The organism is Methylomonas sp. DH-1 (assembly GCF_046097555.1).
Lineage (GTDB): Bacteria > Pseudomonadota > Gammaproteobacteria > Methylococcales > Methylomonadaceae > Methylomonas > Methylomonas koyamae.
Map to the genome: position 1 here is coordinate 4,239,813 of NZ_CP143089.1, position 56,875 is coordinate 4,296,687.

Annotated in this window: 54 protein-coding genes (1 of these 54 running past the window's edge); 17 read left to right on the top strand and 37 right to left on the bottom strand. The window is 57.6% G+C overall.

Annotated features, from left to right (window positions below; all coding sequences use genetic code 11):
- From VXJ35_RS19395 to VXJ35_RS19405, 3 genes are all read left to right on the top strand, one after another.
- Positions 1–29: the 3' end of a DUF6933 domain-containing protein gene (locus VXJ35_RS19395; protein ID WP_064022822.1), read on the top strand. Its footprint begins 595 nt before the window's first position; 29 of the gene's 624 nt are visible here — the last part of the coding sequence; the start codon falls outside the window, past its left edge; its stop codon occupies positions 27–29.
- On the top strand, positions 22–1,047 hold the full coding sequence (locus VXJ35_RS19400) for a Fic family protein (RefSeq protein ID WP_064022823.1): 1,026 nt from the start codon (positions 22–24) through the stop codon (positions 1,045–1,047). The genes VXJ35_RS19395 and VXJ35_RS19400 overlap by 8 nt, the downstream gene beginning before the upstream one ends.
- 150 nt (positions 1,048–1,197) lie before the next feature.
- Entirely contained in the window at positions 1,198–2,112 is a 915-nt protein-coding gene (locus VXJ35_RS19405) for a LysR substrate-binding domain-containing protein (protein WP_064022824.1), read from the top strand.
- A 20-nt stretch (positions 2,113–2,132) separates the two neighbouring features.
- Here VXJ35_RS19405 and fae read toward each other — a convergent pair whose 3' ends face one another.
- The 10 genes from fae to VXJ35_RS19455 all read right to left on the bottom strand — a co-directional run bounded on the left by fae (position 2,133) and on the right by VXJ35_RS19455 (position 10,522).
- Positions 2,133–2,684 (bottom strand): formaldehyde-activating enzyme, encoded by a 552-nt coding sequence (gene fae / locus VXJ35_RS19410; RefSeq protein ID WP_054761704.1) that lies wholly within the window; start codon positions 2,682–2,684, stop codon positions 2,133–2,135.
- Positions 2,685–2,773: 89 nt separating this feature from the next.
- On the bottom strand, positions 2,774–2,908 hold the full coding sequence (gene cydX, locus VXJ35_RS19415) for a cytochrome bd-I oxidase subunit CydX (protein WP_064022825.1): 135 nt from the start codon (positions 2,906–2,908) through the stop codon (positions 2,774–2,776).
- A gap of 12 nt (positions 2,909–2,920) precedes the next feature.
- Positions 2,921–4,060 (bottom strand): cytochrome d ubiquinol oxidase subunit II, encoded by a 1,140-nt coding sequence (gene cydB / locus VXJ35_RS19420; protein WP_064022826.1) that lies wholly within the window; start codon positions 4,058–4,060, stop codon positions 2,921–2,923.
- 15 nt (positions 4,061–4,075) lie between these two features.
- The gene (locus tag VXJ35_RS19425) at positions 4,076–4,588 is read right to left on the bottom strand and encodes a hypothetical protein (protein ID WP_064022827.1); all 513 of its coding nucleotides are present in this window, start codon (positions 4,586–4,588) and stop codon (positions 4,076–4,078) included.
- 10 nt (positions 4,589–4,598) lie between these two features.
- Entirely contained in the window at positions 4,599–6,158 is a 1,560-nt protein-coding gene (locus tag VXJ35_RS19430) for a cytochrome ubiquinol oxidase subunit I (RefSeq protein ID WP_064022828.1), read from the bottom strand.
- The gene (locus VXJ35_RS19435) at positions 6,148–6,372 is read right to left on the bottom strand and encodes a hypothetical protein (RefSeq protein ID WP_064022829.1); all 225 of its coding nucleotides are present in this window, start codon (positions 6,370–6,372) and stop codon (positions 6,148–6,150) included. Before VXJ35_RS19435 ends, VXJ35_RS19430 begins: the two co-directional genes overlap by 11 nt.
- Positions 6,373–6,388: 16 nt before the next feature.
- On the bottom strand, positions 6,389–6,811 hold the full coding sequence (locus tag VXJ35_RS19440; protein ID WP_197495905.1) for a phosphate-starvation-inducible protein PsiE: 423 nt from the start codon (positions 6,809–6,811) through the stop codon (positions 6,389–6,391).
- Between the two features lie 102 nt (positions 6,812–6,913).
- Positions 6,914–8,794, bottom strand: coding sequence for a multicopper oxidase family protein (locus VXJ35_RS19445; protein ID WP_064022830.1), 1,881 nt, complete (start codon positions 8,792–8,794; stop codon positions 6,914–6,916).
- A gap of 83 nt (positions 8,795–8,877) precedes the next feature.
- Complete coding sequence (locus VXJ35_RS19450) at positions 8,878–9,822, bottom strand: sulfite exporter TauE/SafE family protein (protein ID WP_082881006.1); 945 nt, start codon at positions 9,820–9,822, stop codon at positions 8,878–8,880.
- Between the two features lie 10 nt (positions 9,823–9,832).
- Positions 9,833–10,522 carry an MBL fold metallo-hydrolase gene (locus VXJ35_RS19455; protein WP_064022831.1) on the bottom strand — a complete coding sequence of 230 codons (690 nt, stop codon included), beginning with the start codon at positions 10,520–10,522 and terminating at the stop codon, positions 9,833–9,835.
- 296 nt (positions 10,523–10,818) lie between these two features.
- Here VXJ35_RS19455 and VXJ35_RS19460 point away from each other — a divergent pair, with 296 nt between their 5' ends.
- Positions 10,819–12,171: a sigma-54-dependent Fis family transcriptional regulator gene (locus VXJ35_RS19460; protein ID WP_064022832.1), complete on the top strand. Its 1,353-nt coding sequence runs from the start codon at positions 10,819–10,821 to the stop codon at positions 12,169–12,171.
- A 330-nt stretch (positions 12,172–12,501) separates the two neighbouring features.
- Positions 12,502–13,359 (top strand): transglycosylase SLT domain-containing protein, encoded by an 858-nt coding sequence (locus VXJ35_RS19465; protein ID WP_082877562.1) that lies wholly within the window; start codon positions 12,502–12,504, stop codon positions 13,357–13,359.
- 29 nt (positions 13,360–13,388) lie between these two features.
- Here VXJ35_RS19465 and ppa read toward each other — a convergent pair whose 3' ends face one another.
- Positions 13,389–13,934, bottom strand: coding sequence for an inorganic diphosphatase (gene ppa / locus VXJ35_RS19470; protein ID WP_054761696.1), 546 nt, complete (start codon positions 13,932–13,934; stop codon positions 13,389–13,391).
- Between the two features lie 71 nt (positions 13,935–14,005).
- On the opposite strand from ppa, the gene VXJ35_RS19475 reads away from it, so the two are divergent.
- Entirely contained in the window at positions 14,006–14,821 is an 816-nt protein-coding gene (locus VXJ35_RS19475; protein ID WP_082881007.1) for a DUF2797 domain-containing protein, read from the top strand.
- 194 nt (positions 14,822–15,015) lie between these two features.
- Positions 15,016–16,110 carry an L-dopachrome tautomerase-related protein gene (locus VXJ35_RS19480; protein ID WP_082881008.1) on the top strand — a complete coding sequence of 365 codons (1,095 nt, stop codon included), beginning with the start codon at positions 15,016–15,018 and terminating at the stop codon, positions 16,108–16,110.
- On the opposite strand, the gene VXJ35_RS19485 is transcribed toward VXJ35_RS19480, so the two are convergent.
- A complete protein-coding gene (locus VXJ35_RS19485; protein WP_064023609.1) occupies positions 16,107–17,042 on the bottom strand; it encodes a LysR family transcriptional regulator in 936 nt (311 codons plus the stop codon). The genes VXJ35_RS19480 and VXJ35_RS19485 overlap by 4 nt on opposite strands.
- Positions 17,043–17,293: 251 nt before the next feature.
- Between VXJ35_RS19485 and amoA the strand changes: the two genes are divergently transcribed.
- From amoA to VXJ35_RS19505, 4 genes are read left to right on the top strand one after another with little or no spacing between them, the layout of a single operon-like run.
- Positions 17,294–18,046 (top strand): bacterial ammonia monooxygenase, subunit AmoA, encoded by a 753-nt coding sequence (gene amoA, locus VXJ35_RS19490; RefSeq protein WP_064022835.1) that lies wholly within the window; start codon positions 17,294–17,296, stop codon positions 18,044–18,046.
- A gap of 11 nt (positions 18,047–18,057) precedes the next feature.
- Positions 18,058–19,296, top strand: coding sequence for a bacterial ammonia monooxygenase, subunit AmoB (amoB, locus tag VXJ35_RS19495; protein ID WP_064022836.1), 1,239 nt, complete (start codon positions 18,058–18,060; stop codon positions 19,294–19,296).
- 16 nt (positions 19,297–19,312) lie between these two features.
- Entirely contained in the window at positions 19,313–20,086 is a 774-nt protein-coding gene (amoC, locus tag VXJ35_RS19500; protein WP_064022837.1) for a bacterial ammonia monooxygenase, subunit AmoC, read from the top strand.
- A 28-nt stretch (positions 20,087–20,114) separates the two neighbouring features.
- The gene (locus VXJ35_RS19505; protein ID WP_231914784.1) at positions 20,115–21,389 is read left to right on the top strand and encodes an MFS transporter; all 1,275 of its coding nucleotides are present in this window, start codon (positions 20,115–20,117) and stop codon (positions 21,387–21,389) included.
- Positions 21,390–21,691: 302 nt separating this feature from the next.
- On the opposite strand, the gene VXJ35_RS19510 is transcribed toward VXJ35_RS19505, so the two are convergent.
- From VXJ35_RS19510 to dnaB, 4 genes are all read right to left on the bottom strand, one after another.
- On the bottom strand, positions 21,692–23,161 hold the full coding sequence (locus VXJ35_RS19510; protein ID WP_064022838.1) for a TIR domain-containing protein: 1,470 nt from the start codon (positions 23,159–23,161) through the stop codon (positions 21,692–21,694).
- A gap of 569 nt (positions 23,162–23,730) precedes the next feature.
- Positions 23,731–25,440, bottom strand: coding sequence for a DUF885 domain-containing protein (locus tag VXJ35_RS19515; protein ID WP_064022839.1), 1,710 nt, complete (start codon positions 25,438–25,440; stop codon positions 23,731–23,733).
- 97 nt (positions 25,441–25,537) lie between these two features.
- A complete protein-coding gene (gene alr / locus VXJ35_RS19520) occupies positions 25,538–26,635 on the bottom strand; it encodes an alanine racemase (RefSeq protein WP_064022840.1) in 1,098 nt (365 codons plus the stop codon).
- On the bottom strand, positions 26,632–28,026 hold the full coding sequence (dnaB, locus tag VXJ35_RS19525; protein ID WP_054762085.1) for a replicative DNA helicase: 1,395 nt from the start codon (positions 28,024–28,026) through the stop codon (positions 26,632–26,634). Before dnaB ends, alr begins: the two co-directional genes overlap by 4 nt.
- 318 nt (positions 28,027–28,344) lie before the next feature.
- On the opposite strand from dnaB, the gene VXJ35_RS19530 reads away from it, so the two are divergent.
- Entirely contained in the window at positions 28,345–29,169 is an 825-nt protein-coding gene (locus VXJ35_RS19530; protein WP_064022841.1) for a hypothetical protein, read from the top strand.
- Between the two features lie 384 nt (positions 29,170–29,553).
- On the opposite strand, the gene VXJ35_RS19535 is transcribed toward VXJ35_RS19530, so the two are convergent.
- On the bottom strand, positions 29,554–29,700 hold the full coding sequence (locus tag VXJ35_RS19535; RefSeq protein ID WP_157198237.1) for a hypothetical protein: 147 nt from the start codon (positions 29,698–29,700) through the stop codon (positions 29,554–29,556).
- Positions 29,701–29,729: 29 nt separating this feature from the next.
- On the opposite strand from VXJ35_RS19535, the gene VXJ35_RS19540 reads away from it, so the two are divergent.
- The gene (locus tag VXJ35_RS19540; RefSeq protein WP_157198238.1) at positions 29,730–30,299 is read left to right on the top strand and encodes a hypothetical protein; all 570 of its coding nucleotides are present in this window, start codon (positions 29,730–29,732) and stop codon (positions 30,297–30,299) included.
- A 27-nt stretch (positions 30,300–30,326) separates the two neighbouring features.
- Here the strand turns inward: VXJ35_RS19540 and VXJ35_RS19545 are convergent, their stop codons facing one another.
- Positions 30,327–31,625 (bottom strand): HD-GYP domain-containing protein, encoded by a 1,299-nt coding sequence (locus VXJ35_RS19545; protein WP_231914785.1) that lies wholly within the window; start codon positions 31,623–31,625, stop codon positions 30,327–30,329.
- 224 nt (positions 31,626–31,849) lie between these two features.
- On the opposite strand from VXJ35_RS19545, the gene VXJ35_RS19550 reads away from it, so the two are divergent.
- A complete protein-coding gene (locus VXJ35_RS19550; protein WP_064022844.1) occupies positions 31,850–34,957 on the top strand; it encodes an efflux RND transporter permease subunit in 3,108 nt (1,035 codons plus the stop codon).
- Here VXJ35_RS19550 and VXJ35_RS19555 read toward each other — a convergent pair.
- From VXJ35_RS19555 to VXJ35_RS19600, 10 genes are all read right to left on the bottom strand, one after another.
- The gene (locus tag VXJ35_RS19555; RefSeq protein WP_231914924.1) at positions 34,950–37,604 is read right to left on the bottom strand and encodes a carbamoyltransferase HypF; all 2,655 of its coding nucleotides are present in this window, start codon (positions 37,602–37,604) and stop codon (positions 34,950–34,952) included. The genes VXJ35_RS19550 and VXJ35_RS19555 overlap by 8 nt on opposite strands.
- The gene (gene hypE / locus VXJ35_RS19560) at positions 37,604–38,569 is read right to left on the bottom strand and encodes a hydrogenase expression/formation protein HypE (RefSeq protein WP_082881009.1); all 966 of its coding nucleotides are present in this window, start codon (positions 38,567–38,569) and stop codon (positions 37,604–37,606) included. The genes VXJ35_RS19555 and hypE overlap by 1 nt, the downstream gene beginning before the upstream one ends.
- A gap of 272 nt (positions 38,570–38,841) precedes the next feature.
- A complete protein-coding gene (locus tag VXJ35_RS19565; RefSeq protein ID WP_064022846.1) occupies positions 38,842–39,861 on the bottom strand; it encodes a ParA family protein in 1,020 nt (339 codons plus the stop codon).
- Positions 39,858–41,066 (bottom strand): ATP-binding protein, encoded by a 1,209-nt coding sequence (locus VXJ35_RS19570; RefSeq protein ID WP_064022847.1) that lies wholly within the window; start codon positions 41,064–41,066, stop codon positions 39,858–39,860. The genes VXJ35_RS19565 and VXJ35_RS19570 overlap by 4 nt, the downstream gene beginning before the upstream one ends.
- A gap of 252 nt (positions 41,067–41,318) precedes the next feature.
- On the bottom strand, positions 41,319–42,179 hold the full coding sequence (locus VXJ35_RS19575) for a DUF6671 family protein (protein WP_064022848.1): 861 nt from the start codon (positions 42,177–42,179) through the stop codon (positions 41,319–41,321).
- 21 nt (positions 42,180–42,200) lie between these two features.
- Entirely contained in the window at positions 42,201–42,836 is a 636-nt protein-coding gene (locus tag VXJ35_RS19580) for a YchE family NAAT transporter (RefSeq protein WP_064022849.1), read from the bottom strand.
- Between the two features lie 25 nt (positions 42,837–42,861).
- Positions 42,862–44,190, bottom strand: coding sequence for a sulfate adenylyltransferase subunit 1 (locus VXJ35_RS19585; RefSeq protein WP_082881010.1), 1,329 nt, complete (start codon positions 44,188–44,190; stop codon positions 42,862–42,864).
- Entirely contained in the window at positions 44,190–45,119 is a 930-nt protein-coding gene (gene cysD, locus VXJ35_RS19590; protein ID WP_064022850.1) for a sulfate adenylyltransferase subunit CysD, read from the bottom strand. The genes VXJ35_RS19585 and cysD overlap by 1 nt, the downstream gene beginning before the upstream one ends.
- A 1-nt stretch (position 45,120) precedes the next feature.
- Complete coding sequence (locus VXJ35_RS19595) at positions 45,121–47,655, bottom strand: YbcC family protein (RefSeq protein WP_064022851.1); 2,535 nt, start codon at positions 47,653–47,655, stop codon at positions 45,121–45,123.
- Positions 47,652–49,241 carry a proton-conducting transporter membrane subunit gene (locus VXJ35_RS19600; RefSeq protein WP_064022852.1) on the bottom strand — a complete coding sequence of 530 codons (1,590 nt, stop codon included), beginning with the start codon at positions 49,239–49,241 and terminating at the stop codon, positions 47,652–47,654. Before VXJ35_RS19600 ends, VXJ35_RS19595 begins: the two co-directional genes overlap by 4 nt.
- A 187-nt stretch (positions 49,242–49,428) precedes the next feature.
- Here VXJ35_RS19600 and VXJ35_RS19605 point away from each other — a divergent pair, with 187 nt between their 5' ends.
- A complete protein-coding gene (locus VXJ35_RS19605; protein ID WP_064022853.1) occupies positions 49,429–50,307 on the top strand; it encodes a LysR family transcriptional regulator in 879 nt (292 codons plus the stop codon).
- 158 nt (positions 50,308–50,465) lie between these two features.
- Here the strand turns inward: VXJ35_RS19605 and hypD are convergent, their stop codons facing one another.
- The 6 genes from hypD to hypA form a co-directional block, all read right to left on the bottom strand.
- Positions 50,466–51,677 carry a hydrogenase formation protein HypD gene (gene hypD, locus VXJ35_RS19610; RefSeq protein ID WP_064022854.1) on the bottom strand — a complete coding sequence of 404 codons (1,212 nt, stop codon included), beginning with the start codon at positions 51,675–51,677 and terminating at the stop codon, positions 50,466–50,468.
- Positions 51,674–51,901 (bottom strand): HypC/HybG/HupF family hydrogenase formation chaperone, encoded by a 228-nt coding sequence (locus VXJ35_RS19615; protein WP_064022855.1) that lies wholly within the window; start codon positions 51,899–51,901, stop codon positions 51,674–51,676. Before VXJ35_RS19615 ends, hypD begins: the two co-directional genes overlap by 4 nt.
- A 21-nt stretch (positions 51,902–51,922) precedes the next feature.
- Positions 51,923–52,216, bottom strand: a complete 294-nt coding sequence (locus VXJ35_RS19620) for a type II toxin-antitoxin system RelE/ParE family toxin (RefSeq protein WP_082881011.1) — start codon at positions 52,214–52,216, stop codon at positions 51,923–51,925.
- Positions 52,213–52,425 carry an addiction module protein gene (locus tag VXJ35_RS19625; RefSeq protein WP_231914786.1) on the bottom strand — a complete coding sequence of 71 codons (213 nt, stop codon included), beginning with the start codon at positions 52,423–52,425 and terminating at the stop codon, positions 52,213–52,215. The genes VXJ35_RS19620 and VXJ35_RS19625 overlap by 4 nt, the downstream gene beginning before the upstream one ends.
- Positions 52,426–52,488: 63 nt before the next feature.
- Positions 52,489–53,319 (bottom strand): hydrogenase nickel incorporation protein HypB, encoded by an 831-nt coding sequence (hypB, locus tag VXJ35_RS19630; RefSeq protein ID WP_064022857.1) that lies wholly within the window; start codon positions 53,317–53,319, stop codon positions 52,489–52,491.
- Positions 53,319–53,660 (bottom strand): hydrogenase maturation nickel metallochaperone HypA, encoded by a 342-nt coding sequence (hypA, locus tag VXJ35_RS19635; RefSeq protein WP_064022858.1) that lies wholly within the window; start codon positions 53,658–53,660, stop codon positions 53,319–53,321. Before hypA ends, hypB begins: the two co-directional genes overlap by 1 nt.
- 296 nt (positions 53,661–53,956) lie before the next feature.
- On the opposite strand from hypA, the gene VXJ35_RS19640 reads away from it, so the two are divergent.
- Complete coding sequence (locus tag VXJ35_RS19640; protein ID WP_197495908.1) at positions 53,957–54,958, top strand: IS110 family transposase; 1,002 nt, start codon at positions 53,957–53,959, stop codon at positions 54,956–54,958.
- 15 nt (positions 54,959–54,973) lie between these two features.
- On the opposite strand, the gene VXJ35_RS19645 is transcribed toward VXJ35_RS19640, so the two are convergent.
- Together VXJ35_RS19645 and VXJ35_RS19650 are read right to left on the bottom strand one after the other, a co-directional pair.
- Complete coding sequence (locus VXJ35_RS19645) at positions 54,974–55,249, bottom strand: nickel-dependent hydrogenase large subunit (protein WP_064022859.1); 276 nt, start codon at positions 55,247–55,249, stop codon at positions 54,974–54,976.
- A gap of 176 nt (positions 55,250–55,425) precedes the next feature.
- Positions 55,426–55,737 carry a hypothetical protein gene (locus VXJ35_RS19650; RefSeq protein ID WP_157198239.1) on the bottom strand — a complete coding sequence of 104 codons (312 nt, stop codon included), beginning with the start codon at positions 55,735–55,737 and terminating at the stop codon, positions 55,426–55,428.
- A gap of 255 nt (positions 55,738–55,992) precedes the next feature.
- Here VXJ35_RS19650 and VXJ35_RS19655 point away from each other — a divergent pair, with 255 nt between their 5' ends.
- The gene (locus VXJ35_RS19655) at positions 55,993–56,448 is read left to right on the top strand and encodes a hypothetical protein (RefSeq protein ID WP_064022861.1); all 456 of its coding nucleotides are present in this window, start codon (positions 55,993–55,995) and stop codon (positions 56,446–56,448) included.
- A gap of 62 nt (positions 56,449–56,510) precedes the next feature.
- Here the strand turns inward: VXJ35_RS19655 and VXJ35_RS19660 are convergent, their stop codons facing one another.
- A complete protein-coding gene (locus VXJ35_RS19660; protein ID WP_082881012.1) occupies positions 56,511–56,840 on the bottom strand; it encodes a hypothetical protein in 330 nt (109 codons plus the stop codon).
- Positions 56,841–56,875 lie beyond the last annotated feature (35 nt).

The window sequence follows — 56,875 nt, forward strand, 5'->3', positions numbered from 1 at the left end:
CGGATTATTTGAGTTCGCGCAATGGCTGAATCCTACCAACCGCCTTTCACCATCACCCCGGCCATCATTCGTCTGATTTCAGACATCAGCGAGCAATTGGGCCGCCTGTCGGTACTATCCGATCAGAACAATCTGCGCCTGCGCCGCATCAACCGCATTCGCACGATCCAAGGTTCGTTGGCCATTGAGGGAAATACGTTAAGCGAAGCGCAGATCACCGCCATTTTGGAAGGCAAACGGGTGATTGCTCCGCCCAAGGACATTCTGGAAGCCCGCAACGCGATCAAAGCTTACGATCAGTTCGAAACTTGGCAGCCCTGCAACGAAAAACACTTGTTGCAGGCGCATCAAGTGCTGATGGCAAGTCTGCTTGATGATGCCGGCCGCTATCGCAAAGGCAATGTCGGCGTGATGAATGGCGAGGCGGTGGTGCACATGGCGCCGCCGGCCAATCGCGTGAAGAAACTGATGGGCAATTTGTTGAACTGGCTCGCCGCCAGCGATCAACATCCGCTGATCACCAGTTCGGTATTTCATTACGAATTCGAGTTTATTCACCCCTTCGCCGATGGTAACGGCCGTATGGGGCGCTTATGGCAAACCTTGATCTTGAGCCAGTGGCATCCTTTACTGGCGCAGTTGCCGGTCGAAAGCATGATTCATGCGCAGCAAAGCGAGTACTACCAAGCACTCAACTTGAGCACACTAAAAACCGATTCAGCGCCGTTTATCGAATTTATGCTGGGCGTGATTTTAGAAACCGTTGAAAGCAATGCCGGCAGCAATACCCCGCAAGTCGGCCAGCAAGTTACCCCGCAAGTCGAGACCTTACTAAAAGCGTTGTTTAGCGTTGATCAACCGATTGCCCGCAATGAACTGCAAGCGCTGCTATCGCTGAAAGACAGGGAATCCTTCCGTGAGCGCTACCTGAAACCGGCGCTGGAGTTTGGCCTGGTCGAAATGACCCTTCCCGACAAACCCACCAGCCGCTTGCAGCAATACCGCCTGACGCAGCAAGGCCGAACGCTGGCTGATGCGCTCCGATAAGTTGTCCCAACGTTCCGCAGTCTCGCTCAGAGTTTGTTGCCAACCCGTTTCAGCACGGCTGGCCGCAACGGGGTAACGGCTAACCGGACTCGGCCGCCAGTCCTATTTGATTTAATATAACCATCGTTCGCCAGCCGCCATGGAGGAGTTATGAATCTGCGAGACCTGCACTATTTGATTGCCGTGGCCGATTTGCGCAGTTTCGTGCAGGCGGCCGACCGTTGCTGCATCAGCCAGCCGACGCTGAGCACCCAAATCAGGAAACTGGAGGACGAGCTGGGGATTCAGTTATTCGAGCGCACCAATAAAAAAGTGCTGCCCACCGAATTGGGCGAGCAAATCATCGCCTCGGCCAGGCGGATTCTGAAAGAACAGCAGATAATCAAGGAGCTGGCCGCCGCCGCGCAGGACCCGCTGGCCGGCAATCTGCGGTTCGGCGCGTTCCCGACCCTGGCCTCCTATCTGTTTCCGCAACTGGTGCCGCTGATCAAGCAGGCCTTGCCGCGCATCCGCCTGATCCTGGTCGAGGAAAAAACCGAGCAATTGCTGCTGCAACTCAGAAACGGGCAAATGGATTGCGCGTTATTGGGGCTGCCGGTTTACGAAGATTTTCTGGACAGCAAGGCGGTATTCGACGACGAATTTCTGCTGGCGGTCGCCGACGGCCATCCTCTGGCCGCCAAAACGGTTGTCGAACCGCAGGATTTGGAAGGCGAACATTTGCTGCTGCTGGACGAGGGCCATTGCCTGCGCGGCCACGCCTTGCAAATCTGCCAAACCGCGGGCGTCGACGAAGCACAGGACGTACGCGCCACCAGTCTGGAAACGCTCAGGCAAATGGTGCATGCCGGTACCGGCGTGACCTTGATGCCGCGCATCGCGGTGCGCCGCGAGCCGGGCATCCGCTATATACCGTTTGCGGCGCCGGTCCCCAGCAGGACGATAGGCTTGGTCTGGCGCAAGACCAGTTCCCGCGGCGAGTTGATTCGAACACTGAGCGGGCTGGTCGAGCAGGCCTCGAAACATAACCGGGCCGACCGGATTGACGCGACCGCGGCGACCTGACCGCGGCCGGTGCTAACCGGTTACCACTGCGACTCGCCGGTTTCCGGGTCGTACATTTCGTGGAAGATTTTATGGCGGTTGGCAATCAGTTCGTCGATGCTGGGCGAGTTGCTCATCGCTCTGGAAATCGCCAGTTTCATTGCTTCGTAATTGGTGCGGTACAGGTCTTTGCGGTCCAGGTTCGGGTTGTCGGCGCAGGACGGATCGATCCAGATCATCGCGATGATGCACAATTCGTTGGCCTGCAACCTTGGAATCACGCCGTCCGCCACGCTATCGATTACCGCGTCGGCCACGGCCGATTGTACCGGGCCGCCCAACAGGTTGACGTAAGCCGACGACTTGATCGTGACTTTCGGCACCATGATCGTGGCCGGGCGCACTTGCTGGTTGGTGGCGCGAATCGCGAACATCCGAGTATGGCCCGCGGTTTGGCCCATCAGATTGGCGAAGGCGTGGCCGGCCGGACCTTTGACGTCGCCGATCAGGATTTCCGGCATCGCGTCGGTGCCTTGGCCTTCGCTGGAAAATACGGTGGCTTCGCCGGTTCTAAACCAAAATGAATCTGACATGGGAAATCCTCGGAATCAATTAACAGAGCCGGCATTCTATGTCTCCGCATCCCCCGCGGCAATAGGCAGCCGGCACGGGTCGGCCGGCCTTACTTGCGCAGGCTATCGCACGACTGGTCGATGCCGTGGGTGTCGATGTCGCAGACCGACTCCAGCCACATGGCATTGATGATGCCGAACGCGGCGGCAAAGCCGACGCCTAAAATCCAAGCGAAATACCACATGGTTTGTTCTCCTTAGTACAGGGTGTGCGAATCTTTTAATACAGTCTGTTCGGTGACGCTGCCCCAAATCACCCGATAAACGAAACGGGTGTAGAGCAGTACGATAGGCAGAAACACGACGGTAATCCAGAATGCCAGCAACAGCGTAGTGTGGCTGGAGCTGGCATCCCACAAGGTCAGGCTGGAGCGCGGATCGGTTTTGGAGATCAACAAAAACGGAAATAAACCGAAGCCGACCGTCAAACCGATGCCGGCAATACCCAGCGCACTGGCCCAGAACGCCGCCATCCGCGAATCGCCGGCACCGAGTTTCCACGCCAAAAAGATGCCGCCGAAACCGGTTGCCGGCGCCAGCCACATCCAACTGTGGCTTTGAAAATGCTGCAACCAGCCGGCGCCATGGGCGATAACAGCCTTGTGCATCGGGTTGGACGGCGCATCGGTCGCGGCCATTTGCGTTATTTCCGGCCGCTCTATCGCCAAAAACACCCAGGCGGTAATCACGGCTAACGCGACCAGCAATAACGGACCCAGCGCCGCGACGGCAGCCGTCGCCCGTTGGTGGATCGCGCCTTCGCTGCGCCATTTCAGAAACAGCGCACCATGGAACAGGGTCAACAGCAAGCCGGCGAAACCGCACAACAACGCAAACGGATGGAGCAAGGCGAAGAACGAACCGTCGTAAAACGGCCGCAGGTCTTGGTCCAGATGAAACGGCAAGCCCAACAACAGATTGCCGACCAGCACGCCGAGCAGAATCGGCGGCAGCGTGCCGCCCAGAAACAGGCACCAATCCCAGGCGTTGCGCCAACGTGGGTCTTCGATCTTGCTGCGGTAATCGAACCCGGCCGGGCGAAAGAACAACGCGAACAACACCAATAGCATCGCCACATACAAGCCGGAAAACAGCGTGGCATACACCGCCGGCCAAATGGCGAACACCGCGCCGCCGAGCAATACCAGCCAGACCTGGTTACCTTCCCAAGTGGCGCCGACGGTATTGATCACCACCCGGCGTTCGACGTCGGTCTTGCCGATGAACGGCAACAGCGCGCTGACGCCGAAATCGAAGCCTTCGGTCACGGCAAAAGCAATCGCGACGACGCCGATGAACACCCACCAAATCAGACGAATCGTTTCATAATCGAACATGGTTTACTCCGGAAATTATTGGCGCGTATGGTCGTGGTGCAGGACATGGCCGCCCGGCATGGCATGGCGGGCGTGGTCGCTGAGCTGGGCCTCGAAATACGCATGGATTGCCTCGACCAAGGCCGGATCGGCGGTTTGGTATTCGATTTCGGCGCCGTTCGGCAATTCGCGGTATTGATAAGCCACCTGGCCGGCCGCCGCGCTCAAGGCCTGCACGCCGGGCATATCGTCGCCGTGAATCCGGCGCGGACCGGAGAAATCGCCCCGAGCGAAACCCGCCGCCAAATGGATCAGATGCTGGCGAATCAGACCGATCTGTTCGGCATCGCCGGCATTTTTCGCCACTACTTGCTGCACGCCGCCGCTAGCCGATTTGGTGAAGATATGCAAAGTCTTGTCCAACGCAAACGGCATCACCTGGCTGCCACGCTGCTGTACTTCATCCAGCCGGGCCGGATCGACCGGCGGGATGGCTAGCGCGACGTTAGCCGCCGCGGCCAGGACTATGATTACTGGAATGTTTTTCACCGGATTCTCCTTAATGGGCCAGCGCCGCGGATTGTTCGAAGTGGTAGCGGCCGGTATGCAAACTGCTGGGCCCCAAGCGCACGTATTTGAGCATCAGATACATCTCGATGATTAGTAGTACGGTGTAGAACAAGGCAAAACCGGCCAGACTGAACCAGAGCTGCTCGCTGCTGAGGCTGGATACGCTCATGTGGGTCGGCAAGACGCCGGAGATGGTCCAGGGTTGGCGGCCGTATTCGGCGACGAACCAACCGGTTTCGGCGGCGATCCACGGCAACGGAATGCACCATACCGCCATCCGCATCAGCCAGCGTTTCTGGTCGGCGACGCGGGTGGCGCAGTAGTAAAACGACATCGCGAAGACGAACAACATCGTGAAGCCGCAGGCGACCATGATCCGGAAGGTCCAGAACAGCGGCGCGACGTTGGGGATAGTGTCGTTGGCGGCTTTGGCGACCATCGCGGCGTCGGCATCGACCACCTTATCGGTGTATTTCTTCAACAACAGGCCGTAACCCAAATCGGCCTTATGCGCTTCGAACCCCGGTTTCGCGCCCAAGTCGCCGGCGCGCAGTTTCTGCAGCTCGCCATAGGCCACCATACCGCTTTCGATGCGCTGGGCGCTCTCCTTACGCAAATCCTTCAAGCCCTTGACGTCTTCGTCTATCGAGCGGGTCGCGATCAAGCCCAGCACGTACGGAATCTTGATGGCAAAATCGGTGCGTTCGTTTTGCTGGTCCGGGAAACCGAACACGGTAAAACTGGCCGGCGCCGGATGGGTTTCCCATTCCGATTCGATGGCCGCCAATTTGATTTTTTGGGTTTCGCCGGAGGTATAGCCGCTTTCGTCGCCTAGCACGATGACCGACAGCACCGAGGCTAGACCGAAGGCCGAGGCAATCGAGAACGAACGGCGGGCGAAGCCGATGTCGCGCTTGTTCAACAAATACCAAGAGCTGATGCCCAAAACGAACATCGAACCGGTGACATAACCGGCGGCGACGGTGTGCACGAACTTGACCTGCGCCACCGGGTTGAAAAACACGTCGGCGAAACTGGCCATCTCCATCCGCAAGGTTTCGTAATTGAACTCGGCGCCGACCGGATGCTGCATCCAGCCGTTGGCGATCAGAATCCACAAGGCCGACAGGCTGGTACCGACCGCCAACAACCAGGTCACCAGCAAATGCTGCACCTTGCTCAAACGGTCCCAGCCGAAGAAGAACAAGCCGACGAAGGTCGATTCCAGAAAGAACGCCATCCAGCCTTCCGCAGCCAACAACGGCCCGAAAATGTCGCCGACGTAGTGCGAGTAATAGGCCCAGTTGGTACCGAATTGAAATTCCAGCGTCAGGCCTGTGGTCACCCCCATCGCAAAATTGATGCCGAATAGCTTGCCCCAGTATTTGACCATGTCCTTATAAACTTCTTTACCGGTCATCACGTAGACCGATTCCATGATGCCGAGAAGAAAGGTCATGCCCAAGGTCAACGGCACGAACAGAAAGTGGTACAGCGCGGTCAGTCCGAACTGCATCCGGGAGAGCATGACAATATCGTCACCGAACATGGTCGGACTCCTTTATGGGTTGTGAAGAAAAATTGTGTGCCGCCGGCAAGGCAAAATGGGCGGCGATATCGGGTTTGCCGGCCGGACGCTCCTGCCAGCGAAAAATCAAAAACCACAAGCCGAACAGCAATAACACTTTCAGCAGCAGCGCGGCGCCGATCTCCCAGCGCAAACGTTGCGCCGGCACCAAGTTCGGCGGCTTAGTTGAATGCATAGTCCCTCCGCGGGCCTTAGGCCTCGTCTGTCGGTTTGCGGATGATCCGGGTGGCGAGCGCCAGCAACAGTACGCCGCCGGACACCAACAAGATCCCCATATCGGCCTGGTGGTGGGCCTGAATGTCGGCGATCAGCAGCCGCGCCAGCGCGGTAATCGCGATGTAAATCAGACAGCGCACCGGCATCAGATTGGTCTTGAAGTAAATTCCGACCATCGCCCCCAATTCCAGGTAAATGAACAGCAACAGGATGTCGCCGATTGTGGCGAGGCCTTGCAGCATCATGCCGGCATAGGCCACGACCGCAGACCAGACGATACTGGCGCCGATCACGAACAGCGCCAGATAATGGAAAGCCTCGATCAGCAGATTGCCTAACATATCGGCTCTGGCCTTACTGCGCCGGTGCCAGACTTCGAATTGCTGCTGGTCCATCATGGCGTCCTCGGCGCGGCAAGCGGTGTCCGGTTGGCGGCGGCAACCTCGCCGCCGCTGCCTAGCCGTAACGTTACGCTAGCCATATCGCCTGCGTCTTACCGCTTAACCGACCAGAAAATCCCGCATCATGCCCATATCCTCGTGTTCCAGGTTATGGCAGTGGTACATGAACAGGCCTTTAAAGTCCTGGAACGGCTTGATGATGCGCACCCGCTCGCCGGGCATGACCAGGACGGTATCCTTCCAGCCGCCTTCGATGAAACCGTCTTTGACCGTGGCGTAACCGTCGCCCTCGCCCATGCCGACGGTACGGCTCAGGATTTGGAAATATTGGCCGTGCAAATGGATCGGGTGCGCCATCGACATCATCATGCCCATGTTGCCGCCCATGCCCATACCACCCATGCCGCCCATTTGATGATCGCTACCTTTACCTTCGCCGCCATGGTCCATGCCGCGCATCATGCCCATTTTGTGGCCGCCCTCGTCCTGGCCGCCGCCGTGGTTCATGCCGCCCATACCCATGCCGCCCATGCGCCGACCGCCGGATTCTTCCCGGTTACCGTGGCGCATGCCTTGGGCTTTTCCGGCATCGCTGCCGTGTTCGCCGCCGGCTTTGTCGCCATGGCCGCCGCTGCCGCCGTGGGCGTGGAAAATTTCCATCAGTTGCACGGTATTGAACGGAATCCGTTCGCTGGGCAGGATGTCGTTATAGGCATAGGGTCGGCCGTTCAACACCATCCGCATCGGCCCTTCGGAAATGCCGATCGGCACCGGTTTATCGGGATTGGCGGTATCGTGCAGGGTGTAACGTTTGATTTGCGCCAAACTATCCGGCAGTTTCGGGCTATCGCCGACCTGGCGCGCCACTTTGATTGTAAAAATCGGGTAATCGCTGCCCATCGGCAAGGCACTGGCGTGCATGCCCATGCCGCGGCCGCCGCCGTGTTCGCCGCCGCCCATACCGCCCATCATCCGCTCGGCCATTTTCGGCAACGCGCCGGAAAAAGAACGGCTGCGCAATACCAACTGTGAGCCGACCTTACGTCCGCTGAAATCCGCCCAAATATCCAAACGTTCGCCGGGGGCCAGCATCACGTAAGGTTTGTTGACGGGCACTTCCAACAAGCCGCCATCGGTACCGATGACGGTCAGCGGTGTATTGTCGTCCCAGGCCAGCTTGTAAATGCGCGCCGTTGAGCCGTTGAGGACGCGGAAACGGTAAGCCCGACTGGCAACGTCGAGCTGAAAATCGGCACGGCCGTTGACCAGGATGCGGTCGCCGTAAAACCCCATCATCCGGTCGTGCATGCCGTGCACGTATTGCAATTGGTTATTGGCGTCGAAGCGGCGGTCTTGAATCACGATCGGCACTTCATATTCGCCGCTCGGCAGCTCCAGACGGCGTTCCTCGGCATCGTTGACCAGTATCGCCCCGGCCAAACCGTGGTAAACCTGCCTGGCGGTCGTGTTATGCGGATGCGGGTGGTAGATGTTCATGCTGGCCCGATTCAGCATCTCGAATTCGTAGACGAAAGTCTGGCCTTTGTCGATTGCATATAGCGGATGGCCGTCCATTTCCGCCGGCACGTGTAAGCCGTGCCAATGGGTGATGGTGGCTTCGTCGAGCTGGTTGTGCAGGTTGATGCGGATTTTCTGGCCCTTTTCGAAACGCATCACCGGCCCCAGGTAAGAACCCGGAATTTCGGCCAGCGTATTGGCCGGGCCTTTTACCAGTTTGGCGAAGTAGCGTTGCACCCGGGTAGCTTGGCCGGGCAGAATCGCCACCTCCGACGGCCGGCAAAACAAATCCAGCTCGACATCCGGATGAAAACTGGCCGACGCTTTGAAAGGCGCCATTTTCGGCATGTCGCCCATGTTTTCCATCGCCTGTAGCCAGCCGGGCATACTGGCGTACGCCAACAAGCCAACTCCGCTTTGGGCAAAAAACTGCCGGCGCGATTTACTGAAATGATTAGACATATCCCCTCCTCGAACGGTTTTTATAGTTATGCGCCACCTTTGGGCAGGTAGCGGTTACGGAATAAGCGATCCGCTATATTAGGTTAGACTAATTTTCGATTGTGTTTGGCGTCGGCCACCCCCAACGGCACCAGCGCTGCGCCGCCACGATGGATGCGCCGGCCTATCCATGCCAGTAACGCTGCCGCGGCCAAACCGCCCCAGACCCGCTTTTCGCCGACAATAGTTTCCGGTTGCACCGCGGTTAACGCAGACCACACCTCACCGTTTATCGCCTGCGACAGTACGTAAACCGCCACCAACAGGACGAACCAGCCGAAGCCGCGGCGCAATAAGGCCGCGCTGAGAAAATTCGACAGCCAGGCGCCCAAACCGCTACCGGCCACCGCGCCGACCATCACTACGGCCGTCAACGCCAAATCCAGTTCGGCGTGGTTGATATAACCGCTGAAGCCGGCCACGGCATTCATTACGATCACCAGCAACGAGGTTCCGATCGCCGCCGGCATCGGCAGGCCGACCCAAAGCGTCAGGGCCGGCACGATCAAAAAGCCGCCGCCGACGCCGACCAAACCGGTCAAGCCGCCGACCAGGGCGCCGTCGAACAGCAGCCGCAATACCGGCGTCCGCAACGGGCACATCGGTAACGGCTGCCGGCCCTGTGCCGGCTCCGCCGCCGCCTTCTTGAACATCATCGCCAAACCGGTTACCAACGTGACCAGGCCGAACAACAGCATCAACCAGTCGCCGGAAATATGGCCGGCCAAGCGGCCGCCGCCGAATGCGCCGCCCATGCCGGCAATACCGAACACGACGGCGCTTTTCCAGCAGACGTGGCCGTGCCGGGCATGCGGAATCAGCGCCATCAGGCTGGAGACGCCGACCACGACGAACGACGTCGCAATGGCGGTCTTCGGCGCCACATTCAACACGTACACCAGCATCGGCACAGTCAGAATCGAGCCGCCGCCGCCCAGCAAGCCGAGCAGTAAGCCGATTCCGACTGCCAAACCCAGAGCGGTCAACATCTCGCCGCTCCTAACTCAACGAACCGCACGACTGGTTGGCCGGCAAGGCCTGGTCGATGAATTTCGGATAGGCCAGTTTCAGCTCGCTCATGGTGGCGATGAACTCGTCGCGGGTCTTGCCGCCGCCCAAGCGCGGATTTTTCGCCATTTCCTGTTTGATCGTCGACACGGTGTTGCCTTGGTAATCGTGGCCGGGATAGACCAGAGTATCGGGCGGCAGCGTAAACAGTTTGCCGGTAATGCTGTCGTAGAGCTGGCCGGCATCGCCCTGTTGGAAATCGGTGCGGCCGCTGCCGCCGATCAGCAAGGCATCGCCGGTGAACACCCGATCCGCCATCACATAACTGACGCAGCCGTTGGTATGGCCGGGCGTATGCCGGACTTCCAGTTGCAGATCGCCGACCTGCAACGGCACGCCGTCGGTGACCAGCAAGTCGGCGCACATCGCGCCGGCGTCGCGGTGCACCACGCTTTTACTGCCGACTTTTTCCCGCAGCAGGCCGGAACCGGTGATGTGGTCGGCGTGGACGTGGGTTTCCAAGGTATAAACCAGCTGCAAATCCAAGCTTTGCAACAGATCCAGGTACAGCGGCAATTCCGATGCCACCGGATCGATCAGGCAGGCGCGGCGGGTGCGCTCGCAACCGAGAAAATAGCTGTAAGTGGAGGTTTCGGTTTCGAAGAGTTGTCTGAAAATCATGACGCGCTCCGTTTATCGCAAAATAAGAAAGAGATACCGTTTTCATATCAAGACTCGTGCCAATTCCAATCGGCGCCGTAGATAGCACAGCACGCCATCGGCAGCCGGGTCAGGAATCGATGTAGTTAAGGCTAGACACTTGTTTTAACTAAAAAATTTCATAGCTGTGCATATCGACTCCAAACTCCGGCCGGATCAGCCGTGGTCATGGCCGGCTCCGGCAATGTTTCAATATGAAACATTGAAACAACGCTGATACACTTGAAACATTATTTGAAACAAGTCCCGGTAAAGCCATGGCATTTTCCTCTCCCGTTTTCCAACGCTGGCTAACCCAGATCGGCGCCGACCATGTGTTGGAAGTGATGACCGATTTATTCGAGTCGGGCGCGGTATTCATCGTCGATGCCAACAGCGACATCCTGTTTTGGAGCAAAGGCGCCGAACAACTATTCGGCTTGAGCGCGGCCGGAGCGGTCGGCAAACCCTGCAACACGGCGCTGAACTGCGATAACGGTAACGACCCTTGCAACCTGGCCCAGCTCGGCATCGTCAAAGCCCAAGCGGTGCGCATCCGCCGGCCGGACGGGACTGCGCTGGAGTGCTACCGGACCGCCAAAGCCTTTTACGACAGCGCCGGCAACTTCGCCGGCGCCATCGAATATTTGCAACCGCAAAACCCGGAAGCGGGGGCGTTACCGCCCGCCGGGGAAAGTTTCCACGGTATCCTGACCCGCGACCCGAAAATGCAGGAGGCGATCCAGATTATCCGCAACGTCGCGGCGACCGAAGCCACCGTGTTGATCCGCGGCGAATCCGGCACCGGCAAGGAAATGGTGGCGCACGCGCTGCACTTGGAAAGCCCGCGCCATTATCAGCCGTTTCTGGCAATCAACTGCGCGGCGTTGACGCCTAGCCTGCTGGAAAGCGAATTGTTCGGCCATGTCAAAGGCGCGTTTACCGGCGCGGTGCGCAACCATGCCGGCCTGTTTCAGCGCGCCAACGGCGGCACCTTGTTTCTGGACGAAATCGCCGAATTGCCGCTGGAACTGCAAGCCAAATTGTTGCGGGTGTTGCAGGAACGCAATTTCATTCCGGTCGGCGGCGACCGCCCGGTCAGCGTCGACGTCCGCATCATCGCCGCCACCCACCGTTCGTTAAGAGAAGAAGCCAAAGCCGGCCGCTTTCGCGAAGATTTGATGTACCGGCTGCGAGTGGTGCCGATCTTCTTACCGCCGTTGCGCGAGCGGCGCCAGGACATCGGCTTGCTGCTGCAACATTTGATCAATCGCCATAATTTGCAGGGACACCGTTACGTCGACCGGATTGCGCCGGAAGCGATGCGTTTGCTGCTGGACTATCCCTGGCCCGGCAATGTCAGAGAATTGAATAATGTGGTCGAATACGCCTATGCGGTCGGTCGCGGCGGCGAACTGGGAATCGCCGATCTGCCGCCGGAATTCCGCGAACCGGTCCGCTCGCGCCTGCCGTCGCCGGTGACTCGGCTATCCCGAGCGCAGCCGGCCGACGAGGCCGAATTAATCCGCCAAGCGTTGCAAGCCGGCGCCGGCAATCTCGAACAAGCCGCGCAATACGCCGGCATGAGTCGCGCCACCTTTTGGCGCAAACGCAAAAAACACGGTTTGTAAACGACGGCCCCGGCGAGGCCGCATGCCAATATTTGGACCGGCGCCGGCCTGTGGTATAGTCGATAAGCCTGCACTGTCCATATGGGCAATATTGCGATGCGGATGGGCTGGGTATAGTGCGGAACAGCTTGAAACCAAAGGCGTTCCGAGCCTGATTCAAGCCACGCCGCGGCGAATGCGGCGCATGGCGCAAATGCATGGAGATTCGGCCGATTGGGCGATCGAGCACTTGCAATGTATACGGTAGCTGGAAGCTTGGAGGATGAGGCTTCATCCTTTTCCGGCCGGGTTTTAAAAAGCCCAGTCTCAGCAATACAGAACGAGAATTTTATGAACTTGAACCGCCTCGCCCCGATGGCATTGTTGCTGGCCTTGATTGCCGGCCCCACTGCCGCCGACCAGCCGACTCCGGCCAATCTGGCCCAAATCCGCCAAACCGCAGCCGATTTCGAACACGGCCGCATCGTTAAACAAGACTACCGCCAAGCCTTCGACATGTATTGCAAGGCCGCGCTGCAAGGCGACGCCGAGTCGGCTTACAGTATCGGCTTCATGTATTTCAACGGCCGCGGCGTCGCCCGCAGCCTGGCGCTGGCCAGCCATTGGTTCAAACAAGCCGCCGACCGCGGCGATGCCCACGCCCAAAAAATGCTGGCCCGCTTCGCCGACGCCATTCCTAGCAGCGATCCAGCCTGCCTGCCGCCGCCGGTGGAACCCGAAATCAAACTGGTCGCCGCACCAAATCCGAACCGGGAGCTGGTGGAAAGCTGGGTCAAGCAAATCGCCCCGGTCTACAGCATCGACCCGGCTTTGGTCATGGCGGTGATTCAAGCCGAATCGGCCTTCAACCCCAGTGCCTTATCCAATAAAAACGCTCAAGGCCTGATGCAACTGATTCCGGCCACCGCCGAACGTTTCGGCGTCAAAGACAGCTTCAATCCAATTCAAAACATCAAAGGCGGCACGGCCTATCTGCACTGGCTGTTACGCCATTTCGAAGGCAAGGTTGATTTGGTCTTGGCCGCCTACAATGCCGGCGAGGGCGCCGTCGAGCGCTACCAGGGCATACCGCCTTACCAGGAAACCCGTAACTATGTGAAGCAAATCCTGGCTTCCTACCAAAAGCCAACGCATCCGGTGCCGCCGGAAGCGTTGCAAACCAAACTGACCATCGAACAAAAAACCTGATATTGCCGCGAGCCGGCCGCCGATTTCGGCTAACGGCGGCTACTATGCGACTGTTTGTAGCGCTCCACGCTGGCCATGATTTCCTGCCGGGCGTCTTCCACACCGCCCCAACCATCCACGCTGACCCATTTCCCCTCTTCCAAGTCTTTGTAATGCTGGAAGAAATGAGTGATTTTGGCTAACTTGTCCGGCTGTAGGTCACGATAGTCGCTGACATGGTTGTAAAACGGCGTCAGGCGCGGCATCGGTACCGCCAGCAATTTCGGATCGGGGCCGGCCTCGTCTATCATCTTCAGAATGCCGACCGGGCGGCAGTTGATCACGCAGCCGCTCAACAGCGGTGCCGGGGTGATGATCATCACGTCCACCGGGTCGCCGTCCTCGGACAAGGTCTGCGGGATATAACCGTAATTGCAAGGATATTGCATCGCGGTACCCATGAAGCGGTCTACCGTCAACGCGCCGGTGTGTTTGTCCACTTCGTATTTGACCGGGTCGCTGAACGCCGGGATTTCGATAACGACGTTAATTTCGTAAGGAATATTGCCGCCGGCGGCGACTTGCATGAATGACATCAAATCCTCTTTGAGTAAGCTGGAAACGCTGTCATTATAGCCGCCGTTACCGTTGCAACAGGATTATTCGAGTGATAGGCAGTCTGGAAAAAATGAGCAGCGCGCTGGCCAGCCCAGTGCAATACCACTTGCCGGTCGGCGCGCAACAACTCCCGTTAAATCCGCTGCTCGGCAAAACTTTGACGCTGCGCCATACCGGCCTTATCTTTTGCGTGCATTGCGGCAACAAAACCAACAAAAGCTTCAACCAAGGTTATTGCTACCCCTGCTTCATCAAACTGGCGCAATGCGATATGTGCATCATGAAGCCGGAAACCTGCCACTACGCCGCCGGCACCTGCCGCGAACCGAGCTGGGGCGAAGAATTTTGCTTCCAACCGCACATCGTCTACCTGGCCAATTCATCCGGCATCAAAGTCGGCATCACCCGCCGCTCGCAAATCCCGACCCGCTGGATCGACCAGGGCGCGGTGCAAGCCATCCCGGTATTCGAAGTCGCCTCCCGCCACTTGTCCGGACTGATCGAAGTCGCGCTGGCCCAACACGTCAGCGACAAAACCAGTTGGCAGCAAATGTTGAAAAACAACACCGTCGAACTCGATCTGCCGGCAATACGGGACGAACTGCGCGGCAAATGCCAGTCAAAACTGGCCGCAATTGCCGAACGCTTCGCCGAACAGCCGCCAACCTTGCTCAGCGATGCCGAAGCGCTAAACCTGAATTATCCGGTGCTGGAATACCCGACCAAAGTCAAATCCTTCAACCTGGACAAAGACCCGACCGTAACCGGCACCTTGCTCGGCATCAAAGGCCAATACCTGATTTTCGACAACGGCGTCATCAACATCCGCAAATACGCCGGCTACGAAATCGAAGCCGTAGCTTGACCTCTACCCGCCACTAGATTTTTTGCTTAGCCGAATTGGCAACGGATTGACTGTTACCAACGGCAGGTTCGGCCGAAGCGAACCCGGAAATCATCATCAATCGGATGCATGGCTCTCGATTAATTAATGTCATTTAACACCGGTTTCACGATCTCGTATGTTATGGCTCAACCCATTAACTTACGGAGACGCCGATGAACCGGTTAACCCTGTCCTGCGCTGCTCTGCTGATTACGGCCCTTGAGGTCTCGGCGGACGGCAACTCTCATTTTGATGTATTCGCCAGCCTCGATAGCGGCCCAGGCAATGTCACAGCCACGGCCAACGGCAGGATCATCATGAGCCAGCATCAGTTTTATCAGCCGCAATACACCGTGGTGGAATACAAGGATCAAACCTTGCTGCCTTTTCCGAACAGGGAAATGTCCGCGGCCGATTCGACCGCGCCTATCAAACTCGACTCGGTGTTGGGTATCCGCTCCGATAGCAACGGCATCGTCTGGATGCTGGACAATGGCATGCGCAGCGGGGTGACGCCCAAGCTGGTCGGCTGGAATACCAAAACCAACAAGCTGCAGCGTTTGATTTACCTGCCGGCCCCGATTGCGCCGAAAGATGCGTTCGTCAACGACTTTGCATTGGATGCCAACCACAATCATGCCTTTATCAGCGACCCGGCGGGTGGCGCCAATGCCGGCTTGATCGTGGTCAACTTGTCGACCGGCGCGGCGCGGCGGGTGCTGGAGGGTCATAAAAGTGTGGTGCCGGAAAACGTCGATTTGGTCATCGACAATGTGCCGATTCAGGTGAAAACCCCGTCAGGTGAATTAGTGAAACCGCATATTGGCGTGAATCCGATTACCGAGGATTTGGCCAACGAATGGGTCTATTTCGGGCCGATGCACGGCCTCAGTCTTTACCGGATTAAAGCGGCGGATTTGGTCAACGAGTCGTTAACGCCTGAAGCACTCGCCAAGCAGGTGGAACGCTACAGCGACAAACCGATCTCGGACGGCATCAGCATTGATGAAAACAACAATATTTATCTGGGGGACTTGGCGAATAATGCGATTGGCGTGATCGCGCCTAACCGACAGTACCGGCAATTGGCCCAGTGCCCAAGGCTGTCATGGGTCGACTCGTTTAGTTTTGGCGCTAACGGACAACTCTATGCCGTGGTGAATCGCTTGCATCGTTCGGCGACGTTGAACGGCGGCGACAACCAATCCAAACCGCCTTACTTCCTGTTGAAGGTCAAGTCCTTGGCCGCGGGCCTACCTGGACGTTAAAGAGTGATTTGAGATGCGCTTACTGTCCGGCCTATAGCGTTGATTTGTTCTCGCAACCAACCGTGGGCCGGATCTTTTTCCCATAGCGGGTGCCAAATCATCGCCAAATCGTAGTCCGGCAAACTGACCGGCACCGGTAATACTTGCAGCGGCACCAGTTTCTGAAAAGCTATGGCCAAGCGATAAGGTAAGGACAAAATCATATGGGTCTGGGCGACGATCAAGGGTGCCGATAGAAAATGCGGCACGATGAAATTAATACGGCGCTCCAGGCCGAGCTCGGTCAATTTCTCGTCTATCACCCCCAACTTATCACCGGTTCGGGAAATCAGCATGTGCGTCGCCGCCAAATATTCCTCCAGCGACGGCGCCGCTTTTATACTCGGGTGATCCTGCCTGACCACACAAGCCATGCGATCCATGAATAAATGTTCGCAGTTTAAATGTGCGGGCGGATTAAGTACCGAGGCAAAGCCCAACACCACATCCAGGCTACCGTTTTCCAGCTGCGCCAATGGAAAAGCGGATTCCGTGCGTTTGACATGAATATCCACGCCCGGCGCCGTTTGCTCAATCAATTGCGACAACTCGGGCAAGATCAAAAACTCCATGTAATCGGTCGCGGCGATGGTGAAGCGGCGCTGACTGGAGGCCGGATCGAAGGCTTGGGGTGTCTCGAGCAAGCGTTCCATTTCCTGTAACAGACTGCGTACCGGCTCCACCAAGGCCAGCGCCAGCGCCGTCGGCTGCATGCCGGCAGGCGATTTAACCAAGACCGGATCGTTCAATTGCTGGCGCAAGCGATGCAAGGTATGGCTCATCGCCGACTGCGTGACAAACATGCATTCCGCCGCGCGGGTGACATTGCGCTCCCGCATCAAAATATCGAAAGCCAGTAACAGGTTTAAGTCGAAAGTGCGCAGATTTGCCATGTGGATATTCCATAAAGAATTCGGCTGCATACTAAACAAAATCGACTCTTGCCGGTATGAACAGTCTTGATGATGGCGGATGAAATTTCACCATTTCACAGCCAAGCCGTTTCTCCCTACCTTATACCCCGAGCGCGTCGTCCAAGCCTACAAGGTTTAACTCCCCCCAAGGGTAGCTTTTCGGTTGGCGGCGCGCCCAAAACTCAATGGCGATTGCCGTTTACTGAAACACATGTCGGGGGATTCTTACCATGTCTGCACAAATTCCAATTTCAACCTTCAAACCTTATCGGGGCGAAAAAGCCCGGCTGGCCAGAGCTTACGATTATCTGATCCTGGTGCTGGCCCTATTCTTATTCATCGGCTCGTTCCATCTGCATTTTGCCCTGACCGTTGGCGACTGGGACTTCTGGGTGGATTGGAAAGATCGGCAATGGTGGCCATTGGTGACGCCCTTAATCGGCATCACCTTTCCCGCTGCGGTACAGGCGGTGTTGTGGGATAAGTTCCGACTGCCGTTGGGGGCTACGCTTTGCGTCGCGGCCTTATTGCTCGGCACCTGGGTTACCCGCGTGTTTGCCTATCACTACTGGAATTTCTTCCCCATTAACATGGTGTTGCCAGCGACCATGGTGCCGGGTGCCTTGGTATTGGATACCTTGTTGATGCTCACCAACAGCCTGACCATCACCTCCATTTTTGGTGGCGCTGCATTTGCCTTGCTGTTTTACCCCACCAACTGGCCGATTTTCGGCATGTTCCACCAAGCGGTCGATTACCACAACAGCCAGCTGACGGTGGCCGATGTATTCGGTTTCCAGTACATCCGTACCGGCATGCCGGAATATTTGCGCATCATCGAACGCGGCACCTTACGTACCTATGGCCAGTACGCCACGCCATTATCGGCATTTTGTTCAGCGTTGTTGTGCTCGTTGATGTATCCGCTGTGGTGGAAAATCGGCAAGTTGTTCGCTGACACCCGTTATCTGAAAAGCATTTAAGGAGCACAGTCATGAATTCACTTTTTAAACCTTGGCTGTTGGCAGTGCTTTGCATCAATGTATTGTCGATATTTGCCGTACCCACCGCGCACGCCCATGGCGAAAAAGCCCTGGAGCCGTTCATCAGGATGCGCACTATCCAGTGGTACGACGTGCAATGGTCCACCCAAAAATTCAACGTCAACGATGAAGTCAGCGTCAGCGGTAAGTTTCATGTCGCTGAAGACTGGCCGATCAGCGTGCCGAAACCGGAAGCCAGCTTCTTGAATATCTCCACGCCGGGACCGGTGTTGATTCGTACCGAGCGTTACCTGAACGGTAAGCCTTGGACCAATTCGGTATCGCTGGAGCCGGGTGGCGACTACGAGTTTAAGGTCGTCTTGAAAGGCCGTTTGCCGGGGCATTATCACATCCATCCGTTTTTTAATTTAAAAGACGCCGGTCAGGTAATGGGCCCTGGGGTGTGGCTGGACATTGGTGGCGATCCCGCCGACTTTAGCAATACCATTCAAACCATCAACGGTGAAATGATCGACATGGAGAGCTTCGGCTTTGCCAATGGCGTGTTCTGGCATCTGTTCTGGGGACTATTGGCGGCCGCCTGGTTGCTGTGGTGGGTGCGCCGTCCCTTGTTCATCAGCCGCTATCGCATGCTGGATGCCGGTTTGGAACATGAACTGATCACCGATCAGGACAAAACCATCGCCAAGGCGGTGTTAGTCGGCGTGCCGGTATTGGTATTGGCGCTGAATGCGGTCACCGCCAACCAGTACCCGGACGCTATCCCATTACAAGCGGGCTTGGATAGGATTTTGCCTCTGCCGGCGCAAGTCAATGCCGGACTGGTCAATGTCGACACGCTAAAAGCGGAATACAACGTGGCGCAACGCGCCATGGTGTTGCAGTTTAGTATCGACAATCGCAGCCAAGGCGCGGTCAGGATCGGCCAATTTTCCAGTTCCAACGTGCATTTCATGAACGCTGACTTAGCTAGTGTGAACAGCAAACCCGGCAAGGATGACGTCAGTAATAACGGTCTGAGCCTGAGTGACAATACACCTATCGCCCCCGGCGAACAACGCACCGTCACCGTAGAAGTGCGCGATGCGGCTTGGGAGTCGGAAAAGCTGGATGGGTTGATCAAAGATGCGGACAGCCGGCTGGGTGGCTTGCTGTTTCTTTACGACGACGTGATGGGAAAACGCTATATCTCCAGCATTTCCGCCGCCGTCATTCCCAAATTCAATTAATTCAGGAGCACACATCATGGCTACCACGACAGAACACGTGAGCTTAAGCACCGAAAACCCCAAATCATTGCCTTGGTATTTGACCGACTTACCCAAATATTTAAAAGGCTTTGGCTTTTTAACCGTTATGTACATCAGTTTACGCCTGTATCAGGGCGCTTTTGCCATAGCACACGGTTTGGATTCCTCGGAACCGGCGTTCGAACAATACTGGATGCGGCTGTTTTATATCGAACTAGCGGTGATTGCCGCCGTCGCCAGCGGCTTTTGGGGTTACCTATGGACCACGCGCGACCGGAATCTGGATCAACTGGCACCCAAGGAAGAAATTCGCCGCTATTTCACCTTGACGATGTGGATCAGCATTTACACCTTTGCGGTGTACTGGGCGGGCAGTTATTTTGCCGAGCAGGACAATTCCTGGCACCAGGTAGCGATCCGCGACACGCCGTTTACCGCTAACCATATCATCGAGTTTTATTTTAACTTCCCGCTCTATGTGATCCTGGGCGGCTGCGCCTGGCTGTACGGCAGAACCCGCTTGCCTTTGTATGCCAAAGGCATCTCGCTGCCGTTGACCCTGGCGGTATTCGGCCCCTTCATGATCTTGGTCAGCGTCGGTTTCAACGAATGGGGACATACCTTCTGGTTTAGAGAAGAATTCTTCGCCGCACCTATCCATTGGGGCTTTGTGATTGGGGTTTGGTTTGCCTTGGGCGTCGGCGGCATCTTGTTGCAAGGCGTGACTCGGCTGATCGAACTCATGGACAAAATCGAAGATACTGAATAGGTCTGTTTTCAACTAAACCCACACGACCATGTTTCAGTCCAAGTCCGATGTCGCCATGCCAAAGAGTCATACCGATTCAGTTCACTATGCGTGGGTAGTACTCGCGGTCACGTTTTTGTGCTTGTTTGTTGCATCGGCGTTGCGCTCCGTTCCAGGGATCATCATGATGTCCCTGGAGCAGGAGTTTGCCTGGAACAGAGAAACCATTAGCGGCGCCATTTCAATCAACCTGCTTTTATTTGGTCTAGCCGGACCATTTTTAGGTCGATTGATGGATTTATATGGCGCCAAAAAAGTAAGTGTCATAACGCTGGTGCTATCGATATTGGGCGCCGGCGGCAGCGTTTTTATGCAGGAATCCTGGCAACTGTATTTGCTTTGGGGATTGCTGATTGGCGCGGGTTCGGGCGGCACGTCCATGATTATGGGGTCGGCGTTGATCAATCGCTGGTTTCATAAACACCGGGGGCTGGCATTAGGCATATTGGGCGCCGCCTTCTCCTCCGGCCAGTTAGTGTTCACCCCTGTCCTCATGCAGATCAATGTGCATGAAGGCTGGCGCGCGGCGACGTTGTTTATCGCCATAGGCTTAGGCTTGGTGGCTTTACCGTTGGTGCTGAAATTTTTAAGAGACGATCCCGAATCAAAAGGACTGTCGGCCTATGGCGACCATGGCGTTCATCGAACAATGCTTAAGCCTGATCAAAACCCCATGCGATCGGCCATGCGCAGTCCGCAATTTTGGTTATTGGCTGCGAGTTTCGGCATTTGCGGTTTAACCACCTCCGGCCTGTTTCAGACGCATTTGATTCCGCACGGCATCGAACACGGCTTTACCGAAATGACCATGGCCATGTCCTTAGGCGTCATGGGCGCAGCCGACGTGTTCGGCACCATTTTATCCGGATGGTTATGCGACCGGTACGGCAAGCGCTGGCCGCTGGCGTTTTATTACGTCGTAAGAGGCGCGACGCTGATACTGCTGCCCAGCATCGATAGCACCGGACAATTAATGATGTTCTCGATTATTTACGGCATGAATTGGTTGTCCACGATTCCGGCAACCTCCGCCTTGACCGCTGATTTGTTCGGGAAACAAAACGTCGGCGTGGTGTTTGGCTGGATTTGCTTCGCGCATCAAATCGGCGCGGCCATTGCCGCCTACAGCGCCGGTTACGTTCATAGTCTGATGGGTGACTACCACCTGGCTTTTGTTGCGTCGGGCCTATTCGCTTTTGTCGCAACCGGCATCGTTGTTTTTATAAAAGAACCGCAAACTGTGTCGGCCTCCCATATTTGCTAAATTTTGTCCTGCCTAGTTTTTATTGGCTATTTGCATTCTAGGGTTGGAAATCAGAACGGTTCATGCTTTTTAATCGCGCCGTTTGTGCAAAACTTGGTTGGATCGTTGATAAGCGCAATGGCTTGTTATTTACAAAAGTTGGTTGGGCTGGCAATGCTCGTTACGGCCAATTGCGGACCTTTGAGGCTGATTTCTGAATGGCCGCTTTAAATCAAAAATGCTCTCTAATGTGGGATCACCGGTAACTAAAGGCGGAGAGAGCAGCGAGCAGAGCTTTCGGGTGGCCCAATGTATTTGACTTGTTATGCATTCCGAAGTCTTTCTTCGACTTTATAGACAATCTTGTCTGTCACATCGTCAACGTTGTTCGGATCACAATCTTTAAAGTCAATGCCCACGATGTCCTTCGGAATTCCTACAAAAGAAGTATTATCGAGATAAACAGGAATCACCGCAGCATCCTCTACTCGAGAAGAAAATATTTCCCTTTCAAATGTTGGCCAAATTTTTTTAGCATGATTGGCGTCTAGTAAGCAGATGACATATCTCGCCTTACTTCCGAAGATATCCTTAAATTGCTGAGACCAAGCTGTACCGAGGTAGTTAGATTCGTAATACTGATCGTAGAAGATAGTGCAATCTAGAGCTTCGAGCATATCTACGATTGACTTAGCGAGCACCCTATTTTCACCAGCAAATGAGATAGCAAAATCCCATTCAAAGTTATGCGGATCATCTCGAAAACCACAATCCTTTCGCATGCTTTCCCAATCTACGTGCTGCAAATAATAAAAAAAAGCTGGGTCCTCAATGGCAAATGTTTTCGTATCAGAGTTGTAATAGAAGTATCGCTCACAAATAGGCTTAGACTCCAACAAGACAGCAATACGGCGTTCTTTTATATTGTTGATGCTCCCTCGAACGTCAGGATTAGCATTTGCCAATTCGTTAAGATCTGAAATTGAACTTTCTTGCGTCGCAATCAAGCGAAGAAGTCGAAAGTAGGGATCATTTGTGGGTCTGAAGCGCTTTCCACGGGAAAATTCTTTAACGGGCTCTCTATATGTATTATCCAGCCTTGCAACTATTCGTGATCGAACATCTTGCTGTTGGTATGGCAATGAGATTTGGGAGGCAGCCGTTTCAAGAATATCGTAACTGAGACAAATAGCTTGACACGTCAACTGTGTTAACCAATAGTCTCCCTTTGTTTCTCTAATAATATCTTCCTTGTTTTCTAAGACAATGTTTAGCTTTTCTTCTCCACGACTGATCATTTGGAGAGAAATTTCCTTATTCGCAGGCTGCACGCGGTGTATTCCACATCGTTTGGCTACGTCGTGCACGAGTCGGATGAGCTCACTTCCAACTTTATTTATACCAATTAAAACCAATTTAGGATGCAAGGACGCTTCGAAGTCCTCTGCTGCCACTTTTAAAAGGTCAGCAATTTTCGTTTGAACTGCTGAGTCCAATCTGTGGAAATCATCTATTATCCACTTCCCTTGGAGCTTACCTTCGGCGATCTGGAGTATTCGGCCCATATCTCCAGCTGAGCGTGCTGAGAGGTATCCAAATTCTCCATTCGGGAAAGCATGCTCGATGATTTTCTTCGCTACTGTAGTTTTGCCTGTACCAGATTGGCCTTCAATAATTGTTGGCTTACCAGGGTTTCGGACATCAACAAATATTTCATTATAGTTGGGTGGCTTCACAAAGTTGAACTCGGGAACACCTTCAGTTCGGAATATCTCTTCTACCGGGTACTTCATTGGTTTCTCTTAGTTTCTAGCCACAAATAAATCAATTGCTGTTATTGGATCATTTCATGTGACAAACCGCAACGGGTCGTAACAAAACGATCAAGCTCTACTCAACCACGCCATGAGATATCAGAAAATCAAATTCCAACCGCTTGATCGAGTTCAAGGATAAAGACTGTCGGCCATCATTCCAACCTCATTCTGCAAATAGCCTTTTTATTTCCACATCACGACGACCTATACCACTGTGGCACACATCATCAGAACGCCAACCTGTACCGCGCCTTTCCCGATGCGATTTATAGCCGCCTGTGGCGTCATCAAAAAAGCTTCACGTTATTCACTGATGTTACGCAACCTTATGGCCTATCCGATGCCATCAGAATTTGTTTGCCTTTATCGCAACAGGCATCGTAATTTGCATAAAAGAACCCAAACCTGTTGATTTTGTAGCGGCGCCCTAGCGACACTTTTTTCGAAGGCCTGGGATTTACTGATAAACATGCCGTACCGCTGACCTCTGAAAGCGGGAATATTGCGACATGGCTGCGTCGCGCGGCCAATCAAGCACCAGCCGCTCAGTCCCGTCCGGCCAACATCGCCTTCGCGACCAACGGAATCGGCGGCGAGCCGTAACTTAAAAACGCGTCGTGAAATTGGCGCCAGGCCTTGCGGCCGCCGCGTTGGGCGCACCAGTCGTCGCGCAACTGACGGATTAGCAATTTCCCCAGCGTGTAGTTTAGATAGGCCGGATCGAAGGTGCCGCGCGCGGCCTGTTGGCGAGCGTTGCCGGGATCGCGGAAGGCTTGTTCCCGGAACATTTGTTCGGCCTGCTCGACACTCCAGCCTTGGGTATGCAGTCCAATCGCCGCCAGAAAACGCACGTCGCGCAGCAAGGCGTTGACCAACTGGCCGATGTGGGTTTCCGGATCGCCGTCGTTCAGGCCGGCTTCCCACATCAATTCCTCGGCGTAGTGGGCCCAGCCTTCCGAAAACGCGTAACTACTGAATAGTTGGCCGAATTTGGAGCCGGCCCGGTGGGCGTGCAGGAATTGCAGAAAATGGCCGGGCCAGACCTCGTGCGCCGACACGAACAGCAGGTTGGCCTGGCCGGGTAGGTAAGCGGCCTGCTCGGCGGCGCTCCAGGCCGGATCAGGCGGCGCCACGTAATACACCGACGGCACGCCATGCTCGTAAGGCCCCGGAATGTCGATGTAAGCCAAATTCCAGCGGGCGTAGGGCGGCGATGGCGCGACGCTTGCTTCGTCGTCGCTGGGGATGGTCAGCAATTGCCGTTCGGCGACGAAGGCTTTCAATTGCTTGAGCTGCTCGCCGGCGGCGGCGACCGGACCGGCCGCCGGTTTATGCGCCTCGGCCCGCGCCACGCACTCGGCCGTCGTGGCTTGCGGCGCGAACCGGCGGCAGGCTTGCGCCAATGCTTTCAGATTGCGTTGCAAATCGGCGCGGCCCATTTGCGCCAGCGTCGGCAACGGTAGCTCGACCGCTTCGGTATCGGCCAGCATCCGGCTGAAGGTTTCCGCGCCCAGCGCGAACGCGTCGGTCGCGGTCGGCCTTTGCTGCTCCAGCCAATCCGCCAACTCGCGTAGCGCCTGTGCCGCCGGACCGACTTTCTCTACAAACTCCCGTTGCAGTGCCGGATCGGCAACTTCGGCAAACGCGGCCTTGGCCTCGGTTTCGTAAAATTTGGCCAGGCCGCCGAACACAGTTTTGCCGATGTCGAGGTAGGTGTGCGGCAGCGGTAATTCCAAATTGGCGCGGATTTTGGCGGCGGCTTGCGGGACGTTGCCGGCATAAGCGATGAACGCCCGCATCCGCTCCGCGGGCGGCGCATAAGGCCGGCTGATGTAAAGATTCGGGTCCAATGCGCCGGCATAAAACTGCGGGCTTTTGTAGGGCCGCCGCGCGACTTGCCGCCAGAACAATTCCTTGGTCACGGTCGCCAGCAGGTAATCGCGCTCGAAACGTTGTTCTGGGGTCAGAGCCTGATCGGGATAAGCCAGCGCCAACATCCGCTGCGCTTCCAGCCAGCGTTCGGTGTTGCGCAAACCTTGCGGACTCCAATCCGGCAAACGGCCGTCGTACTCGTGGCGGCCGGCCTCGGCGGCGAAGGTCGGCTGTTGTTCGAAGTAACCGGCGATGAATTGGTCGACGAAAGTTGGCCAAGCCGGCGGCTTTTCGTTGGCTTCGCAAACCGAGGCAAGCGCTATCGAGCAAAAGACAAAAAACAACAAACCGATCCGGCCCAGGCTGTTCGACTGTTGCATCATTGCCTCCAAAACAATCGAAAAAACACGATGATAACGGTATTGGTGTCGCGACGACAGCGAATAGCGCCTGCAGACAGCTTGTTAAAACCGGGTTGTTTTACATCACCTGCACTCTCTGGGTAATCCCGCACAGCAAGGTGTAGGGAATCGTATCGGCGTGGCGGGCGATTTCCTCGACCGGCAGGCCGTTGCCCCACAGCGTGACCGGGTCGCCGGGCTGGGCGTCGGGTAGGTCGTTCAGGTCGACGGTGATCATGTCCATCGATACCCGGCCGATCAGCGGCACCCGGCGGCCGTTGACCAACACCGGCGCGCCGCTGCGGGTGGCGCGGTGGTAGCCGTCGCCGTAACCTATCGACACCACGCCCAAACGGGTGGCGCTGCGGCAGGTCCAGGTACCGCTGTAGCCCACGCTTTCGCCGGCGGCAAGGTCTTTAACCGCAATCAAGCGCGAATGCAGACTCATGGCCGGTTTCAAGCCGAAATCGGCGCCGGTTTTGCCGGCGAACGGCGAGCAACCGTACAGCATCAGGCCCGGCCTGACCCAATCGCCGCCCCTGTCCTGAGCGGCGCCGGAGCGGACACTGGGCCAGCCGATGATACCGGCCGAGTTGGCGATGCTGCGTTGGCCCGGATAATCTTTGACGGCGTCGTTGAACAAATCGATCTGGCGCCGGGTTTTGTCGTCCAACAGATCGTCGGCGTTGGCGAAATGGGTGATCAAGTTGATCGGCTGCTCGACCGCCGCGCAGGCCAGCAAGGCCTGGTAGGCGGCAGCGAAATCGTGGGCCTTAAAACCCAAGCGGTTCATGCCGGTGTCCAGCTTCAGCCAGACCGCCAGCTTGATGGCGCGGTCGGGTTGCTGTTGCAGAATGGCGATTTGTTGCGGCGCGTGGATCACCGCGGTCAGCCGGTATTTCAGTAACTGCTGCAATTCGTCGGCGCAGACGAAGCCCTGCAACACCGTAATCGGCTGCTCGAAGCCGGCCTGGCGCAAGCGGGCACCTTCGTCGACCCTGGCGACGGCAAAACCGTCGGCCTGTTCCAGCGCCGCCGCGACCCGGTCCATACCGTGGCCGTAAGCGTTGGCCTTGATCACCGCCATGATTTTGTTGTCCGGCGCGTAGCGCTTGACCTGTTCCAGGTTATGCCGCACCGCATCCAGATCCAAGCGCACATAAGCCGGCGGCATCATTCGTAATCCTCCGGGCCGTCGTAAATCCCGGCGAAATTCTCGAACCGGGTGTATTGGCCGAGGAAGGTCAGCCGCACCGTGCCGAGCGGGCCGTTCCGTTGCTTGCCGATGATGACTTCGGCGATGCCTTTGTCCGGGCTGTCTTCGTGGTAAACCTCGTCGCGGTAGACGAAAATGATCAAGTCGGCATCCTGCTCGATAGCGCCGGACTCGCGTAGATCGGACATCACCGGCCGTTTGTTGGGCCGTTGCTCCAGATTCCGGTTGAGCTGCGACAGCGCGATGACCGGCACGTTGAGTTCTTTCGCCAAGGCCTTCAAGCCGCGCGAGATGTCGGAAATCTGCTGCACCCGGTTGTCGCCGCTGGCCGGCGATTGCATCAACTGCAAGTAATCGATCACGATCAGGCCGAGCTGGCCGTGTTCGCGGGTCAGGCGGCGGGCGCGGGAACGCACCTCGGTTGGCGTCAGCGCCGGGGTGTCGTCGATGAACATCTTGGTTTCGGCCAATAAATTGATCGCCGACGTCAAACGCGGCCAGTCGTCGTCGTCCAGCTTGCCGGTTCTGACTTTATGCTGATCGATGCGGCCCAACGACGACATCATCCGCATCGCCAGCGCCTCGCCCGGCATCTCCATACTGAACACCGCCACCGGCATGCCGCTCTTCAAGGCCACGTTTTCGGCCATGTTCATCGCAATCGTGGTTTTGCCCATCGACGGCCGGCCGGCGACGATGATCAAATCGGACGGTTGCAGGCCGGAGGTCTTTTCGTCCAGGTCGGTAAAGCCGGTGCTGGCGCCGGTGATGTCGCCATCCTGCTCGTACAACATTTCGATTTTGTCGACCGCCTTGGCCAACAGCGATTTGATCGAATTGAACCCGCCCTGCCCCTTCTGCCGCTGTTCGGCGATTTCGAATACTTTGCGCTCGGCGTTTTCCAGCAATTCGGCGGTTTCCCGGCCTTCGGTGCTGAACGCCGAATCGGAAATTTCGGTGCCGACGTGGATCAGTTGCCGCAACACCGAACGGTCGCGGACGATGTTAGCGTAAGCCACAATGTTGGCGGCGCTGGGGGTATCCCGCGCCAGCGTGCTCAGATAAGCCAAACCGCCGACGTCCTGCAACTCGCCGGTGGTTTCCAGCACCTCGGAGATCGTGACGACGTCGAACGGGTCCTGGCGCTCGGCCAATTCGGCGATGGCGCGAAAAATCAAACGGTGGTCGCGGCGGTAGAAATCGTTCTCGCCGACTTTATCGGCGACGGAGTCCCAAGTCTGGTTGTCCAGCAACAAACCGCCCAACACCGATTGCTCGGCTTGAATCGAATGCGGCGGAACTTTCAGAGACTCTACGGTTTGATCGGGCAGGAAATAAAGGTCTTCGGACATGGCAAAGATCGCTAATTCAGAATAGCGCCTGATTATACTCGGCAAATTCAGCTTACCGCCGCTACGGACAGTTTAAGCACAACGTTTAGTCATCACGCAGCGGATTTAAATTGCTAGCCGACGGCCATTCAATTACCATACATTTCGTAGTAAATATTGGCGTCAACTTAGCTTGCATCGGCACTTTGTCGACAGTGACGCTCCGCTCCATTTCGACTCTTTCAACAATAATTCCAACACTTTCCGGACCGCGCACCATACGAGCTACCGCGCAGTCCGAGGCCACCGCATTTCTCCAATCCTCATCGGGAGGTTTGTATGTACGGAATTACTCGCAAAACGCGCTCCACCGCTGCAGCACTGGCGGCTTTAATCGGCTTGTCGTCGACCGCCACCAAAGCCGAAACCGGCAACGTGGTGTTGTGGAACAAGTTAGGCTCGGCGACTGAAATTGCCACCAGCGAAATTGGTCCCGGTTTTCAACAGTTACATTATCTAATCGGCGATTGGGGCGAGGCTCAACTCGCTCCCGGTGTGTTCGGCGACGGCTTATACGTCAATCATGACACCTGCGAGGGTTGGTGTAACGACGGTGCTAACTTTTTTGTTACCGATCTGTCCCAAACCGCATTGTCCCCCGCTCGCGGCAGCATTGAGTTTTGGTTTGAATTCAAATACGGTGCGGATACGTTCAATCACGCCTATTTTTTTGATACCAGAAATAAGGTGATGAATCATTACCCCGATCAAAACTGGCAAACCGACGGAGTACTTATGGCTGGCTGGAACGGTTGGGATTACGGCTCCTACGGCAAGCGCTTTTTCTTTTGCGTGGGCAAATACGACAGCGCAACATGCGTATACACCCCCGATTTCTCGGCTGCACCGGGTGGGGAACTGGCGTTCAGCAACGGTACGCTGATGCATTTCGCTTTCGTGTGGGACAAATCGGGGATCGACAATTCTGCCGATACAGTCCGGATTTACGTAAACGGCGAGGTAAAAGGCACCACCCAAGCAGCTTGGAACACGCCCAACGCAATCGATCCATTCCTTTTCTTAGGCGCCACGCCAAATTGCTGTAACTGGGATCACCATTACAACGCAGTCAAAGGAGTTACCGATAACTTAGCAGGTTGGTGAAAAACCATATTCCAGCCACTAATTTAGCTAGAAGAAGCCTTTATTTAGTGCTGAATCAATCTTGTAGTACTAAATATAGGTCTGATTGGTTGCAAAAAAGAGTTTTTCACCAACCTGTTAGTGATACGAGATTACGCCAATACCGACTTTACCAATCGCTTTGAAGAAAATCCCGGCCTATCGTGCGAAGCAACGCTACCGAAACTTTCTGCAAAAATCGCGCAAAAATCCGGCCTAAAAAATGCCCGGAATTGGTTAATCAACCTCACTAACCAAAGTCACTGTCTCGCCGAGAGCGCGCAGATCGATAATGTAGAGCTTTCGCAAACCTTTGGCGCCCACTGCGTACCGATCATTACCACACCGTCTGCATTTCCATTGGTGTTAGGCGATATCCCTGATCACAGCCAAGGAACCGGCAATATCGGCATCAATTTCAGCAATTGCCCCAATAACGCCCGTTTCAGCGCAACAATAACTTTCAGCAGCAACGGCGGCGCCGTGTCCGGCACCAAAACCTTCAACAATCAATTTCGGTAACCGACAAGAGGACCACTGATATGCGCAAACTAATTTTCGTACTTTTGTGGATGGTATGTTGTTGTAATCCGACGCTCGCCGCTACTTCATTGCAACTAGAGCCGGCAAACGGTTCCATCATTGGAAAAGCCGGTGACACAGTTGGCTGGGGCTTCGTACTCGTCAATACCCAAAATTACCTGGTGGTAACCGGCGCTGAATTTCAAACCTCGGCCCACTCCGGCGAATTTAACGACTTTATCAGCGCCCCGAACAACTTTTTTGTCGTCGGCTCCGGATTCGGCGGCAGTACCGTCTGGGCTCAATCATTCGACGAGGCTACGCAATCCGGAATCGGCAGCTTTAAAATCGCTACCGCCGCGAATCCCGGCTCGATTTTTGGCCGGCTCGTGCTGAGTTACGATTTATTTTCCCGAAGCCCTTCCGATCCGTTATTCGATCCCGACCTCGACACCCTCGCTAACGGTGAATTATTAACGGCAAGTGCTACTGTAACTGTTAAAGCCGTTCCGCTGCCTGGCGTCGGTTGGTTATTCGGCACTGCATCGGCTATTTGGGGCGCGAATCGGCGACGGTATTTAAACAAGTAAGCAAAATGCAAAGGCGTGATACCTTGTTTAAACGGCGGTTGGTCGCTGAATATTGGTATGATTCAGCTGCCAACCGCCCTGGGCCAACTTGTAATAGTCTTCAGCGTCGGCTTTCAGCTTTTCCACCACGCCGGCGTCCAGCACGCCGTCGGCAACCCGGCGTTCCAGGTAGGCGATGATTTCCGCCAGCGGCATGCCGACCCGGTAAGGCCTCGATTGGGCTAAAGCCTGAAAAATATCGGCGACGCTGATAATGCGGCACTCCAGCGGCAACGCCGTTGCCGCGGTTTTGAACGGATAACCTTCGCCGCGCAGGTTTTCGTGGTGCAGTCCGGCCCACTCCGGAATTTTCGAATCGACGAATACCCGCTGCAGAATCCGGTAAGTGTCGTAACTGTGGCGCTGCATGCAGGCCCGCTCTTCCGCAGTCAGGCTGCCGGGCTTGTCGATAATGTCTTCCGATACCCGCAATTTGCCGATGTCGTGCAACAAACCGGCGATTTCGACTTGCTCCAGGTTGGCGCCTTCGATGCCGAAGGACTGCGCCAGCCGGCGGGCGATTTGCGCTACCCGCTCCGAATGCAGCTCGGTGTAGGGGCTTTTGGCGTCGACCACCCGCGAGAACAACCGGGCGATCTCGCGCAAATCGGGATAAGGCAACATCTCCAGCGGCACATGGTTGCCCAGATTGCGCAAATCCTCGTCCAGATAATCCGGGTCCATCGCCAGCCAGAACGCCTGGCTCTGCGCCAAATCGGCGAACGCATCCAGTAACTCCGGGCAAAACAGGCTTCCAGAATAACTTTGCAAGCGCTCGACAATCTTAGGTGCCGCAATCAGAATTTGTTCGCTGGCCAGATAAGGCGCCTGCAGCACATCGATGCGGTCGGCCAGGAACAGCAGATTGGCACGCAGCCGGGTTCTGGCGGACAACGCCGTTTGCTGCAACTTCTCCCAGCGGGTGTGGTGGTAGCGGATCTCCTCGGCCAGATGACTGAGCGGCGGACAGGCGCGCAGATATTCCTCGCCGCGCTGGCAGTGCGCTTCGGCGCCGTCCCATTCCAACGACTCGGTCAGGTGCCGGTGTTCGCGAATCTTGGCCACGCCGCAATCGTGCAACATGCCGGCCTGCAGAATACTGAGCCTATCCTCCGCCGACCAGGCCAATTTTCCGGCAATATGCCACGCCATCATCGCCACCCGCTTGCCGTGTTTGACTTCGTCGATACCGACCAAATCCAGCGCGCAGGTCAGCGCAATGATCGCACGGTGTAAATCGATGTGTTGGCTGTCCATAGGTAAGAGTCCCAAGGTTAGAGTTATCATGCGAGCCGCCGCCGGCGTAGCGCTTCCAGTGCGCCGGCTTCATGTCCGTTGGCTGCGATGTTAATGCAGTTTAGCGGAGCCGGCAAAGCCCGCCGGACGTTATCCGCCGAATGCGTCACAGCTTATGTCGGCCGCAGCGCCAAGCCCTGAGCCGCCGGGCTGCAATAGACCGCGGCGAGCCGAACAGGCACAATAACCGGCTTAGTCCAATCTTGCTATCCGCCATGCTCGCACTTCTGGTCCGCTTTTCGATTCGCTATTCCGGCATCGTCGTTACGCTGGCGCTGCTGCTGTTCGGTTACGGCAGCTACCGCTTCGCCAACGCCGGCCTCGACATTTTCCCGGAATTCGCCCCGAAACAAGTCATCATTCAAACCGAAGCGCCGGGCTTGGCCGCCGAACAGGTGGAAGTGCTGGTGACCCAGCAAATCGAAAACTCGATCAGCGGCTTGATCGGCCTGCAAACGCTGCGCTCGCAGTCGATTCAGGGACTGTCCATCGTCACCGCCAACTTTTCGGAACGCAGCGACGTTTACCGTAACCGGCAATTGGTCAGCGAACGCCTGAACAGCCTGGGCCAGCGTTTGCCGGCCGGCGTCGGCACGCCGCTGGCGATACCGCTGTCGTCGTCGTCCGCTACTGTGTTGACGCTAGGCGTCAGCTCGGAAACCAAATCGCTGATGGATCTGCGCAGCCTGGTCGACTGGAGCCTGGTGCCGCGCCTGCTGGCGGTTCCCGGTGTGGCCGACGTCAACGTGTTCGGCGGCGATATCCAGCAATTGCAAGTGCAACTGCAACCGGCCGCGCTGCAACGCTTCAATCTGGCAATCGAGGATGTGGTTGCCGCTGCGGCCGGCGCGGCCGAGATGAACGGTGCCGGCTTCATCGAAAACGCCAATCAGCGTTTTACCTTGCAGATCAGCGGCCAGCCGGCCAATCCCGAGCAATTCAAACAGTTGGTGGTCAAGCGCCAGGACGGCATGAACGTGACGCTGGCCGACGTCGCCGACATCCGCTACGGCGCGGAACCGCCGATCGGCGCGGCGCAGATCATGGGCAAACCGGGCATCGTCCTGATGGTGATCGGCCAGTACGGCGCCAATACCCTGTCGGTGTCGCGCCAGGTGGAATCGGTACTGGCAGGCTTTGAACCGATATTCCAACAACAGAATATCGGGTTTTACCCGCACCTGTTTCGGCCGGCGGATTATATCGAGACCTCGTTGCATAACCTGTCCGGCCATTTGCTGCTCGGCGGCCTGTTCGTGCTGGCCGTGCTCTACTTGTTTTTGTTCGACTTGCGCAGCGCGTTGATCGCCGCCACGGCGATTCCGCTGTCGCTGCTCAGCGCCGCGCTGGTGCTACTGGAATGCGGCGTGAATCTCAACATCATGGTGTTGGGCGGTCTGGCGATTGCCTTGGGCGAAGTGGTCGACGACGCCATCATCGACACCGAGAACATCTTCCGCCGCCTGCGCGAAAACCGGGCGAAGCTGTTTCCGGACAGCACCGCGGAGGTGGTTTACCAGGCTTCGCTGGAAGTGCGCAGCTCCGTGGTTTACGCCAGCTTTATCGTCGCGCTGGTGTTCGTGCCGCTGCTGACGCTGGACGGCGTCAGCGGCCGGCTGTTCGCCCCGCTCGGCGCGTCCTACATTCTGGCCATCCTGATGTCGCTGCTGGTGGCGTTGACGCTGACGCCGGCGTTGTGCCACCTGTTGTTCAAAGCCAATTTGCCGGACGATAGCGATCCACCGTTGTTGCGTTGGCTGAAACCGTTATACGCCAAACAATTGCTGTGGGCGATCCGCCATTTCAAAGCCGTGGCCTTGGCCGGCGCGGTCGCGTGCCTGATCGGCATCGCCGCCTTCCTGCAACTGGACCACAAATTTCTGCCGGAATTGCGCGAGGGCCATTTCATCGTCCATACCGCCAGCGTACCCGGTACTTCGCTGCCGGAATCGATCCGGGTCGGCAGCCTGTTGACCGAACGGCTGACGGCAGTCGCCGGCGTGGAATCGGTGTCGCAATGGGCCGGCCGCGCCGAACGCGGCGCCGATACGTACGGCAGCCATTACAGCGAATACGAAGTGCGTTTGCATCCCCTTTCCGGCCCCGAGCAACAGCGCGTATTGGACGAAATCCGCGCCATTCTGGACAGCTTTCCCGGCATCCATTACGAGGCCAACACCTTCCTGACCGAGCGGGTCGACGAAACCATTTCCGGCTACACCGCGCCGGTCGTCGTCAATATTTACGGCAACGATCTGGCGGAGCTGGACGCCAAGGCGCAACAACTGGCGGCACTGATCGAAACCATGCCCGGCGCCGAAGATGTGCAATTGCGCTCGCCGCCGGCCACCAGCTTGCTGCAGGTGCAACTCGATCCGGAGCGGCTGAAATTCCGCGGCATCAGCCCGGCGCAAGTGATGGCGGCATTGCAAACCGCCTACGAGGGCCGCATCGTCGGCAAGAATCTGCAGGGCAACCGGATTTTCAACGTGGCGGTATCGCTACCGCCGGACTGGCGCAGCCGGCCGGATTTCTTGGCGCAACTACCGCTGAAGAACGCCGAGGGCCAGCGCGTGCTGCTGGGCGAAGTGGCCGAAGTCCGCCACGGCGAGGGCCGCTACAACATCCTGCACCAGGGCGCGCAGCGGATTCAGACCGTGACCTGCAAAGTCGAAGGCCGCGACATGGACGCCTTCATGGCCGAACTGAAGCAGCGGGTGCAAACCGAATTGAACTGGCGCGACGGCAGTTATCCCGAATTCATCGGCGCGGCGCTGGAACAAGCCAAGGCCCGCGAAACCTTGCTGGTCCACGCCTTGCTGGCCGGCGCCGGCGTCTTGATTTTCGTGTTTATCGCATTCGGCAGCCTGCGCCATATGCTGTTGACCTTATTGAATCTGCCGTTTGCGCTGCTGGGCGGCGTCGCCGCGGTCGTGGCGACCGACGCCACGCTGTCGGTCGGCTCGTTCGTCGGCTTCGTCACCTTGTTCGGCATCACCGTACGCAACTGCATCATGCTGATTTCGCATTACCGGCATCTGATCGAATTCGAAGGCCAGGAATGGTGCACCGCGACGCTGATCCGCGGCGCCCAGGAACGGCTGCCGGCCATCCTGATGACGGCCTTGGTCACCGCATTGGCGATGCTGCCGATCGCAATCGGCAGCGATAATCCGGGTAGAGAAATCATGGGGCCGATGGCGGCCATCATTATCGGCGGCCTGGCTTCGTCGACGGTACTGAACCTATTGCTGTTGCCGGCGATTTTGCAGCGCTACGGCCGTTTCAATGTCGAACTGGCCGGCAGCAACGCCGCTAACTGATACCGGCCGCGGCGGCGATAACGGCCTGGCCCAAGGCCAGTCCGCCGTCGTTAGCCGGATAGCATTGCGGCAGCAGCACGGTTTTGCCGTGGCGGCGCAAACCTTGGGCCACGCCTTCCAACAGCAAGCGGTTTTGGAACACGCCGCCGCTCAACACCACGCGCTCGGCCCCGGTTTCCCGGCCCAGTTGCAACAAGGTTTCGACGCTGGCCGCGATCAGGCTGTGGTGGATACGGGCAGCGATCACGGCAGTGTCGGTGCCGTTGGCCAAATCGGCCAACACCGCTTGCCACAAACCGCGCCAAGTCAAGACCGGCTTTCCTTCCATTTCGCTCACCTGCCAAGCCTGCGGATAGGCGGTTTCGCCGGCAAACGCAGGCGCCGCCAGATTCTCCAGCGCAATCGCCGCCTGGCCTTCGTAATCGGCTCGCTCGGCGTACAAATCCAAAGCGGCGGCGAAGGCGTCGAACCAGCGGCCTACCGAACTGCACGGCGGCGCATTCAGATTTTTGGCGATGATCGTCTCCAGGGTGGTCAGCGGCTTGTTGGCTAGCCGTTTAAACAGCGGCAGCTCGCCGTATTCCGTCTGTAACGTTCTCCAATCGAAATACTGCCTGAGTTGGGCGTAGGCATTGCGCCAGGGTTCGCGCATCGCCTGGCTGCCGCCGGGCAAGGCAATCGGCTGGAAATGCGCCAAGCGGCTAAAGCCGCGGTAATTTCCCAGCAAAAACTCGCCGCCCCACAGCTCGCCGTTCTCGCCCATGCCCAGTCCGTCGAAAATCGCCGCCAATACCGGCGGCGCGTCCAGCGCCACGCCGTGTTCGGCCAGACAGGCGGCCAAGTGGGCGTGGTGATGCTGCACGGCCACGCAGGCTAAGCCTTCCGCCGCCGCCAAGCTTTGGCCGTATTGCGTGGATAAATAGCCGGGGTGGCAGTCCACGGCGATGATTAAGCCGGGCCTATTGCTTACCGGCGTTCCGTCCGCACCATCCAGGGTATTAAGGCTGGGTTTGTCGAGGTCCGAGTTGGAGCGCCCTTCGACCGGCTCAGGGCGAACGGTATTTAAAGGCCGGGCTAGTAACTCTAGCCGAAACCCATGCAAGTCCCGGTACAACTCGATAGCGCGGCGGTAATCGACCTGCAAGGCGGCATTTTCCAGGTCGCCGACGTGCTGGCCGACCACAGCTTGGCCGTTTTTCAGCAGGCAGAAGCTGTTTTTCAACTCGGCCCCCATCGCCAACACATTGGCGGCCGGCTCGAAACCGGGCGGCAACGGCAACGCCTGCGGCGCATAACCGCGCGCCCGGCGCAGCAGGCGAATCTCGCCGTCCATCAGCCGCGCCACCGAATCGTCCAGCCGGTTGACGATGTCGCGCTGGTGCAGCAAGAAATAATCGGCGATGCCGGCCAGTTTTTGCAGGGCCTCGTCATTATCGGTGCACTGCGGCTCGTCGCTAACGTTACCGGAAGTCAGTACGATGGGGTTATCCAATTCCGCCATCAGCAGCGTATGCAGCGGCGTGTAAGGCAGCATGAAGCCGAGTTTATCGTCGCCCGGCGCGACGCCGGCGGCCAGCGGTTCGCCGGCTTTACGCAGCAAGACGATGGGCGCGGCTTTGTCTTGCAAGGCCCGAATCTCGGCGTCATTGGCGACGGCAAAGCGGCTCAGCATGGCCAGGTCGCGGGCCATCAACGCGAAAGGTTTGGCGTAGCGGCGTTTGCGTTGGCGCAATAGGTCTACCGCCCGTGCGTTAGCCGCGTCGCAGGCCAGATGAAAGCCGCCCAGACCTTTGATGGCGACGATGCAGCCTTGCCGAATCAGCTCTGCGGTTTGCCGGATAGTGTCGGCAGCGGCGGCCGCGGTTTCCAAGTCCCGCGCCGCTGCCACTACGTTACGCTCGCGGCTATTCGCCCCCCGCTTTGCAATAGCGGGGTTAGGGGAGATTGTTCGAATAAATCCCGCTCCATCCCCTTTATGCCTTTCGGGTAGTTTTTCCAAAGGGGGAATTAAGCTCGATTGCTTGGCGGATGCGTTCCGCTGCGTTTCAAGGCGACGTGTGGAAACGATATCGCCTTGCGCATCCGCCAGCCACAACCTCGGCCCGCAAACCGGGCAACAATTGGCCTGGGCATGAAAGCGGCGGTCGGCTGGATCGTCGTATTCGCGTTGGCAATCCGGGCACATCGCGAACGCCGCCATGCTGGTGTTGGCGCGGTCGTAAGGTACGGCGCGAACGATGGACAGGCGCGGCCCGCAGTGGGTGCAGTTGGCGAAGGGGTAACGGTAGCGGCGATTGTTGGGGTCGGCGATTTCGGCAAGACAATCCGGGCAGGTGGCGGCGTCGGCGACGATGGGGGTGGCGATGCCGTCTCGCCGGCTGGCGACGATGCGGAATTCGGCATGATCGGCTTCATTCAATTCTGCGCATTCCAACGCGTCCAACTTAGCCAGCGGCGGCAGTTCGCGCGGAATCTGGGCGACAAATGCATCCAAAACCTGAGCGTTGCCGAAGGCATGAATCATCACGCCTTCGCCGTCGTTCCACACCGCGCCGGTCAAACCGAAGCGGCGGGCCAGATGCCAGATCGCCGGGCGAAAGCCGACGCCCTGCACCACGCCGCGGGCGCGGATCGCCAGCCCCGGCATCAGCAGATGCGCGGCAACTGCTCGCCGACCGGCCAATCGACGATGCGCCGGCCACCGAAAGCGGTAGTCATTTGCACGAAATGATGCGGGTCGGCGACGACTTGGCCGATGATGGCGGCGTCGCGGCCCAAGGGGTGGTTGCGCATCGCCGCCAATAAGGTCTCGGCGGCAGCCGCGTCGCAGATGCACACCAACTTGCCTTCGTTGGCGACATAGAGCGGATCTAGGCCGAGGATTTCGCAAGCCGCCTTGACCTGAGCTTTGACCGGAATCGCCGCCTCGTCGATGACCATGCCGACGCCGGACTGGCCAGCCAGTTCGTTCAAGACCGTCGCCAAGCCGCCGCGGGTCGGGTCGCGCAAACAGCGTATCGCCGCCGGTGCCGCGGCCACCAAATCGGCCACCAAACCGTGCAGCGCCGCCGAGTCGGAGATGATGCTGGTTTCGAATTGCAGGTTCTCGCGGCTGGCCATGATGGCCACGCCGTGGTCGCCGATACTGCCGCTGAGCAAAATCGCACAACCGGCTGCGGCGCGGTCGCCGGAAATATTGACGCCGTCCGGGACGATGCCGACGCCGGTGGTGGTGATGAACACCCCGTCACCCTTGCCGCGCTCCACCACCTTGGTGTCGCCGGTCACAATCGGCACGCCGGCTTTATTCGCCGCCGCGGCCATACTGACGACGATGCGCTCCAAGTCGGCCAAAGGCAGGCCTTCTTCCAGGATAAAACCCGCCGCCAGATACAGCGGCCTGGCACCGGACATCGCCACGTCGTTCAAGGTGCCGTGCACCGCCAGCGAACCGATGTCGCCGCCCGGAAAAAACAGCGGCGAAATCACATGGCCGTCGGTGCTGATCGCCAAGCGCCCGGCCGGCACATTGAACAAGGCCTGATCGTTGCGCCGGTTGAGCAAGTCGTTGTCGAAATGCTTGATAAACAACCGGTCGATCAACTGCGCCATCGCCCGGCCACCGCCGCCGTGGGTCAGGTTGATTTGGGGTTGAAGAGAAAAATTAGTCACGCAATTAGGTCAGGGTTTGAAAACAGGGTTTTGAAATAACCAGCGGGATCAATAATTCAGCTTAACAGGTTGGTGAAAAACCATATTCCAGCCACTAATTTAGCTAGAAGAAGCCTTTATTTAGTGCTGAATCAATCTTGTAGTACTAAATATAGGTCTGATTGGTTGCAAAAAAGAGTTTTTCACCAACCTGTTAAGACGTTAATAGCGGCTTACAGCGGTAGTTTTATTTGCTCAGCAATCCGATTAGCCAGCTTTGTAAAATCTTTTTTCGCTTCCTGCACTGCGTTGGCATGTGAACCAATCGCACCATCGGCAGACGTCAGATTGAAGATCGGTTTACGATGTTCCTGGGCCATTGGGATTAAGCTACGGTAATGTTTGATGGTGGCAAGGCAGTAGGGATCTTTTTCCTGGCTACCAAGTGTTTCGGAAGGTGTTTCACCTAATACCGATTCTCTATAGACATTGGGGATGCGTTGTACCCATTTATCATAAGCTTTGACCGGCCTATCTAATCTCACGCTATGCTGCTGGCAGAGATAACCAATCGGCTGCATATTGCCTTTCGGTAATTGAAAATCTGGGCGTCTAGATTTGTCGATACTATTGCTCCAGTTATCTAGTCTTTTCTGCCAGAGGCTTTTCCAGCTACGAAGTGTCGGCCCTAAATTTTTCAGGCCTTGTAACGAAAACAAATCGGCGCCGAGTGGTATCACCACGTAATCCGTCGCCAGCAATACGGAACGATTGATCGCACCAAGGTTGGGGCCTATATCGACTAAAACCATATCGGCCTGCACTTTGGTGGCCGCCATTTGCATCACTTGCCAAAACGAGCTGAGTATCCGCATCGGGCGATACAGATTATTGTCGCCCATGCTGTTCGGCCATTCGGCTGACAAAATGTCTTCGTATCCGGATAGATTGACATCGCCGGGCAGCAAATACAGGTCGGTTGAGATGCTTTTTAATATCGGCTCGGCAATGTCGCCTACGTCCGTTAGAGGTTTAACGCACTGGTAGATCGTTGAACCGTCATTCTGACTATCCCAAATCGACTCAATGTCATCCTCTTCGAGAAAGGCGCCAGTCAGGTTTGATTGCGGGTCGAGGTCAATGATAACCACGCGTTTCCTCAAACTGGCAAATGTCCAGGCTAGATGGTAGATCAGCGAGGTTTTGCCAATCCCGCCCTTATTGTTGAAAAATGTCAGTACCGGCGTAGTCATTGCTTATTTCTTAATGTACACAACACGGTGCTTTGGTTAGTCTCAAACGCCAGCGGCGGGTTACCATTTTTCTCCATTTCTTTTCTCGCAGTGGCTATGCCGCGACCGAAGGCTTGAACAAACCCAAAGGTTTTTAATACGTCGGCAATATTCGGATTCCGATAATCGGTAATGCCAGGCTTGCCGAAATTTTCCGTAGTCACATTACCGTAAGGCCCACCGGGACTGTTGATTTCAATACGATCGTTAAACCAGTAAACCCGCACCGGCGCATTGGTGCTTTCATAAGTACGATGTAAAACCGCGTTGTACAGAATTTGTTGAAGAGCGGCAGGCGGATAAGGTGCTTCTTTGATATGAACCGGCCCGGCAGTAATATCGATTGCGGTGCGGTTATGAGCCTTGAGTTTTTCTTCGCAGCGACGCAGCATTTCAACCATTGCCCCGCCTATCGATTCCTCGTCGATTACGGGATCCGCCAATTCGGTCCCGTCGATGCGCAGGAATTGAATAAAGGCTCCAGGTAGAAAGTCTTGCGGTGTCTTGCCAAGCGCCAACAACCCTAAGACAGTTGGAGTCGGGTCGTCTGGCGACAAGACCATTTTGCAGGAAGCCAAACGCTCTTCATAAGTTCTACCGTTAGCTTCCAACACATCGGCTGCAAATGCCGATGGCAAAAATTCGTTTTCGAATATTGATTTTGATAAATCCGAGAGCTTAGCGCTGGGCACCGGATATATATCGAACGGCAGATTTTTATAACGCCGCTTTTCGTTGAGGATGCGTTCTTCTTGTTGGTTGGCGATAGAACGGCGCGGTCCGGTACGCACCCAAATGCGACCTTCGTATTTAACGGGCGGCATATCGGAAGGCATTACGCTTACCACCGCTATTTCCGCCCCTTTCAATGTCCGCTTTTCGACCGATAAAACCGGTAAAGGCAAGATGTTGCCATCCGTTTTCATATCAGCCAACGACAATAAAAGCTGATCGTCAATACTGATTCCGGAAGGCTCGCCGTTATCTTTGGCGCCGATAAACAATATTCCGGGCTGGTTATATCCCGGTAAATCGTTGGCAAACGCGCAGATGGCTTGCCGAGCCTTTTTCGGAACATCTCCTTTGAACGTTTCTTTTCGCTCGACGCGATCGGATTCCGTATCGTTCAAAAGGCTCTCTAATTCTTGGTCGGAAAATTGTTTCATTACTCAACAAACTAATAATCGGGTGTCTGGCTAGACAAACAGTCGAAATCATGTCGCCGCGCCGAGCACATAGGATAACTTTCTGTGAAGGTAAAGACACCAATTTATATAAGGCTGTGGATAACTAAAGCTCTTTCACCCGGGATAACGAATTTACTTACGCCTCTCTACTTAGCACTTGACTTAGCTGAGGAGCCTGGCCTGCAAACGTTGAAATCAATCCGTTTCTGCAAAAAAGTCGGAAGCATCACCTCACGGATTGCAATAACCGCATTCGCCGGCCGAGGCGAATTGCCGTTCGCGCGCGACCGAAACTTGATGGCCGCAGCGCGGGCAACGCTGGATATCGGCTTTGACTTCCGCCGTCGCTTGCCCGCAATCCTCGCAAGGCAGACCGCGCACGACGCCGGACGCGGCAAAACCGGGTGCGGCGCAGACAGGACAGCGCGACAGTAGCTTTTCGGCCAAGGCCTCGGCCGCGCGGCGGATATTCTGCATTCGGGTCGGATTGGCGAAGGCGCGCATATCAGTTTCGATAAAAGCCTGGCGCTCGGGCGAAGACGCTAGCGCCCAGTCCAGCGCTTGTGCCAACTGGTCCCAAGCCGATATGCCCTTGCGAAACTCGGGGTGGTCTTGATGGCCCGGCCGCACGATCAGGTAGTGTTCCGGAAAGCCGGCGGCCAGCGCGAAAAGCTCGGCTTGCTCCCAATTGCTTACGGTTTGGTGGGCAAAATTGGTGGCACCGGATGCGGTGGCGACGACTTCTATCCCCAACCGGGCGTCGATCCACACCAGCAATTCCAGATTGTGCGGCAACATGAACGTGACCGGGTCCGGTCCGAAAGCGCCCTCGCTGGCCAAGCCGATGGGTAGGCCGGCAAGCTCCATACCGATTCGCGCCTTGCTGCGCGCCGCCTCGAGCTGGCTGCCGGCGCGGGCGATATCGCGGGTGAACGTACCGAGCCGGTCGGTATCGTAGCCGTCGACATGCTCGATACGGCAGGCCAATCGGCTATTCAACACGTCGGCCAACGGCGTTTGTTTGCCGTGTTGGGTCAACAGGGCTACGCGCTGGCCACAATAATCGCTTTCGATAGCATTCGATAGCGGCATGACGGCTCTCCAGATTCCCGATCAAGCGCCGGCCAGCAGCGGAAACAGCTCCGTCATCCCGCCGGCAATGAATTCGACGGCGATGGAGCTGAGCAACAGTCCCATCACCCGCGTCACCAGGTTCATGCCGGTTTGGCCCATGATGGCGACAATGCGCGGCGCCAGTAACAGAAACAGCAACACGATGCTGCTGACGGTGACTATCGCGCCGCTGAACAGCAAATAATGATTCAACGACAAATCGCGGTGGGCGTAAACGATGGTCGTGCTGATCGCGCCTGGCCCCGCCAGCAACGGGATGGCCAGCGGCACCACCGCCACCGAGGCCTTGTCCTGCGACTCGGCGTCTTCTTCCGGGGTATGCCGCGAGCGGTCGTCGCTGGCCCGTAGCATCGACATCCCCATCAGCAACAGCAACAGGCCGCCGGCCACGCGAAACGCCGGCAGGCCGATACCGAAAAAACTCAGAATCGGCTCGCCGGCCAGCAATGCGGTCAACAATACCAGCGTCACCGCAAAGGCGGCGGTGATGGCCGTCTGCCGGCGTTCGGCCGGCGTTTTGCGCTGGGTCAGCGACAGATAAACCGGCATCGCGGTGATCGGATTCACCACCGATATCAAGCCGGCAAACAGTTGGAAGAATTCGTGCCAATTCATTAGGTTTTCCTGGCTGATTCGGGGTTCATTCGACAATCACGCCGGCCGCTACGGTATGCAACGACACCGGATCGATCACGATAAAGCTGCCGGTGGTGCGATTGCTGCCGTAGGCATCGGCGAGCACCGGTTGATGCAGTCTTAATCGGGCGCGGACGATGTCGTTCATCTGTGCGGTATCCGGCGCCGCCTGCTGCGCCAAGCTATTGACGTCGACCCGGTAGCTCAGTTCTTCGAACAAGACATTGACGCTGCGGGTCGCGTGCTTGATCAGATACTTACGCCGCATGTCCAGCGGCTGTTCCGACAGCCAGCAGATATCCGCAGCCAAGTTCTTGGCGACGCGCGGCAATTGCTGCGGATCGCACAGCATATCACCGCGGGAAATATCGATCTCGCGGTCCAGCGCCACCACCACGGAACGGTCGGCACCGGCTTCGGCCAAGTCGCGCTCGGCCACGCTCAAGCGCGCGACCCGGGCCCGCTGTCCGTTCGGCATCACCGCCACTTCGTCGCCCAGCCGCAGCCGGCCGGAGGCCAGCATGCCTTGGTAGCCGCGAAACTCCGTTGCCGTTTCGCCGTCGGCACCGTTGCCCAGCATGACCCGCACTACCCGTTGCACCGGCAGCCGCAACGGGGCGTCCGCGGCATCGCGTCTGGCCGGGCTGGATTGCAGATGTTCCAGCAAACAGGGGCCGCTGTACCAGGGGATGGCCTCGGCGCGGGTCGCGACATTGGTCCCGTTCAACGCCGACAGCGGAATCGCCTGCACATGATGCCGACCCAAGCGGCCGACGAAGGCGTTGAATTCGTCGACGATGGCTTGATACACAGTCGGCTGCCAATCGACCAGGTCCATCTTATTCACCGCCAGCACCAGCTCGCGGATACCGAGCAAATGTGCCAGATAGGCGTGGCGGCGGGTTTGGGTGACCACGCCTTTACGAGCATCGACCAGCAGAATCGCCAGATCGGCGCCGGAAGCGGCAGTAACCATGTTGCGGGTGTATTGCTCGTGGCCTGGGGCGTCGCCGATGATGAATTTGCGCCGCGCCGTGGCGAAATAGCGGTAAGCCACGTCGATGGTGATGCCTTGCTCGCGCTCGGCGATCAGGCCGTCGGTCAGCAGCGACCAATCGATGGCCGCCAACCCGCGCTTTTGCGATGTGGCCCGGATCGACGCCAGTTGGTCGGCGGCGACGTTGCCGGTGTCGTGCAGCAGGCGGCCGATCAGCGTACTTTTGCCGTCGTCGACGCTGCCGGCGGTAATGAAACGGAGCAGGCCGGACGGGCGCGCCGTCGATTCGGCTCCGGGGTCGAAGCTGTCGGTGCTTGAATTTAGCATTGCGTTCATCAGAAATACCCCTCTTTTTTGCGTTGCTCCATGGCCGCCTCCGAGGCGCGGTCGTCCAGGCGCGTGGCGCCGCGCTCGGTCAGCAGGCATTGCGCAGTTTCGGCGATGATGTCGGCGACGTTGCTTGCCGTCGATGCCACCGGTGCAGTACAGGAAATGTCGCCGACCGTGCGGAAGCGGCAACTGACCGTTTCCACGGTATCGCCGGGATTGGCCGGGGTCAGATGCGTCACCGGCACCAGAATGTCGCCGCGGCGCACCACCTGGCGCGGGTGGGCGAAGTACAGTTCCGGCAATTCGATGTCCTCGCGCTGGATGTATTGCCAGACGTCGAGCTCGGTCCAGTTCGAAATCGGAAACACGCGCAGATGGTCGCCCAGCGCGACGCGGGTGTTGTACAGAGACCATAGCTCGGGCCGCTGATTTTTCGGCTCCCACTGGCCGAATTCGTCGCGCACGCTGACGATGCGCTCCTTGGCCCGCGCCTTTTCCTCGTCGCGGCGGGCGCCGCCGAAACAGGCGTCGAAGCCGAATTCGGCAATCGCTTCCATCAAGGTTACCGCTTGGTGGGCGTTGCGCGATTCCAACGCATGCCGCAAGCGCACCGAGCCTTTGCGAATCGAATCTTCGACGCTGCGCACGTGCAACCGGCAGCCGTAGCGCTCGGCCATGCGGTCGCGGTAGGCGATCACCTCGGCGTAATTGTGGCCGGTGTCGATATGCAACAGCGCGCAGCCGATGCGTTCCGGATAAAACGCTTTGTAGGCCAGATGCAGCAGCACGGCCGAATCCTTGCCGCCGGAGAACAGCAACACCGGATGGCGGCATTCCGCCGCCACTTCGCGCAAGATGAACAGCGCCTCGGCTTCCAGCAAATCCAAATGATCGGCGGCGGCCTGATCGAGCCGCTCGCAGGTTGATACATTCATGTCAAAACTCCTCGCGGTCTATAGAAACGGGCTGCCAATAATGCGGACCGGCATAGCGATAGCAGCAGCCCTGGTTGGGATCGATGCGCAACAGATGCAACCAACGGTTTTCCACCAACTGCCGCACCCCGGCTTGGTGCTCCAGAACCTGCTCGATCATCGCCGCCGGCGCTTCGATAAACACGCTCAAACGCAGCGGCTCGTGCCGCAGGTTCCGCCCGTCGTTCAGCGACTGCCAGGGCAGCCCGGCGCGCAGGTCGCCGCCGTTACCTTCAAGGATGCCGATGGTACCGACTACGTTGTGCAGTACCTTGTTGCCGCTACCGAAACGCCGGTTGTCGACGCTGGAGGCGTAATACTGCAAGTTGATCCAACTGGCGACGACCATAGGTGCCGTCATGATCAGGTTCAGAATGGCGCCGTCGGCATCCTGGCGATAGTCGTAGTTGTGCAAGAACGCCCGGCCGTCGAATCGGGCGCCAAGAGTACGTTGCCGCGGTGCGGCAACGAACGCGGCGTTACCCGCCAAACCCCATTCCGGCCGGACCTGGGCCCAGTCGCGGCTGCGCTGCGCCATAGCCTTTAGCAAACCGGCGGCATTGCCCCCGGCCAGGCCCAACCCCGGCGCCCTTTCCCGCCGCGCCAACTGCGAGGCTTGCTCCAGCCAGTGTTGCAGTTGCGCCAGATCGGCGCTGAAGAAATGCGGCACTTGCTCCAGATCGAACAAGCTAACCGTATCGGTGGCGGTATCGTGCAGGCCGGCGATGAACCAGGTTTCTTTGGGGATAAACAGCCCTTGGCCGGCCAGACCGGCCCGCACCTCGCGATCGTTGAGCACCGCGGCGGCGACGCGGGCGTTGGCTTCGCCGCTATGGCCGCCGCAGGCGCCGCAATCCAGGCCGGCGGCATACGGGTTGTTGACCGTGCTGCTGCCGTGGCCGCAAAGCAATACTAAGCGGGCGAAGTCGTCGGTCAGGCTCATGCCCTGCAGTGCCTTGCGGGCCAGTTCAATGCGTTCGCCGAGGGCGATGCCGGTTTCCACCACCGCACCTTTGGCGATCAAACGGCCGCGCTGGCGGGTGATGACCGGGCCGATCCGGCCCAACACGGCCCGGTCCAGCCCGGCACTGCCCGGTTTGGCTACCGTTCGGGTCAAACCCAGGCTATCGCTGAGCAACTTGCCGGCAAAGCTCAAACCCGAAATCTCGACGTAGGAAAAACAGGACACCGCCGAATGTTTGAAGCCTTTCCATAACCGCTGCAACCGTTTATGCAGCCAGCGTTTTTCCAGAATTTTGCGCAAATCGCCGACATCGGCATCGGCGACGCTTTCGCGGATCCGGTATTTAGGCTGCAACAGTACCGGGCATTGCGCTTGGCCGCGATGATGGCCAAGGCCGATATATTCGATCGGAAAACCGAAAAAGCCGGCAAATCCCAGCGTTTCGATCTCTCCGGACACGGCCTCCAACGCCCGCCGATACACTTCGGAGCGGACATCGATACAAAACACCGCCTGTAACGCTTTACCGGCGGCTGGCTCCGCAGCGGCAACCGCCGGCGACGCAGCCAATTGCCGCAGCAACGCCCGCTGCGTCGCCAGTTCGTAAGCCGTCTGCAACACATGGCGAATCTCGGTCGCGCGGCCGGCCTCGGCCGCCGCTTGCGCCTGAGTTTGCCAAATATGCTGCCAGGCCTCTATGTCCGCCGGCCCGGCAACGCCGACGAGCAAGGCGTGCTCGTAAGCCAGGCGTATCGCCAACAATTCGAGCATTGCCGCGCCGGCTTGCTCCGGCTGGCCGTGCCAATTTTTCTGGCGCAACCAGGCACTCCAACCCGCTATCGTCAGCAATTGCCGATAGCAAAAATCCGCCCAGCGTTCGGCCGGGATACCGATAGCGGCGACGATCTGCGCGACGGCCTCGAAAGGTTTGTCCGGCAGGCCGGCGACATAGCGGCGGAAGCCGGAAATACCGGCCAGTTCCGGTGTGCGGTCGAAAGCCGCGGCCCGGTGCCAGGCCGCATACAACGGCCGGTCGCGCCACGGCATGCGCCAGGAGGCTTGCCCCTCGTCGAAGTAGGCGGCACACCATTTCGAGATTTCGTCGGTGACGAAGGCGGACCAGCGGCTGCCGTACGCCGCGTCCAAATGGTCGGCCAGCGACGGCCAACGCGGCGGTTCCGGGTCTGCCGGCGCGGGCCGCGCGTCGTGCAACTCGGCCAGACACTGTTCCAAGGCCATGCCACTGCCGGTCAGTGCCAGCGCCTGTCCGATATCGGCGGTCCGTATCCGGCCGCGCCGGTATTGTTCGGCGTAGAACCGGGTCGGCATCAGCATGTCGCCGGCACCGAACTCGGCGGCCAATGTGCAGGCATCGGCAAACGCGCGTTCGCTGAACCCCAGAAACGGATTGACCGCGACGAAATGCTGTAGCGGCCACAGCGGTGCAATCCGGCTGCAGGCACTCTGAATCGCTGCGGTTAACGCGGCGGCCGAGTCGGTTGTAACTTTCAATGGCGATAAGGCTGAGTTCATTGCGGCATTCCTCCCGGTTGGCGATGGTCGAAGCGGTGCGATTTGGGCCAACAGCGATCGAGTACACGGTTGGCTATCGTGCCGATGTAAAAACCGTTGTAGAGATGAACGTAGGCCGCTTGCCAGATCCTGGGTGCGGCCGGACCGGGATACTGAATCTGCAACATCAATATCGAGAAAAACCCGGCCAGTACCACGCTGAGCAACAGGCCGTCGAACAGGCTGTCGACCGGCATCGGCCCGGCCACTGCGCCGCGCAGCAGCCCCAGAAAGCCGGCTTGCAGCGCGAAATACAGCAGGCTGGTGCCGGCGGCGATGGATACGGCTCTGAAGATTTGGCCGGGGCCGGCGTGATGGGCCAAAGCGTTCCAAAGCAGGTAGGTCAAAGCCATTTGCAAAATGGCGCCCAACAGGACGATACCGGGCTCTTCCGCCGGGTGCAGCCCGAACAGGCCGGCAGCGCCCGCCGTTAAGGCCAAGGCCGCCAGAAACGCCAACAGCAGTTCGCCGGGATGGCGGTTGTCGCGCAACGGCGGCGCCCAAGCGGCGCGGGCGATGTCGACCACGCTGCCGCTGGAGAGAAAGGCGTGCGCTTTATAAAGGGCGTGGGCCACGATATGCAGCAGCGCCGAGGAAAAAGCCCCCAAGCCGCATTGCAGCATCATGAAGCCCATCTGGCCGACGGTGGAAAACGCCAGCGACTTTTTGACGCTGGTTTGGGTCAGCATCGCCAGCGATCCGAACAAGGCAGTGAAAGTACCGATCACGGCCAGCATATGGAGCACGGCCGGGGCTTGCACCAGGATGTGGCTCATCCGAATCACCAGAAAGCCGCCGGCGTTGATGATGCCGGCATGCATCAACGCCGAAACCGGGGTCGGCGTTTCCATCACTTCCGGCAACCAGCTATGAAACGGAAATTGTGCGGATTTCATGACTGCACCCACGATCAGCGCAAAGCTGGCGGCAGTCACGGCCACGCCATGCTCGGCAGCCGTTTCGGCGGTAAACAAGGCGCCGAACTCCAAGGTACCGAAGGCGCGATACAGGCAAACGCCGGCCAATATCAGGGCAATATCGCCCAACCGGCTAACCAGGAACTTTTTGCGGGCGGCGACTTGGGCGCCCGGCCGTTCCGGATAAAACAGCAATAACCGGTGCAGGCACAGGCTGGTCACGATCCAGGCCAGCACGAAAACGGCGAAATGCCCGGCAATCACCAGTATCGAAACCGCGGCGACCGTCCAGCACAGCCATTGCAAGAAGCGGCGCTGGCCCGGATCGCCGTCCAGATAATTGCCGGAATAACGGATGACGATGGCGCCGATAAAGGCAACCAAAGTCAGCATTACCGCCGACAGGCGGTCGATGTAGAGCGGGACGCCGACCACGCTTCCCTCGAATTTGCCGAGCGCAAATATGCCGACCGCGCAAATCGCAGCGCTGACGAAGGCAGCGGCGGCAAGCGCGGCGCAAACCGCTGCGCTGGTGCGCACCGTTGCCAAAACCCAGGCCGTAGCGGCCAACCCGGCGCAAATCAGTTGGGCCGGGGCGGCGAGCGCGGAGTATGCCAACCAAGCGCTCATGGCCGGCCTCCTGCCATAACGGCACGGCGGTGAGCTAGGTGTTGCCGATTGGCGTTATTGCTATCGCGGCTGGTGCTACACATGACGATCTCCTTGGCAGTGGTCGGTGAGATGCCATGCTAGCAATCGGCCATTAATTCATCCAATATATGTACTTAATAGAAACGTTCTGTTTTATTAATGAAAAATGGCCAGTCTGAACTATCACCACCTGCGTTATTTCTGGATGATCGCCAACGAAAGCAACCTGACCCGCGCCGCCGAGCGGCTGCACGTGTCGCAGTCAGCGCTGAGCATCCAACTACGCCAACTCGAAGAGTCGCTAGGGCAAAAATTGTTCGAGCGCGAAGGCAAGCGCCTGCAACTAACCGAAGCCGGGCGGATAGCGCTGGATTATGCCAACGCTATTTTTCGCACCGGCGACGAACTGATCAGTTTGATGCACGGCCGCTCGGCCGGCGAACGCCAACTGTTGCGGATCGGTGCGGTTTCGACCTTGTCGCGGAATTTCCAACTGGAATTGGTGCGCTCCTGGGTGCAGCGCAGCGACGTGGAACTGGTGCTGCACTCCGGCAGCTTGCGCGAATTGCTGCTGCAAATGCATGCGCATACCCTGGATCTGGTGCTGTCCAACCGGCCGGCACCGCGCGATGCCCAAGCCAATTGGCATTGCCATCTGCTGGACGAGCAGCCGGTCAGCCTGGTCGGCAAACCCGATGACGCCGCCGCGCCGTTTCGGTTTCCGCAGGATTTGAACGCCAGACCGCTGTTGTTGCCCAGCATCGAGAGCGAAATTCGCGGCGCTTTCGATTTTATGCTGGAGCAGGCCGGCGTGCGGCCCATCGTGGTGGCGGAAGTGGACGACATGGCGATGTTGCGCTTGTTGGCACGCGAATCGGACCATTTGGCCCTGGTGCCGCCGGTGGTCGTGCTGGATGAATTGCGCCAGGGCCTGCTGGTGGAGCATTACCGCATCGCCGACCTTCGCGAACGCTTTTACGCGATCACGCCCAGCCGGCGCTTTCCGAATGCTTTGCTGAAAGAGTTGTTGACCAAGGCAAGCTGATAACCGCGCGGCGGGCGACGCCGGTTTCGGCCGGGTTATTACCGATCGGGTTTGGACGAGTTGGCCGCGAACGCAATCGAGCTATTACCCTCTGCGCCGCCAGCAAGCTCCGAGCCGCGAATTGACGCCGAGTCGCTACGCTGGGGAGTTGGCGTAGCTTAACCGGCCCTCACCCGGCCATAACTCCAATACGCCGCGCAAGCGCCCTCCGACGACACCATGCACGAACCCATCGGGTTTTCCGGGGTACAGACCGTGCCGAGTAGTTTGCAATCCTGCGGTTTCTTGGCGCCGCGCAATATCGCCGGGCACTCGCAACCCTTGACATCGCTGGCTTTGATGGCCGGCATCGCGAAGCGGCGTTCGGCGTCGAATTGGGCGTACTGCGGTTTGATGCGCAACGCGCTGTTGGGGATCAGTCCCAGACCGCGCCATTCGAATTCCGGGCGCAATTCGAATACCTCGGCGACCAGCGCCTGGGCTTTGCTGTTGCCGTCGCGGGTCACGGCGCGGCTGTATTCGTTTTCCACTTCGTGGCGGCCGGCGTTGAGTTGGCGGATCAGCATCAAGGCCGACTGCATCACGTCCAATGGTTCGAAACCGGCGATGACGATGGGTTTGCCGTAGTGCTCGGCGAAAGTTTCGTAAGGCCGGCTGCCGATTACGCTGCTGACGTGCGAGGGCCCGAGAAAGGCGTCGATCTGCACCGGTTCCGGCGCATCCAGAATGGCTTGCATCGCTGCCGGCGTCAGCACGTGGTTGCAGAACACGCTGAAATTTTTCAAGCCTTCGGCTGCAGCCTGCTTGATAGCAACCGCGGTCGGCGGCGTCGTGGTCTCGAAACCGATGGCGAAAAACACCACCTGCCGCTCCGGATTGGCGCGGGCGATGTTTAGCGCATCTTGCGTGGAATAAACCATGCGGATATCGCCGCCGGCCGCTTTGGCTTTGATCAGGCTTTGCCTACCGCTAGCGACCGCCATGGATGGAGGGAGTGCGGCGGCGAGCTTGGGGCCTGAGCCGCCGACCGCCATGGACGGTGAAAGTGCGGCGGCGGGTCGGGAACCCGCGCCACCCGGCACCCGCATCAGATCGGCGTAAGTGCACAGAATCACGTCGTGCTGTTCGACCAACTGAATCGCGTTGTCGATGCGTCCGGTCGGTAATACGCAAACCGGGCAGCCGGGACCGTGGATAAACTCGACGTTGGCCGGCATCAAATCCTGCACGCCGTAACGGAAAATGGCGTGGGTATGGCCGCCGCAAAATTCCATCAGCCGGTAATGCCGATTCGGATCGACCGTTTGCGCAATCGCCCCGGCCAGTTGCTTGGCGACGTCGCGCTGGCGGAATTCGTCGATGAATTTCACGACGCGGTCAAGCCGGCTTCGACGAACAAAGCCAGGGTTTTCAGCGCTTCGTCCTCGTCGATTTTATTCAAGGCGAAGCCGACGTGGACCAGCACATAATCGCCGACTTTCACGTCGTCAACCAAGGCCAGCGAGACTTCGACCTTGACGCCGTCCACCGAGACGGTCGCCATCTGAGTCGCAAAATCAATATCGGTAATTTGGGCAGGCAAGGCTAGGCACATATGGCGTTCCTGATAATTATTTCAGCCAATCCGACCTAACCAATAATCCGGTTTTCGATGCAAATGAGCTACGGCAACAACGATAATCGATTCATGGTCGATGCCGTACAAAACACCATAAGGAAAGCGTTTTATCAGGCAGCGGCGAATATCGGTATCGATTAAAACGTAGGATGTGGGGAAGGCTGTGATACGGCGAATCGCTGCATCGAATTCAGACAAAAATTGTTTTCCCAATCCCGATTGTTGTTGCTCGTACCACTGATAAGCTTGGTCTAGTTCAGTTTCGGCAGCGGCGAGAAACTCGACGTTCATTTATATTTTTGCATGATCGAGTCATAACTGACGCTAGACATTTTGCCGTCTTTATACGCTTGCCATCTTTTTTGGGCTTCATCGCGCCAAACCGCATCGATTTGAGGATCGGGCGTATCCAAATCTGCCAGTAACATTTCCGCCAGTTGCAGTTTTTCTAGCGGCATCAATTGACTAAGTTTCTGATAAATTTCTTGAGTTGTAGACACTTAACGGCTCCAATAAATTACCGATGACAGGTATCGTATGCGCTTGACTGCAAGCAATGCAAACTACGCATACCCAATCCCCTGCAAGTCCAACTCCGCCCGCAGCCATTTCAACCAGTTGTCCATGCCCTCGCCGGTTTTGGCCGACAACTGCAACACCCGAATTTTGGGATTGACCTGCTTGGCATAGCGGATGCATTGTTCGACGTCGAAATCCAAGTACGGCAGCAAGTCGGTTTTGTTCAGGATCATCAAATCGGCGGCATGGAACATGTCCGGGTATTTGATCGGCTTGTCCTCGCCCTCTGTGACCGACAGAATCACCACTTTATGCGCCTCGCCCAAATCGAAGGCCGACGGGCAGACCAGATTACCGACGTTTTCGATAAACAACAGGCTTTTCTCCGGCAAATTAAGGCTTTCCAGTGCGTGGCCGACCCGGTGCGCGTCCAAATGACAGCCTTTGCCGGTATTGATCTGCACGGCCGGCACGCCGGTGGCGCGGATGCGGTCGGCATCGCGGGCGGTTTGTTGGTCGCCTTCGATCACGCCGATTTTCAGCTCGTCTTTCAGTCGCAGAATGGTTTCGGTCAACAGTGTAGTCTTGCCGGAGCCGGGACTGGAGACCAGATTTAACGCCAGCATGCCGCGCTCGCCGAAATAGCGCCGATTGTCGTCGGCGTAACGGTTATTGGCAGACAAAATATCCTGCTCGATCTGCACCATCCGCGCCGGCGTCAGGCCCGGTGCATGCGCATGTTCGTGGTGATGGTGATGCTGGCTATGGCTGTGCGCATGCACGTGCCGATGTTCGTGTGCGTGGCCATGTTGAGGATCGTGATCGTGTTCATGCGAGTAGTTCGGGCCCTCGCCGCAGCCGCAGACGCCGCACATTACTCTACCTCCAGTTCTTTGATTCGCATTTGGTCGCCGCCGACGATTTGCAGTTGATGGCCGCCGCAGTTGGGGCAAACGTCGTACAACTGGCTGACGGCGACATTTTCCCCGCACGGCAGACACCAGGCCACGCCGGGCGCGGCAATAATTTCCAGCCCGGCGCCATCGGCCAGCGAACCGCGCATGACCGCGTCGAAGCAAAACCGCATCGCTTCCGGTTCGACGCCGGCCAAAGCGCCGATTTCCAACCATACCGTTTTCACCCGGCCGAAGCCCTGAGTTTGCGCTTCCCGTTCGATGATGTGCAATACGCCTTCGCATAACGACATTTCGTGCATAGTCTTTCAATCCACCTTATCTCGGAGCCGTTTCAAGCCGACAGGGTACGCACCGCGTACCTTTCAAGCCTTCGATGGTACGCGGTGCGTACCCTTGTATCTTACTTGTCGCCATGGTTAGCTACCTTGGCACTGAGACAGAAAGAGCTTGTGCGTACCCTTAAGGTTCGACCTTGGCATGTAGATTAAGCCTTCTGTCTCGCTTCTGATGCCAACGAAGACACTGAACGGTAGCCAAGGGCAATGACCCTGTATGCACAAGGCAAGTGGGCTCGGTTGGTTTATTTTGTTTCTTCATGCTGAATCACTCTATGTTTTTTATCGGTATCGATGTTTCTAAAGCCAAACTTGATTGCAGTCTGTTATTGGATGTTGCCACTGCCAAACGCCGTGCGAAATCCGTTACCAATTCCAAAGCGGGCGTCGACGATCTGCTAGCTTGGTGTGTAAAGCAACAGGCCACACCTGACACGCTACACGCTATCCTGGAAGGGACCGGCGTTTATCACGAACAGGCTGCACTCGCCTTGAGCGATGCAGGCGTCACGGTCTCGATTGTAAATCCCGCTCAAGCCAAAGACTTTGGCCGCAGCCTGGGTGTGCGCACCAAGACCGACGGCGTCGATAGTCTGGTGTTGGCCCGTTACGGCGCGTTGTTGAACCCCAGGCCTTGGACACCTCCAACTCCAGAAGCTCGCACCTTGCAAGCCCTGTTATCCCGCCGTGAAGCGATCGCCCAGGATTTGCAACGCGAACGCAACCGCCTGGAAAAAGCCCGGGCCACCGATACTCCGGCACTGATTCACCAATCCCTACTCGACTCTATTACTTTCCTGGAAACTCAACTCGCTAAACTCCAGATCGACATCGACGACCATATCGATCAGCACCCTGAACTGAAGGCGGACCGGACGCTGTTAATCAGTATTCCCGGCGTCGGTCCCCAGGTTAGCAATCACTTGTTAGCGGTGATGCACAATCATCACTTTCAATCCGCCGAACAACTGGCCGCTTACCTGGGTTTGGTGCCCGTGGAACGACAGTCCGGTTCCTCGATTCAAGGGCGGCCCCGACTATCTAAAGCTGGCCCCGCCCGTATACGCGCCATCCTTTACATGGCCACCGTGGTCGGCGTTCAATACAACCCTCATCTCAAAGCACTCTATCTGCGTTTGCAGGCACGTGGAAAAATCAAAATGTCTGCTCTCGGTGGTGCTATGCGTAAACTCGTACATTTGTGCTTTGGTGTCCTGAAAACTCGCGAGCCTTACCGGGGCGATTACGCTTTTCAAAGTTGACTTTTAAGACGGTATCTACCTTTCATTCACTACCAGCCGATAAGGTACACAGGGATCGATCGCCTGTATCCACCATTCCGCCTGCCGGCGTAAATTCTGCGGGCCGTTTGCCGTTAACGCGCTTAACCCCTGAGCCAACACGCCGCCGGGCCGGCAATTCCATTCGGCCGGGTCGATAACTCGATAATCGACCACTTTGCCGGCCGCAAATTCGACCCGGTGGATCAATACGCCGCGCGCCGCTTCGACTCGCGCCAGTCCGGTGGCATCCGCACCGAAGGCGTCAGCCATCTCCGGTGGCAGCTCGCCAGAAGCCGCACATTGCAGCAACGCAATCAGGCCGGCGCGGAGCTACCGGTTGTAAATCAATCCAAGCGATACAACTCGGCGATCACGGCCGCCACCAAGCTATTTTATCCGGCGAGCCAGACCGGTAAATCCGCTTCGCTGGCTATCTGGCGCCAAGTTTACAAATTTTCGCCGAAAACGGCTTGGTCCAGCAAAGCGACGATTTCGGAGCGAATGCGCGGCAACAGTTTACGATCCTCGGTAAACAACGCGGACCGATGCTGCCTATCCAGCCGGACCAATAACGCCGGCCAGTCCAGCAAAATTCGCCAGGCATATTCGCACTGGCTTTCCATCGCAACCAGCATCCGCCAGTCGGCGCACCCCCAAATACCGTTACGCCGCCCAACGCCGCCCGGCCAGGCCGACAACGCCGCGAAGGTCTGGGCGTTGCCGCATAAGGTAAACACTAGCGGCACCATCTTCAACACCTGCTCGCCGGTTTTCCCAGCAATACTTTTGCTGCGTCGGGCCGGCTGAAAACGATGCGCGGCCAGCAGGTCTTGCTGGGCACGGATATGGACTCCTCCCGTTTTGCAAGCGGAACACTTCTGTTGGTAAAAGGCGCGACTGCACAGGTATAAGCTACATATTCGGCAATCGTTAATAGGATTTACCGCAAAACCAACAAAACCGATTGCCACGCCGCCGGCGGACAAATCGGCCAAACACGACAGGAGACATTCATGAACAAACGCCTATTGATACTGAGCATCGTCGCCTTAATCGGCAGCCAAACGGTATCGGCCGACTGGGACCCGGAATTGGAAGCCACAGCAGCCGTCGAGCGTGCCGCCGCGCAACGTGCCGAGCAGGCCAGGCAACAACAAGCGCAACAAATGCTGGACGCGGCCAAGGCCAAAGCGAAGCGGGAAGTCATGGACGACAAACGCAAAGCATTGGGCGCGGCAGCGCAGGGAAAATCGGATGCCGAAGTCGACCGGCTTTACCAAGCCCGGACCCGGCAAAACCAGCAAGAAGCCGAACGATTATCGGCGGAAGCCCGCGCGGCATTGAGCAGCGGCCAAGGCGCCGCCGCGGTGAAGCAAGTCACCGGCAAAACCTTGCAGGAGCTGGAGAACATGTCCGACGCCGAAGCCGACGCGCTGACACAGGCGCTAGAGAAAAAATACGGCCAGTGAAGCGCGAACCGAAGAACGGCCAGCGCCCGATGCCGCGGCGCCGGAGCCTTAGAGTGCGACAGCTATTCGCCGTCGATTTCTTGTTCCAATAAAGTGCGCAGGCCGGCCGGCATTTCCAGGGTTGCCATGTCCCAGCCTTCCAGCTCCAGCACGTCCTTCAAACACTCCTCCATGATCCGGTGCGCCTGCTCGCTGGCTTCGGCGATGCGGGCGTGCACCTGGGTTTGAATTTCGCTCCGGCTGCGGTCGGCGCAATTGGCCTGATAATCGAACAGGCGGCGCAGACTGTCGATCTGCACTCCAACCTGGGACGGGCAGGAACATAGGTACAAGATGGATTGCACGTTGATGCGTTGCAATTGCGCGGTGCTGAATTGGGTTTCCAGTTTCATGCGGAGGGCTCTGTTATCGGTATTGTTATAGTTAT

Coding starts and splice junctions, on each gene's coding strand:
- VXJ35_RS19400 (WP_064022823.1), top strand. CDS start 22: ATGGCTGAATCCTACCAACCGCCTTTCACCATCACCCCGGCCATCATT.
- VXJ35_RS19405 (WP_064022824.1), top strand. CDS start 1,198: ATGAATCTGCGAGACCTGCACTATTTGATTGCCGTGGCCGATTTGCGC.
- fae (WP_054761704.1), bottom strand. CDS start 2,684: ATGTCAGATTCATTTTGGTTTAGAACCGGCGAAGCCACCGTATTTTCC.
- cydX (WP_064022825.1), bottom strand. CDS start 2,908: ATGTGGTATTTCGCTTGGATTTTAGGCGTCGGCTTTGCCGCCGCGTTC.
- cydB (WP_064022826.1), bottom strand. CDS start 4,060: ATGTTCGATTATGAAACGATTCGTCTGATTTGGTGGGTGTTCATCGGC.
- VXJ35_RS19430 (WP_064022828.1), bottom strand. CDS start 6,158: ATGTTCGGTGACGATATTGTCATGCTCTCCCGGATGCAGTTCGGACTG.
- VXJ35_RS19435 (WP_064022829.1), bottom strand. CDS start 6,372: ATGCATTCAACTAAGCCGCCGAACTTGGTGCCGGCGCAACGTTTGCGC.
- VXJ35_RS19440 (WP_197495905.1), bottom strand. CDS start 6,811: ATGATGGACCAGCAGCAATTCGAAGTCTGGCACCGGCGCAGTAAGGCC.
- VXJ35_RS19445 (WP_064022830.1), bottom strand. CDS start 8,794: ATGTCTAATCATTTCAGTAAATCGCGCCGGCAGTTTTTTGCCCAAAGC.
- VXJ35_RS19450 (WP_082881006.1), bottom strand. CDS start 9,822: ATGTTGACCGCTCTGGGTTTGGCAGTCGGAATCGGCTTACTGCTCGGC.
- VXJ35_RS19455 (WP_064022831.1), bottom strand. CDS start 10,522: ATGATTTTCAGACAACTCTTCGAAACCGAAACCTCCACTTACAGCTAT.
- VXJ35_RS19460 (WP_064022832.1), top strand. CDS start 10,819: ATGGCATTTTCCTCTCCCGTTTTCCAACGCTGGCTAACCCAGATCGGC.
- VXJ35_RS19465 (WP_082877562.1), top strand. CDS start 12,502: ATGAACTTGAACCGCCTCGCCCCGATGGCATTGTTGCTGGCCTTGATT.
- ppa (WP_054761696.1), bottom strand. CDS start 13,934: ATGTCATTCATGCAAGTCGCCGCCGGCGGCAATATTCCTTACGAAATT.
- VXJ35_RS19480 (WP_082881008.1), top strand. CDS start 15,016: ATGAACCGGTTAACCCTGTCCTGCGCTGCTCTGCTGATTACGGCCCTT.
- VXJ35_RS19485 (WP_064023609.1), bottom strand. CDS start 17,042: ATGGCAAATCTGCGCACTTTCGACTTAAACCTGTTACTGGCTTTCGAT.
- amoA (WP_064022835.1), top strand. CDS start 17,294: ATGTCTGCACAAATTCCAATTTCAACCTTCAAACCTTATCGGGGCGAA.
- amoB (WP_064022836.1), top strand. CDS start 18,058: ATGAATTCACTTTTTAAACCTTGGCTGTTGGCAGTGCTTTGCATCAAT.
- amoC (WP_064022837.1), top strand. CDS start 19,313: ATGGCTACCACGACAGAACACGTGAGCTTAAGCACCGAAAACCCCAAA.
- VXJ35_RS19505 (WP_231914784.1), top strand. CDS start 20,115: ATGTTTCAGTCCAAGTCCGATGTCGCCATGCCAAAGAGTCATACCGAT.
- VXJ35_RS19510 (WP_064022838.1), bottom strand. CDS start 23,161: ATGAAGTACCCGGTAGAAGAGATATTCCGAACTGAAGGTGTTCCCGAG.
- VXJ35_RS19515 (WP_064022839.1), bottom strand. CDS start 25,440: ATGATGCAACAGTCGAACAGCCTGGGCCGGATCGGTTTGTTGTTTTTT.
- alr (WP_064022840.1), bottom strand. CDS start 26,635: ATGATGCCGCCGGCTTATGTGCGCTTGGATCTGGATGCGGTGCGGCAT.
- dnaB (WP_054762085.1), bottom strand. CDS start 28,026: ATGTCCGAAGACCTTTATTTCCTGCCCGATCAAACCGTAGAGTCTCTG.
- VXJ35_RS19530 (WP_064022841.1), top strand. CDS start 28,345: ATGTACGGAATTACTCGCAAAACGCGCTCCACCGCTGCAGCACTGGCG.
- VXJ35_RS19540 (WP_157198238.1), top strand. CDS start 29,730: ATGCGCAAACTAATTTTCGTACTTTTGTGGATGGTATGTTGTTGTAAT.
- VXJ35_RS19545 (WP_231914785.1), bottom strand. CDS start 31,625: ATGATAACTCTAACCTTGGGACTCTTACCTATGGACAGCCAACACATC.
- VXJ35_RS19550 (WP_064022844.1), top strand. CDS start 31,850: ATGCTCGCACTTCTGGTCCGCTTTTCGATTCGCTATTCCGGCATCGTC.
- VXJ35_RS19555 (WP_231914924.1), bottom strand. CDS start 37,604: ATGCCGGGGCTGGCGATCCGCGCCCGCGGCGTGGTGCAGGGCGTCGGC.
- hypE (WP_082881009.1), bottom strand. CDS start 38,569: ATGGCGCAGTTGATCGACCGGTTGTTTATCAAGCATTTCGACAACGAC.
- VXJ35_RS19565 (WP_064022846.1), bottom strand. CDS start 39,861: ATGACTACGCCGGTACTGACATTTTTCAACAATAAGGGCGGGATTGGC.
- VXJ35_RS19570 (WP_064022847.1), bottom strand. CDS start 41,066: ATGAAACAATTTTCCGACCAAGAATTAGAGAGCCTTTTGAACGATACG.
- VXJ35_RS19575 (WP_064022848.1), bottom strand. CDS start 42,179: ATGCCGCTATCGAATGCTATCGAAAGCGATTATTGTGGCCAGCGCGTA.
- VXJ35_RS19580 (WP_064022849.1), bottom strand. CDS start 42,836: ATGAATTGGCACGAATTCTTCCAACTGTTTGCCGGCTTGATATCGGTG.
- VXJ35_RS19585 (WP_082881010.1), bottom strand. CDS start 44,190: ATGAACGCAATGCTAAATTCAAGCACCGACAGCTTCGACCCCGGAGCC.
- cysD (WP_064022850.1), bottom strand. CDS start 45,119: ATGAATGTATCAACCTGCGAGCGGCTCGATCAGGCCGCCGCCGATCAT.
- VXJ35_RS19595 (WP_064022851.1), bottom strand. CDS start 47,655: ATGAACTCAGCCTTATCGCCATTGAAAGTTACAACCGACTCGGCCGCC.
- VXJ35_RS19600 (WP_064022852.1), bottom strand. CDS start 49,241: ATGAGCGCTTGGTTGGCATACTCCGCGCTCGCCGCCCCGGCCCAACTG.
- VXJ35_RS19605 (WP_064022853.1), top strand. CDS start 49,429: ATGGCCAGTCTGAACTATCACCACCTGCGTTATTTCTGGATGATCGCC.
- VXJ35_RS19615 (WP_064022855.1), bottom strand. CDS start 51,901: ATGTGCCTAGCCTTGCCTGCCCAAATTACCGATATTGATTTTGCGACT.
- VXJ35_RS19620 (WP_082881011.1), bottom strand. CDS start 52,216: ATGAACGTCGAGTTTCTCGCCGCTGCCGAAACTGAACTAGACCAAGCT.
- hypB (WP_064022857.1), bottom strand. CDS start 53,319: ATGTGCGGCGTCTGCGGCTGCGGCGAGGGCCCGAACTACTCGCATGAA.
- hypA (WP_064022858.1), bottom strand. CDS start 53,660: ATGCACGAAATGTCGTTATGCGAAGGCGTATTGCACATCATCGAACGG.
- VXJ35_RS19640 (WP_197495908.1), top strand. CDS start 53,957: ATGCTGAATCACTCTATGTTTTTTATCGGTATCGATGTTTCTAAAGCC.
- VXJ35_RS19645 (WP_064022859.1), bottom strand. CDS start 55,249: ATGGCTGACGCCTTCGGTGCGGATGCCACCGGACTGGCGCGAGTCGAA.
- VXJ35_RS19655 (WP_064022861.1), top strand. CDS start 55,993: ATGAACAAACGCCTATTGATACTGAGCATCGTCGCCTTAATCGGCAGC.
- VXJ35_RS19660 (WP_082881012.1), bottom strand. CDS start 56,840: ATGAAACTGGAAACCCAATTCAGCACCGCGCAATTGCAACGCATCAAC.